Origin of the sequence: Pseudoalteromonas sp. SR43-7 (assembly GCF_014163785.1) — a bacterium.
GTDB classification, from domain to species: Bacteria; Pseudomonadota; Gammaproteobacteria; order Enterobacterales; family Alteromonadaceae; genus Pseudoalteromonas; species Pseudoalteromonas distincta.
The window spans coordinates 115,343-160,349 of sequence record NZ_JACJDY010000008.1; the positions used below are offsets into that span (position 1 = coordinate 115,343).

Annotated in this window: 36 protein-coding genes (1 of these 36 only partly in view); 20 read left to right on the forward strand and 16 right to left on the reverse strand. The window is 39.0% G+C overall.

Annotated elements, in window-relative coordinates; genetic code table 11:
- A protein-coding gene (locus tag H5087_RS08280; protein WP_259397756.1) for a hypothetical protein crosses the window boundary here: on the reverse strand, window positions 1-258 show its 5' portion. It extends 201 nt beyond the left edge of the window; the window shows 258 of its 459 coding nt (coding positions 1-258); it begins with the start codon at window positions 256-258; its stop codon lies off the left edge, out of view.
- A gap of 468 nt (window positions 259-726) precedes the next feature.
- On the opposite strand from H5087_RS08280, the gene H5087_RS08285 reads away from it, so the two are divergent.
- From H5087_RS08285 to H5087_RS08315, 7 genes are all read left to right on the forward strand, one after another.
- Window positions 727-1,134, forward strand: coding sequence for a hypothetical protein (locus tag H5087_RS08285; RefSeq protein WP_002963253.1), 408 nt, complete (start codon window positions 727-729; stop codon window positions 1,132-1,134).
- 512 nt (window positions 1,135-1,646) lie between these two features.
- Complete coding sequence (locus H5087_RS08290) at window positions 1,647-2,054, forward strand: hypothetical protein (RefSeq protein ID WP_149592077.1); 408 nt, start codon at window positions 1,647-1,649, stop codon at window positions 2,052-2,054.
- 556 nt (window positions 2,055-2,610) lie between these two features.
- Window positions 2,611-5,700, forward strand: coding sequence for a PilC/PilY family type IV pilus protein (locus H5087_RS08295; RefSeq protein WP_182671710.1), 3,090 nt, complete (start codon window positions 2,611-2,613; stop codon window positions 5,698-5,700).
- A gap of 250 nt (window positions 5,701-5,950) precedes the next feature.
- Window positions 5,951-6,289 carry a methanolan biosynthesis protein EpsI gene (locus tag H5087_RS08300; RefSeq protein ID WP_182671711.1) on the forward strand — a complete coding sequence of 113 codons (339 nt, stop codon included), beginning with the start codon at window positions 5,951-5,953 and terminating at the stop codon, window positions 6,287-6,289.
- Entirely contained in the window at window positions 6,282-7,622 is a 1,341-nt protein-coding gene (locus H5087_RS08305) for an SPFH domain-containing protein (RefSeq protein WP_182671712.1), read from the forward strand. The genes H5087_RS08300 and H5087_RS08305 overlap by 8 nt, the downstream gene beginning before the upstream one ends.
- A gap of 152 nt (window positions 7,623-7,774) precedes the next feature.
- Window positions 7,775-8,041, forward strand: coding sequence for a YrhK family protein (locus tag H5087_RS08310; protein WP_002961829.1), 267 nt, complete (start codon window positions 7,775-7,777; stop codon window positions 8,039-8,041).
- An 89-nt stretch (window positions 8,042-8,130) separates the two neighbouring features.
- The gene (locus H5087_RS08315) at window positions 8,131-8,646 is read left to right on the forward strand and encodes a M23 family metallopeptidase (protein WP_182671713.1); all 516 of its coding nucleotides are present in this window, start codon (window positions 8,131-8,133) and stop codon (window positions 8,644-8,646) included.
- A gap of 74 nt (window positions 8,647-8,720) precedes the next feature.
- Here the strand turns inward: H5087_RS08315 and H5087_RS08320 are convergent, their stop codons facing one another.
- The 4 genes from H5087_RS08320 to H5087_RS08335 form a co-directional block, all read right to left on the reverse strand.
- Window positions 8,721-9,890, reverse strand: coding sequence for an MFS transporter (locus H5087_RS08320; RefSeq protein WP_182671714.1), 1,170 nt, complete (start codon window positions 9,888-9,890; stop codon window positions 8,721-8,723).
- Window positions 9,891-10,287: 397 nt separating this feature from the next.
- Window positions 10,288-11,289 carry a LacI family DNA-binding transcriptional regulator gene (locus H5087_RS08325; protein ID WP_010553502.1) on the reverse strand — a complete coding sequence of 334 codons (1,002 nt, stop codon included), beginning with the start codon at window positions 11,287-11,289 and terminating at the stop codon, window positions 10,288-10,290.
- A 75-nt stretch (window positions 11,290-11,364) separates the two neighbouring features.
- A complete protein-coding gene (locus H5087_RS08330) occupies window positions 11,365-12,891 on the reverse strand; it encodes an MFS transporter (RefSeq protein ID WP_182671715.1) in 1,527 nt (508 codons plus the stop codon).
- 32 nt (window positions 12,892-12,923) lie between these two features.
- Window positions 12,924-14,252, reverse strand: coding sequence for a GH1 family beta-glucosidase (locus H5087_RS08335; RefSeq protein WP_182671716.1), 1,329 nt, complete (start codon window positions 14,250-14,252; stop codon window positions 12,924-12,926).
- Window positions 14,253-14,491: 239 nt separating this feature from the next.
- Between H5087_RS08335 and H5087_RS08340 the strand changes: the two genes are divergently transcribed.
- Window positions 14,492-17,068, forward strand: coding sequence for an exo 1,3/1,4-beta-D-glucan glucohydrolase (locus tag H5087_RS08340; RefSeq protein ID WP_182671717.1), 2,577 nt, complete (start codon window positions 14,492-14,494; stop codon window positions 17,066-17,068).
- 317 nt (window positions 17,069-17,385) lie between these two features.
- Here H5087_RS08340 and H5087_RS08345 read toward each other — a convergent pair whose 3' ends face one another.
- The 3 genes from H5087_RS08345 to H5087_RS08355 form a co-directional block, all read right to left on the reverse strand.
- Window positions 17,386-18,873, reverse strand: coding sequence for a tryptophan halogenase family protein (locus H5087_RS08345; RefSeq protein ID WP_182671718.1), 1,488 nt, complete (start codon window positions 18,871-18,873; stop codon window positions 17,386-17,388).
- Window positions 18,866-20,416: a tryptophan halogenase family protein gene (locus tag H5087_RS08350; RefSeq protein WP_182671719.1), complete on the reverse strand. Its 1,551-nt coding sequence runs from the start codon at window positions 20,414-20,416 to the stop codon at window positions 18,866-18,868. The genes H5087_RS08345 and H5087_RS08350 overlap by 8 nt, the downstream gene beginning before the upstream one ends.
- A 102-nt stretch (window positions 20,417-20,518) precedes the next feature.
- A complete protein-coding gene (locus tag H5087_RS08355) occupies window positions 20,519-23,485 on the reverse strand; it encodes a TonB-dependent receptor (RefSeq protein ID WP_182197215.1) in 2,967 nt (988 codons plus the stop codon).
- A 457-nt stretch (window positions 23,486-23,942) separates the two neighbouring features.
- Here H5087_RS08355 and H5087_RS08360 point away from each other — a divergent pair, with 457 nt between their 5' ends.
- The 8 genes from H5087_RS08360 to H5087_RS08395 all read left to right on the forward strand — a co-directional run bounded on the left by H5087_RS08360 (window position 23,943) and on the right by H5087_RS08395 (window position 28,578).
- Complete coding sequence (locus H5087_RS08360; RefSeq protein WP_259397757.1) at window positions 23,943-24,098, forward strand: hypothetical protein; 156 nt, start codon at window positions 23,943-23,945, stop codon at window positions 24,096-24,098.
- Between the two features lie 75 nt (window positions 24,099-24,173).
- Window positions 24,174-24,833: a hypothetical protein gene (locus tag H5087_RS08365; protein ID WP_259397758.1), complete on the forward strand. Its 660-nt coding sequence runs from the start codon at window positions 24,174-24,176 to the stop codon at window positions 24,831-24,833.
- A 3-nt stretch (window positions 24,834-24,836) separates the two neighbouring features.
- Window positions 24,837-25,511 carry a Crp/Fnr family transcriptional regulator gene (locus tag H5087_RS08370; RefSeq protein WP_182671721.1) on the forward strand — a complete coding sequence of 225 codons (675 nt, stop codon included), beginning with the start codon at window positions 24,837-24,839 and terminating at the stop codon, window positions 25,509-25,511.
- A gap of 71 nt (window positions 25,512-25,582) precedes the next feature.
- Window positions 25,583-25,990 (forward strand): hypothetical protein, encoded by a 408-nt coding sequence (locus H5087_RS08375; protein WP_182671722.1) that lies wholly within the window; start codon window positions 25,583-25,585, stop codon window positions 25,988-25,990.
- An 84-nt stretch (window positions 25,991-26,074) separates the two neighbouring features.
- Window positions 26,075-26,578, forward strand: coding sequence for a DUF962 domain-containing protein (locus H5087_RS08380; protein WP_182671723.1), 504 nt, complete (start codon window positions 26,075-26,077; stop codon window positions 26,576-26,578).
- A gap of 60 nt (window positions 26,579-26,638) precedes the next feature.
- On the forward strand, window positions 26,639-27,430 hold the full coding sequence (locus H5087_RS08385; protein WP_182671724.1) for an SDR family oxidoreductase: 792 nt from the start codon (window positions 26,639-26,641) through the stop codon (window positions 27,428-27,430).
- Window positions 27,431-27,491: 61 nt separating this feature from the next.
- Entirely contained in the window at window positions 27,492-28,085 is a 594-nt protein-coding gene (locus H5087_RS08390; protein ID WP_007375475.1) for a DUF2238 domain-containing protein, read from the forward strand.
- 52 nt (window positions 28,086-28,137) lie between these two features.
- A complete protein-coding gene (locus tag H5087_RS08395; protein WP_182671725.1) occupies window positions 28,138-28,578 on the forward strand; it encodes a GNAT family N-acetyltransferase in 441 nt (146 codons plus the stop codon).
- Window positions 28,579-28,662: 84 nt separating this feature from the next.
- Here the strand turns inward: H5087_RS08395 and H5087_RS08400 are convergent, their stop codons facing one another.
- The 6 genes from H5087_RS08400 to H5087_RS08425 form a co-directional block, all read right to left on the reverse strand.
- The gene (locus H5087_RS08400; protein ID WP_182671726.1) at window positions 28,663-30,117 is read right to left on the reverse strand and encodes a hypothetical protein; all 1,455 of its coding nucleotides are present in this window, start codon (window positions 30,115-30,117) and stop codon (window positions 28,663-28,665) included.
- Window positions 30,118-30,594: 477 nt separating this feature from the next.
- Window positions 30,595-31,293: a hypothetical protein gene (locus tag H5087_RS08405; protein ID WP_182671727.1), complete on the reverse strand. Its 699-nt coding sequence runs from the start codon at window positions 31,291-31,293 to the stop codon at window positions 30,595-30,597.
- A 465-nt stretch (window positions 31,294-31,758) separates the two neighbouring features.
- On the reverse strand, window positions 31,759-32,493 hold the full coding sequence (locus H5087_RS08410; RefSeq protein WP_182671728.1) for a hypothetical protein: 735 nt from the start codon (window positions 32,491-32,493) through the stop codon (window positions 31,759-31,761).
- 85 nt (window positions 32,494-32,578) lie between these two features.
- The gene (locus tag H5087_RS08415) at window positions 32,579-33,382 is read right to left on the reverse strand and encodes a restriction endonuclease (RefSeq protein WP_182671729.1); all 804 of its coding nucleotides are present in this window, start codon (window positions 33,380-33,382) and stop codon (window positions 32,579-32,581) included.
- A gap of 607 nt (window positions 33,383-33,989) precedes the next feature.
- Window positions 33,990-34,169: a DUF6435 family protein gene (locus H5087_RS08420; RefSeq protein ID WP_182671730.1), complete on the reverse strand. Its 180-nt coding sequence runs from the start codon at window positions 34,167-34,169 to the stop codon at window positions 33,990-33,992.
- A gap of 153 nt (window positions 34,170-34,322) precedes the next feature.
- Window positions 34,323-35,498: a PQQ-dependent sugar dehydrogenase gene (locus H5087_RS08425; protein ID WP_182671731.1), complete on the reverse strand. Its 1,176-nt coding sequence runs from the start codon at window positions 35,496-35,498 to the stop codon at window positions 34,323-34,325.
- Window positions 35,499-35,764: 266 nt separating this feature from the next.
- On the opposite strand from H5087_RS08425, the gene H5087_RS08430 reads away from it, so the two are divergent.
- The 3 genes from H5087_RS08430 (at window position 35,765) to H5087_RS08440 (ending at window position 39,050) form a co-directional block, all read left to right on the forward strand.
- Complete coding sequence (locus tag H5087_RS08430; protein ID WP_182671732.1) at window positions 35,765-36,808, forward strand: flavin reductase family protein; 1,044 nt, start codon at window positions 35,765-35,767, stop codon at window positions 36,806-36,808.
- Window positions 36,805-37,857: an acyl-CoA desaturase gene (locus tag H5087_RS08435; protein ID WP_182671733.1), complete on the forward strand. Its 1,053-nt coding sequence runs from the start codon at window positions 36,805-36,807 to the stop codon at window positions 37,855-37,857. The genes H5087_RS08430 and H5087_RS08435 overlap by 4 nt, the downstream gene beginning before the upstream one ends.
- Window positions 37,858-38,048: 191 nt before the next feature.
- Window positions 38,049-39,050 carry a branched-chain amino acid aminotransferase gene (locus H5087_RS08440; RefSeq protein WP_262501086.1) on the forward strand — a complete coding sequence of 334 codons (1,002 nt, stop codon included), beginning with the start codon at window positions 38,049-38,051 and terminating at the stop codon, window positions 39,048-39,050.
- Between the two features lie 81 nt (window positions 39,051-39,131).
- Here H5087_RS08440 and H5087_RS08445 read toward each other — a convergent pair whose 3' ends face one another.
- Window positions 39,132-41,702 carry a TonB-dependent siderophore receptor gene (locus tag H5087_RS08445; protein WP_182671734.1) on the reverse strand — a complete coding sequence of 857 codons (2,571 nt, stop codon included), beginning with the start codon at window positions 41,700-41,702 and terminating at the stop codon, window positions 39,132-39,134.
- A gap of 512 nt (window positions 41,703-42,214) precedes the next feature.
- Window positions 42,215-42,529, reverse strand: coding sequence for a DUF962 domain-containing protein (locus tag H5087_RS08450; RefSeq protein ID WP_182671735.1), 315 nt, complete (start codon window positions 42,527-42,529; stop codon window positions 42,215-42,217).
- A 163-nt stretch (window positions 42,530-42,692) separates the two neighbouring features.
- Here H5087_RS08450 and H5087_RS08455 point away from each other — a divergent pair, with 163 nt between their 5' ends.
- Complete coding sequence (locus H5087_RS08455; protein ID WP_182671736.1) at window positions 42,693-44,849, forward strand: prolyl oligopeptidase family protein; 2,157 nt, start codon at window positions 42,693-42,695, stop codon at window positions 44,847-44,849.
- Window positions 44,850-45,007 lie beyond the last annotated feature (158 nt).

The following is a 45,007-nucleotide window of genomic DNA, read 5'->3' on the forward strand; positions in this document are numbered from 1 at the left end:
GGCGAGTTCGAACAGATCTAAGCCAAGCTCGGCGTATATAAAAAAGTCATTAAAATAACCAAGCTTCATGCCATTGTCCCACGTTATAAATTCTTCTTGCTCGCCTTGTTTATTATCGATTACTGCCGCGCCAATTGCGCTTGTAAAAACAACACCAAAGTTACTGTAATTTTGTTTGACCATCATTTCTAAACCCGCAGATGTAATGCTGCTATCGCCATTAAATTCTGATTTTATAAACATACCGGTGTTAGGCATGTCATTACCGAGCAAAAACCTTGCGTTAGCATTTTGGCTAAATGATAAAAGCGTGCTTAATAAAACAAAAAGAGGAAGTATGTGTTTCAAAAAAGTTAACCCATTAATGATGAAAAGTTACCAGAGCTATAATTATAAATACATAACTTAGTATTGCATGTAATTAAATGTTTAAATTTGTTTGATTGTTATTCAGCTACGCCAAAGTAAGGTGTTTAAAATAAAACCAACTAAAAAAAAGCATAAATAATTATATACATTTTAAAACGTAAAGTAGCGATTTTAGGCACGATTGTTGGTGCGTAAGTTGTTTAAATATATAGAAAAAGTTTAAACGTATTAGACTAAGGTCTATAGGTTAATTTTCTTCACTTATTAGGTTTGTTTTAATCGTTTGTCGGGGTTGTGTTAATTCTCTAAAGTTCAGTTGTCGGCAACAAGTACGACTTAACTTACAGGAAATTAATCATGAAATTTACACTTATCAAAACTATCGCTCTTAGCTCACTATTAACATGTTCAGCTGCTGCAATGGCTGATCAAAGTGATTACAAATTAATGGTTATTGAAACTGCAACAGCGCCACAGCCACTTGAGCAATCATTTAATAGCTGCGCACTAAATGTTAAGTCAAAAAACTACGCTGAGGCGGAAGCAATTTGTACTAAAGCAATCGCACTTTTAAAAGACGCAGATGGCCCTAAATTTAAAGTACGCCAACTTACGTCATTCGCATTAAGCAACCGTGGTGTTGCACGTTTAAAAGCGCATAACGATACAGCTGCACTTGCTGATTTATACGAAGCATCAAAATTGTCTAACAGCTCAATGGTATCGCACAACTTAACTCGCGCTAAAGAAGAATTATCGTTATAAAAAACCTTTATATCGTGTTTTATAAAGTGCTTACTAAAGCATAATATAAAATAGCGGGAGTAAAAAAGCCGATGTTGGATTAAACCCCAACATCGGCTTTTTTGTGTTTATTAACTTTGTATTGTGTTATACCAATCCGCAATAATACATAATCATTTTGCGGGGCTAAACGTGTCGCTACCTGCGTTAAAAAATTCTCATTTAGAACAACCAAATAGCGAATTTTTTGCCTAGCTATCAACACGTTTTTCCATCCTCAAAATAGACCACTTAATTAAGCGAATTGGTATTATTAAAAATAAAAAAATGTATTTTGCTATTTATTGTTTAGTGATTTTCATGGTTTTTAACTAATTGTAATTACTAAGTATTTTTACAGGTGTTAGACTAAAGTCTATAGGTTAGATTTATTCACTTATTAGGTTTGTTTTTATCGTTTGTGGTAATTGAGCTAACACTCTAAAGTTTAGTTGTCGGCAACAAGTACGACTTAATTAATTAGGAATATAATCATGAAATTTACACTTTTAAAAACCATCGCTCTTGGCTCATTATTAACTTGCTCAGCTGCAATGGCTAATCAAGGTGATTACAAATTAATGGTTATTGAAGACTCTGTAACTGCAGCACCTGCATTTGAAAAATCATTTAATAGCTGTGCTTTAAATGTTGAATCAAGAAACTACGAAGAAGCAGAAGCTATTTGTACACAAGCAATTGCATTGCTTAAGCAAAGTCATGGTCCACGTTTAAAAGTACGTGAACTTACATCGTTTGCATTAAGTAACCGTGGTGTAGCACGTATTAAGGCTCAAAAAGACACTGCTGGTATTTCTGATTTATATGAAGCAGTTCAAATTTCTAAAAACTCACTTGTAACACATAACTTAACTCGCGCTAAAAAAGAGTTATCTTTATAAGAATGCTTGTATAAAGCGCCTATAATTTAGCGAGAGTGTAAAAGCCCATATTAGGTAGCACCTAATATGGGCTTTTTTGTATGTTTGAATAACCGTAGTTACCTATAAACACACTTCTTTTAATAAAACAGTTTTACTGAATAATAGTGTTTTTAAAGGTGATTTTTAGAGCTTTACGTTACTAATTTATATTGGTAAGTACTTGTTACCTAAAACATAGATCTATAAATATAGAAACATAGGTAAAAATATAGTTTTTTAGCATGATTTAACTGTGCAGTAAAACGGGATTGTTTTATTTAAGCTGTTGTTTTTAATTGATAATAAAACCTAATGTCTTTGACTTTAGTCTGTTTTTATTTGAAAATCGAAGTAATATATATTTTATAGCATTGACGCCACGTGGGTGCTAATCACTGTTTTGTGATGAATAGCTAGATATGACTTTTGTTTTAATTTTTAGTCCCACCTCAATATTACTAAAAATTAAACAGGGAATAGAGTAGTTATTAACTTGCGCAATAAAAATAAAAAGCGCAAATAAAGGGATTTAAAAATGCAATTTAAACTAAAAAAAATAGCTGTCTTGTTATTCGGGGTAGGTATTAGCGTTTCTGTATTTGCCGAAGATATAGAACTATACGTAAACCATAATGTTGAAACCGACGAAAACCCTCGTGTACTTATTATTTTTGATACTTCAGGAAGTATGAAGACTAAGTTGCCTAATGGTGGACCTAGAAAAATCGATGCTGGTATAAGCGCGATGAGTCAGTTAGTAACCGATAATAGCTCTATCGATTTTGGTTTGATGCGTTTTAAAAATGATAATGGCGGCTATATTATGGCTGGCCTTGGATCTCCCCATTCTACAATTCTAAGCCAAATTTACAATTTACCAGCAGCTGGTAGTACCCCAGTTACAGAAACCCTATGGGAAGCCTACTTGTATTTAACAGGTCAGAAAGTGTACTACGGGCAAAACTCAAATGAGCGCGATTTTTCTGCTGAAACTGGTTCTTTATACTACGACAATAACTCTCGATACATATCACCATTTACCCAAGCAGTTGGTGCCGACGTACGTTGTGATAACTCAATCAATTTAATTTTGATGACTGACGGTGATCCTCAAAATGATACTAACCGAAACAATGATATCAAATCATTATACAAATCTAATTTTGGCACAAACCCTGCTAAAACAAGTAGTAGTTATTTAGCCGCTTTAGCTCAGATAATACATGGTACAAGAGATGTAGAGGTGGATTTGTACGACACTACGCCAGAGGTTGCCGATACCGGACGCGTTTTTACTATCGGTTTTGGTAGTGGCATGAGTACAAATGGTAAAAAGTTATTAGAAAAAACCGCTTTATTGGGCGGCGGCGAGTACTTACATGCAGAAACATCGACTGAACTTTCTGAAGCGCTTAATAATACAATATCGAAAATACGCGAAGTTAACGATAGTTTTTCATCCCCTACGGTAGCTAGTAATAATGTTGACCAAACACGTAGCCGAGAGTCAATTTACTTTGCGATGTTTTACCCAGAAACTGGCGCACGTTGGAGCGGGAATTTAAAAAAGCTTAAAGTGTCTGGTGCAAATATAGTCGATTCAACTGATAAAATAGCCCTTGATGAAAATGGGTTAATTGATGAGAAAGCGCGAACATTTTGGTTGCCAACTAATAAGCCTGCAGATGGGAATTTAGTAGCTCAGGGTGGCGTAAATTTACTTTTATCAACTTTAGACCCCGATAGCCGTAAAATTTATATAGATAAAACGGGCAGTATTATTGATTTTACTTTTGATAAAGTACAAACCATTTTAAATTTAGCGACAAGTACAGTTACCGATCTTGCTCCTGATTTGATTCCTAATATTGGGTTAACTTTACAGGAAAGTGATATTAGCTGGGCACGAGGAATTGATGTTGATAATGAAGACGGTGATAACTCATCAGTAGATCAACGAATCAATATTTTTGGCGACCCTTTGCATTCAAAGCCGGTATCTATAGATTACGGCGATGGAAGTATTCATATACTCGTTGGTACTAATGCCGGCTTTTTACATATGTTCGAAGACAAAGGCGATACGGTTGAAGAAAAGTGGGCTTTTACACCTGCTGCCTTATTAAAAAATATTCCTGCTTTGCGTAGTAATCTTGCAAATACAAAAGTGTATGGCATGGATGGGCCTATAAGTGTGTTCTTTAATAATAAAGGCTCAAATAGCGAAGGGTTAAATGATGGTGTTATTAGAGCAAGTGATAATGATGAAGTGTGGGCATTTGCAGGCATGCGCAGAGGCGGTAATAATTACTACGCGCTTGATATAAGTGACCCAAAAAAACCTAAAAAATTATGGAATAAGCCTATTGTTGGTGGCTCAGAAGAATTTAAATATTTAGCGCAAACATGGTCTAAACCTCAAATTGCATACATTAAAGCCTTTGGTGAGGATCCATTGCTAATATTTGGCGCAGGCTACGATACAAACAAAGATAATGCGATTAGAACAACAGATGAAACCGGGCTGGGTATTTACATTGTTAATGCTAAAACTGGCGAAAAGGTATGGGCGCTCACTCCAGATGAACATGGTTTTACCGGTGAGCACAGTATTGCAGCGGATGTAACTACGCTTGACTCAGATTACGACGGGTATATTGACCGAATTTATGCAACCGATACTGGCGGTAATATTTGGCGAGTAGATATTCCTAGTGACGATGAAGATGATATTACTCATTTTAAACTTGCGGAGCTTGGCAGTACATTAGCATCGCAAGACAGACGTTTTTTTTACAAACCGTTAGTAGCGAGAACGCTGTTTAGTAAAGTCACTAAAACCAATTATGGTGGTGAAATGATCACGACCCGTTTAGATACCCCGTACGACGCAATAGTAATAGGTAGCGGGAATCGTTCAAACCCACTAGCTACTAATGAGCAAGATCAGCTGTATATGATCCGTGATGAAAACACCGTAACAAAAATATTTACTGAATTTCCAGCCCCAATAGTGCCAGATGATTTAATGAAAATGAATGAAGACCCATTCGGTAACGCACTTGATGACGTTGATAAATTTGTTGATCTTGAAGTTGATTTAGCGGAATTTAAAGGGTGGCGATATGAATTAGGGACAGGCGAAAAATCCCTTGCTGCAGCAACCGTCGTTGGTGGGGTTGCTTACTTTACTTCCTTTACGCCTGCATCTTCATCATCAACACAAAACCAATGTTCGTTAACGGGGGGCGGTGGTTCGCTTTATGCTTTTCATTTGCATTATGGAACAAAGGTTTATGACGATGTGAAATTTGCAACAAGTAATGATGTACCAGATACACCGCAGCTATTTTTTGGGGAAGGCCCGTCGTGTGCAGATAATGATGCAGATGGTAAGTGCGATTGGGATGACGAAACGGATGTAACGCAAGTTAGTCAGTTTTATTTAATAGGCCCTGGCATTGAGGGTTCTGATAAGCCAATAAAAGCGATTGAAATACTTGGACCAAATTTAAATATTGAAGATGGAAAAGTTAAGCTAGTAAATGGCGCTGAACCAATTGGTTTTGGCTTCAAAACTCAACAAACGTATATTTATAAACGCGAAGAAAACGATAGTAATTAATATTTAAAACTAAGCTCAAAAATAAGCTTAAAAATAAGTAGTTATAAAACGGCTGCCCTAATCAGGTGGCTTTTTTATTAATATAAACCTACTTTTCGATGCTCAGTATAATTTCAGCTTTAAATTTATTCGTGATTATTTAATCTGTTTTTTGCTTGGGTTTAATGTAAAATCATCGGCTTAACAAATTTGTATCAATTTTTACAAGTGTTATTACTGATAAATATTCTAACCAATTTAAGTAGATCTTATGATTATTTATATTATTGGGCTAAGTTTACTTGTTATTATTTTATGCGTTGCACTTTATGTAATTTACAGCAACGTACATAAAAGTCGGGTAAGAAAATCCAAGGAATACAACGTACTGTTTGATAAAGACACGATAGTTGATGAACTAATCACTCAACTAACAGAAAAAAATCAAACACAAGAAAACCAAGATAAAACAGCTAAAGGTAAAGAAGAAATCCTTGCAACATTTGTTGAGTTACATCGCTCTGGTAGCTTTTGCGCACATTTGAGTGAACAGGAAATTATTTACTTTGTTAAAAAGAAATTAAACATGGAGAGTAATAAAAATGGATAGCGAAAAAGCAGTCCCAGCAGTAAAAAGTGACTCATTTATGAGTCGATTTGGTCGTCGTAATGTAATTATAGTGTCATCAATTGTTGTTGTATTGGTCGTGATAGCAACCCTTACATCGCAAGTTGTTTCGTGGAATGAAGCAGATGAGCGTTTAGTACATCAATCGGCTTTTACAGGTAACTTAACCGTAATAAATCAAGCAGGCCCTTACTTAAAAGCGTTTGGTAGTACATCCGCCTATAAAAAAGTAATTTCGATTAACTTTACGGGCGATGCCGGCGCAACAGCAAGCGCAATTGTGCCGCTAATACCAATTCGATTTTTAGATACCACAACAGGTGGCGCACGAGGTGTTTCTCGTTTTAGATTGCCAGGCAATGTACCTGCAGCAGAGTCGGGTGCTCTACGTGGTTTACTTAAAATACACGAAGAGTTTGGTTCACAAGAAACATTAATATCTAATTTATTAATGCGTGCAACCACCGAAAATGTAAAAGCGTCGGCGCGAATGATGTCGGTAGAGCAACATTACTCTGGTGGTAATGGTCAATTAAGCCAAGATTTTGCGGATCAATTAACAAACGGTATTTTTGTTACTGAACAAATTATTAGTACCGGAGATCGTGATAAATCTGACGATTTAGGCAATTTAAGTAAACAGCAGCGTGTAACAATTAATATTAAAGCGGATGACGAAGGTAATTCGCTACGCAACGCTCCTATTTTAGGCGCATATGGTATTACAGTCGTTGATGCCAGCATTATTGATATTGACTACGAAAGCAAAGTAAATGCTCGCCTTGAAGCCCAAAAGCAAGCAGCTGCTGATGAAGCACTAGCGCGTCAAAACCTTAAAAAAGCTGAGCAACAAGCACGTACTGAAGTGGCTTTAGGTGAACAAGCAATTGCTAAGCAACGTGCTGAATCTGAAAAGCTAAAAATTAAAGAGCAAATTGATGCTGAACGAATTAAGGCAAATGCCATTATTTCTGCGCAGCAACGAGTGGCTGTAAAAGCGGAGCTTGCAAAAGAGCAAGAAGAGATTTTAAAGCAACAACGTTTAGAAGCATTAGGTATGGACGTTTTAGCTGAGGCTCGTTTAAGAGCTAAGTCTGCTGCACTTGATCCAAAGTATGTATTTGATGAAACGCTAAAAGCAGAAGTTAAAATTCAAACTGCTTTATTTACAAGCTTAGGTAATAGCCGTTTAGTGCCTGAAATTGTAATAGGCGCAGGCCAAGGCGAGCAAAGTAATGGCTCTGAGTTTATGCGTTTATTAGCCGCCGATGCTGCATTAAGTCTTAAAAAGCGTTTAGAAAAAGAGAAAAAATAAACGATTAGTTAAGTATTGCACAAACAATAAAAACGTTGGCTGATTCGCATTGGCCAGCGTTTTTTATTGCGTAAATTTTGTTATTGTATGGTGCGGCTTAGCTTGTGAAAACAAGCTTTTTAAATTATGAAATAAAAGAGTGAGCAGTACTTATGGACCCCAGTAATCAGTTTATTTTAGATTTAGGACAAGAGCATATTACCATCCAGCGACGATATGAAGCGCTGGGAGCGTTTAACGATTTTTTGATTGCTGTTTGGTTTTTAATTGGCAGTTTTTTCTTTTTAAATGACTCACTAATAGAAAGTGGCACATGGCTGTTTATAGCGGGCAGTGCTCAATTGCTTATAAAACCTGTTTTGAAGTTGATCAGCTTAGTACATGTTAGTCGGGTATTTCATTCAAATAAAACTTCATAAGTAAAACCATAAATACGACTCATGATGAGTTCAGTTATTACGGCTAATAATTTACCAGTATAAGTTATTTAAATATCAAGGATAGAAAAGTGAAAGTACTTAAGTGGATTGCAATTGGAATAGCTATTTTATTAATAGTAGGCTTACTAATTCCCGAAAAAATAATGATTCCGGTACAAGGTGCCACAAGTAAAGATTGGAACCATAACACGTTTTGGTACGAGCCTTGGGGTAGGTCGGGTGTGCACAAAGGAGTTGATATTTTTGGCACAAAAAATACCCCCGTAGTTGCCTCAACAAGCGGTATTGTTATATTTGCAGGTGAGTTAACCCGAGGTGGTAAAGTGGTTGCGGTGCTTGGGCCTAAATGGCGCGTGCATTATTTTGCACATTTAAATGACTACTCGGTAAGTACAGGTGATGTAGTAAGCATAAACAGTCAAATTGGCTTACTGGGCGATACCGGAAATGCCGCAGGAAAACAGCCTCATGTGCATTATTCTATTTTATCGTTAGTGCCTATGCCGTGGCTTTTTACAACGCAAAACCAAGGGTGGAAGAAGATGTTTTTTTTGAGCCCACATAAAAAACTCACTGCTAAATAATAGTTTTAGCTGTTAAATCAAGATGTTTAACAGCTAGAATTAGTTAATAAGCAAGCGTGTATTTAAGCTAAAAATTAGCCTGCAACAGGTGTTTTACCCGCGCGAATATTTTTAATGCTTTTAATAAACATATAAATACAGGTAGTGATTAAACAGCCTGCTAAATAAAACACAATACCGTTTGGTGCATCAGATAAATTTGCGGCGAGCATAGGGCCAAATACCGAACCAATACTGTAACTCAAAAGCATTACCTCAGTTGCAGATACTATTTTTGCCATTGGTAATGAGTCGCACGCAAGTGTTATAGCAATCGGGTAAAGTGCAAAGCTGCATGCGCCTAGTATTAAGTAGCTTACTATTAATCCTGCTAAAGTGTTTGCTTGTAGTATACCCACAGCACCGGCTGCGCCTACTAAACAGAACATACCCATCAATAAGCTTTTTTCAAGCCGAGTAGATAAGTAACTCACAAGCGGCTGCACGACCATGCCGCCTAAAATAATAACCGCCATAAGTGTCCCTGTGTACTGAGCTTGATCAGCTTGTGCTGAAATATACACCGGCATTAAGCCGTAAATAGGGCCCAGTAATAAGCCCGATGCTAAGCATCCGAGCATAGCTGGGTGGCTTAATGTTTTTATTTCTTTTAGTGGTAGCTTTTCAAGGTGTTGTTTTTCGGGCTGACCTTTGGTTATTAATAAAGGCGCTAAAATAGCTAAAAATAATAACGAGGCTACAAATAAATAAGGCGTTGAACCTTCGGTGCCAAGAGGCCCTATAGCAAGCTGACCAACGGCGCTGCCCCCGTAAAGTGAGGTCATGTATAAGCCCAAACGTTTAGCGCGCGACTTTGCTGTGTTAGTCATTAATAACCAAGACTCAACAACGACAAACACACCGGCAACAGCAATACCTGCTACAAACCGAGCAATTAACCAGTTAACGGTATTTGGCAGTGCAAGTTGTGCAAGCACGCTTGCTATTAATAAGCTTAAAAATAATATAAAGGCGAAGCGATGACCAATTTTTACCACAATGCGCTCTATTGTGGTGGCGCCAATAAGTAAGCCAAAGTAAAAAATGCTCGCAAGCCAAGGCGCTAGGTTTTCATCGAGTTTAAATGCAGGTAACGACAGCGGAATAAGGCTCATTAAAAAGCCGGATGCGATAGCAAAAAATGACAGCCCGATAACGGGTGCTAAAGGGTTATTAGAGGTGCTTGTGGCGGCTGATTCGGCCATGTGTGTTTATCGACTCTTGAAGGTAAATAACCACTGTTTTAAAGTTTGAGAGGTTACTTTGATAATAAAATTTGCGCGAATTTAGAGCCAAATTAAAAATAAGTAAAGTGATATTTTATTAAACAATATAAATAAACTTTAAAACGATCTATTTGGTAAATTATCGGATCTATTATGCTTTTTATTGTAGTTTTTTCATGTGGATATTGTTTTATATTTGTGAGCATTTATGTCTGAATAGGGTTTTTTGTAATGCAAGCAGACAGGCACATATCGCATGCTGCACGTCACTTTTAAAAGTTTACGCAGCAGCGCGTAGATCAATATTTAAATACGCAGTGGGTGCGTAACGAGTTACATAACTTAGATTTAAACTAGATTTAAATTCGGTTTAAAGTTAATTAATATCCGGTGTTGAGTCTCTTAAAATAAGCTTTGGCTGAAACACGTGCTTTACTGTTATGCCGCTTTTTTTGTAAATGTCTTTAAGCACTAAGTTAGCCGCAGCTCGGCCCATTTCGGGAACTGGGTTATCTATTGTAGTCAGTGTTGGGTAGAGATAATTGGTAAAAATTACGTTATCGAACCCAATAATGGCTAAATCTTTTGGCAGGTTAAAACCGTGTTCGCGGGCGTATTTCATAGCACCCGATGCCATTTCGTCATTGGCGCATACAAGCGCGGTTATTTGCGCTTTATTTTGAATAAAATGCCTTAAGCCGTCGCTTCCGCCGGTTTCTTTAAAGTCGCCTATGTAAAATAGCTTTTCGTCAAAGGTTAGGTTGTACTCTGCTAGGGCTTGTTTGTGACCTTTTAAACGGTTTGACGCGTCTTCTTTAAACTGCGGGCCTGCTATGTACGCAATGTTTTTATGGCCTTTGTTGATCATGGCTTTAGTGGCTAAGTAGCCGCCCATTACGTTGTCGAGGCTAATGCAGTTTTCTTCAATTTCTTTAACGTAGCGGCTCATTAAGTAAATCGGGGTTTTACCTTTACTTAACTCAATTAGGTACTCGTTTGATACAGCTTCTACGTGGGCAATAATAGCGTCGCAATTACGGCCTATTAAAAACTCAAAGCCGCTTTTTTCTTTTTTCTCGTCACTGTGCCCAGGCGTAATAATAACGTGTTTACCCGCTATACGAAGGTGCTCTTCAATGGCTGACATCATTTGACCAAAAAACGGACCATCCAACTCAGAAACTAAAATACCGACGCTGTTTGTAGTGCTAGACGCCAAAGAGCGAGCAATAGAACTTGGCTGATAGCCTAGCTCTTTCATTGCTTCTAATACCTTTTTTTTAGTTTTTTTGCTTACGTAGTCGTTGTCGTTAAGCACCCTTGAAACAGTTGATAAAGACACACCTGCCATTTCTGATACTTGATAAATTGTCGCCATTGATGTCCTAGATTATATGTGTTTTTACTCGCGCTTTATAAAAATATAAAGCGCGAAGGGTCATTAAAAGTTAATTTACACATTACTGCGTCTAATTGCTAAGTCTTCTGTTATTTTTTGCGTCATCGCTGAGGTTAGTGGATAAATAAGCATCAATGCGGCGCCTAAAAAAGCAAATGCGGCAGGTATCCAGCTCATAAGTAGCTGCATGCCAGGTAAGGCTTGTGTAATTGTTAGCTCATCCATACCGTTATAGCCGTAGCCTGCAAGTACCACTAATACTAATGCACCTGCAAACCCCCCCCCGGTTTTTTGAACAAATGTACCCGCAGAATAAATAAGGCCTGTAGCGCGGCGTTTGTTTTTCCACTCTGAATAATCGGCTGAATCACCAAGCATACTAAAAAATAATGTTGGCATCATCGCGGCAAAAAATTCAGCAGCGCAACCAAAGGTAAATACAGCAACCAGGTTATCGCTAGGCACCCAGTAAAATGCAGTAGTGAGTATGCCGCTTAGCATTAATGATGCAATAAATAGGTTTCGTTTACCCATAATTTCGGCCAGTTTACCTGTGGCAAGTGCGCCAAATATAGATACAACCAACAAAGCAATAAAGTATTGCCCAGCCATGAGTTCATTGGCTACGTGGTACTTAAAGTAGTACGCAATTACACCGTATTTTATGCCATTAAACATCATGGTTAAAAAACCAATGCCGAGTAACACCAGCCAAGGTTTGTTGGTCAGAAGATCAACCATATCGCGCTGTGATCCCGTTAAGCTTTGTTTATCTTTATTGAGCAATTTTTTAATAACGAATGTCATTGCAGCCATAACAAGGGCAAAAAATACGCCGCTGTATAAATCGCGGTAATAAAAAAACAAGGTAGTAGCAAGCAAAGGTAGGATTATAAATGGCAGGCTTTTGGTTAAATCAAATAACTCTGATTTTAAATTCCCTTCATTTGAGGCGTGCGGTGTTACACGCTCTTTGGTGGTCGCAAACGTTATAATCATTAAAATAATAAGTAAGCTGGCAAATAAGTACATAGTAAGCTGATAGCCTTTGGCATTGTCGCCGCCACCAAAAAATGCCACTAGCTCAGGTAAAAAACCCATAACCAATAAGCCACCCGTAAAGGCACCTGCAAACCTAAAACCAGAGAGCTTTGTACGTTCTGTATCGTCTGGTGTCATAACGCCCATAAGTGCCGAGTAGGGCACGTTACTTACGGTGTAAGCAAGCGTTAAACCTATGTAAGTTACGTAAGCATAAATAAGTTTATTGGTGGTGCTAAAGTCGGGTGTAGTAAAACACAACACCATAAACAAGCCCAAAAACGGTGCCGAGTAGAGTATCCATGGGCGAAATTTACCAAAGCGCGACTGCGTTCTATCGGCAATCATACCCATAATAATATCGGTTACGCCATCAGATAGCCTTACCACCAAAAACAACATGGCAGCAGCGGCTGCAGATATGCCAAATGTATCGGTGTAAAACACCGCTAAATAAGCAAGCGCGCCGCGCCATACTAAGTTAGCGCCGGCATCGCCCATGGCGTAACCGACTTTTTCGTATAAAGGGAGTTTGTTCACAGTGTGTGTTCTTATTGTTATAAGCCGATAAATTATCGGCTAGTTATTAGGTTACTGTACGCTTTACCGCTGGCTTTAACAGTTCGTTTTTGTGTGTTGTAGTCTACGTGTACTATTCCAAAACGTTTTAAATATCCTTCAGCCCATTCAAAGTTATCCATTAGGCTCCACGCAAAGTAACCATCTACTTTTACGCCTTGCTCGGTTGCGTTATGTAGGGCATTTAAATGCTCGTGGTAATATTCAATACGGTCGTTATCTTTGATTTCACCGTCTTTAAATTCGTCAGCCATGGCTGCACCGTTTTCGGTAATATAAATAGGTGGTAGGGTGTATTTTTCGTTTAACGATACAAGTAATTCTGTCAGCGCTTTAGGGTAAATTTCCCAGCCAATATCGGTCATTGGCGCTTTATGTGGCAGCTCATGGTAAAAGTCGGAATCGCTTGCTTGATAATGCATGCGGGTATAAAAGTTAACCCCTAGGTAATCTAGCGGTTGAGCAATTATTTCCATGTCGCCATCTAAAATATCAGGGTGGTGGGCTTTAGGTAATTGCTTAATAATATCAGGGTATTTACCTTGCATTACAGGCTGCATGTACCATTGGTTTATATAGTCATCAGCAAATGCAGTGGCTTTTAAATCGTCTTCACTTTGGGTAACTGAGTAACAAGGCGTAAAGTTAAGTACAATACCGTTTAGCGTATTTGGGCTATTTTTAGCAAGTACTTGCATAGCTAAACCGTGACCCAGTAATAAGTGGTGCGCGGCTTTACGACCAAATTCGCGACCTACTATGCCAGGCGCATGTACGCCTATTTCGTAACCTAAGTAAGAGCTGCAAAAAGGCTCGTTTAAGGTGGCGTAAGAGTGCACACGCTCCCCAAATGCTTTGGTAATTAAATCTGTGTAATGTGCAAACTCGTAAGCGGTGTTACGGTTTAGCCAACCGCCTTCATCTTCAATATGTTGTGGTAAATCCCAGTGGTACAGCGTTACAAAAGCTTTAATGTTACGACGTTTTAATTCATCTAAAATGTCGGTATAAAACTTAACGCCTGTCGGGTTTAAGTGACCGCTTTTAGTCATTACGCGTGGCCACGAAATAGAAAGTCTGTAAGCGTCTACACCTAATGACTCAATTAAGTTTATATCGTCTTTCCAGCGAGTGTAATGCTCGCAGGCTACATCGCCATTTGAATTGTCGACTATTTTGCCTTCTTTACTGCAAAAGGTATCCCAAATACATGGCAAGCGATCAGCTGCGCCGCCTTCAATTTGAAATGAGGCCGTAGCTACACCATAAGTAAAATTTTTGGCTAAAAGTGGTGAGCCACTAGGTAAAGATAATTGTTTCATTAAGAGAAAACCTCTGCTTCTTTTTTGGTAAAGTTTACTTTGTATAGAGCGTATATTAAATTCATCATTGGAAGCGCTTCCATATTTAATTTGATTAATCACTAAGTATGGTATTTAATAACTTTAAGGAAGCGCTTCCATATTTAGGTTAGTGGCTATTGTTAAACAGGTCAATAGTTAAATTTAAATAACAAATAGGCGCTCACTAAATCACACTGACACAACACAGGGCTATAAAAATGAAAAAAAGCTTAAACACTAACAGGTTACACATGCTCCCCATTTTAATTGGAGGATTGTGTGTTTTAAGTGGGTGTAATAAACAAGAGATTAACGCAAATAATAGCCAAGGCGCCGTAGCCAAAAAGGCTGAACATGAGCAAGGGGATTTATCACTATGGCCAACGCTTAAAAGCAAGGTAGTTAAAACGCCCGAAATTGAAAATACAATTGCACAGTATTTAAAAACAATGACGCTTGAGCAAAAAGTAGCGCAAATGATCCAACCTGAAATTCGCGATATTAGTGTTGAAGATATGCGCAAATACGGTTTTGGTTCGTATTTAAATGGCGGTGGCTCTTTCCCTAATGCAAATAAGCATGCAACGCCTGCAGATTGGATAACACTTGCTGAGAGCATGTATCAGGCATCAGTTGATGACTCAATTGATGGCAGTAAAATTCCGACCATGTGGGGCACTGATGCAGTACATGGCCATAATAATGTGATTGGGGCGACGTTATTTCCGCACAATATTGGTTTAGGTGCTGCTAATAACCCCGCATTAATTGAGCGCATTGCAGCAGCTACTGCAATAGAGGTAATGGCAACAGGCATAGATTGGGTGTTTGCACCGACTGTTGCGGTGGTGCGCGACGACCGATGGGGCAGAACGTACGAAGGCTACTCAGAAGACCCTGCAATTGTACGTGAGTATTCAGCAGCAATTGTAAACGGATTGCAAGGCAGAGCCGATGAAGACTTTTTAAGTGACAAACGCGTAATTAGTACCGTTAAGCACTTTTTAGGCGATGGCGGCACTGTAGATGGTGACGATCAAGGCGATAACATTGATAGCGAAGAGGTGTTATATAACATTCATGCGCAAGGTTATATAGGTGGCTTAACCGCAGGTAGTCAGTCGGTTATGGCATCGTTTAATAGCTGGAATGGTAAAAAAAATCACGGCAATAAATACCTACTTACTGATGTGTTAAAAACAAAGATGGGTTTTGATGGCTTTGTTGTAGGAGATTGGAACGGACACGGACAAGTTGCAGGCTGTACAAATGAAAGTTGCCCGCAGGCTGTTAATGCGGGGCTTGATATTTTTATGGTGCCAACGGGTGCTTGGAAACCACTTTATGAAAATACAATTAAACAAGTAAAAGCGGGCACAATAACAATGGCGCGAATAGATGACGCCGTGGCACGTATTTTACGCGTTAAATTACGTGCAGGTTTATTTGATAAACCAAGCCCTGCAAATCGAAAATATTCAGGTAAATTAGAACTAATAGGTGCGCCAGCACATCGCGATATTGCCCGCCAAGCGGTACAAGAGTCGTTAGTACTGCTTAAAAACAACAACCATTTATTACCGCTTAACCCATCAAGCAACATACTTATAGCAGGCGATGCGGCCGATAACATAGGCAAGCAATCGGGCGGTTGGAGTATTACGTGGCAGGGAACTAATAATCAAAATGCAGATTTTCCTGGGGCAACGTCTATTTATGCGGGACTAAAAACGCAAATAGAGGCTGCTGGCGGTAACGCTATTTTAAGCCCAACGGGTGAGTTTAATACCAAACCCGATGTAGCCATTGTTGTATTTGGTGAAGAACCATACGCAGAGGGACATGGCGATAAAGACAACCTTGAGTTTGAACGTAACAATAAACGCTCTCTTAAAATATTAAAAACATTAAAGCAGCAAAATATACCGGTTGTTTCTGTGTTTATATCGGGCAGACCAATGTGGGTTAACAGCGAGCTTAACGCGTCAGATGCATTTGTAGCAGCATGGCTTCCTGGCACTGAAGGGCAAGGCATTGCTGATGTTTTATTAGCGGATAAAAATGGGAAGGTACAGTATGACTTTAAAGGTAAGTTGTCTTTCTCGTGGCCTAAATCGCCACTACAAACCGCAGTAAATAAGGGCGATGCTGATTACTCACCATTATTACCCTATGGCTTTGGCTTAACGTATAAAGATGAAAGTACGCTTGCCAATAATCTAAATGAAGACTCAGGTGTTGATATTAGTAACCTTGCGCCGCTATCTATATTTAATGGCAGCTTTAAAACACCGTGGCGTTTGTTTTTAAATTCAAACAGCGAGCAGCACCAAGTAGCAAGTAATAGTGTAAAGCTTGGCGGTATTACTTATCGCACTGAAGACAAAGCGATTCAAGAAGATGCAATGCAATTTAATTTTGATGGCACAGCAGCCAGCTATATCGAAATTAATAGTAACTTTACCGAAGACAAAGTCGCCTACATTGAAGCAAATTCAGCCCTTAGCTTTAGCTATAAAGTAAACCAAATACCTAGCTCACAAACATACCTTGCAATGAAGTGCGAACAAGGCTGTGGCGGCGAGCTTGATATTACCCGTGATCTTGAAAATGCTGATTTAAATACATGGCAGACTATGAGTATAGATTTAACGTGTTTTGCTAAAAAGGGCGTTGATTTTGCCAGAGTAACCAGCCCTTTTATTATTAAAACGGCAGGCGAGCTTAACGTTTCAGTTGCAGATATTAGCTTTGAACCACAAGGCGCTGAAAGCGCCGTGGTTAAGTGTGAATAATAAAACGTAAAAGTTGTTGTGTGTACCCAAAGCCCTGAGGGCGTGTTGATCTTTGTGGATTGAAATTTGTTCAATCTAGGGGCAATTTAATCGCGGCGCGAGGTTTGTAACCTAGTAGGCTAATTAAAAACCGAGCAACAAAGAGTAAATTGCCCCTAGGCAGAACCCTACGGGCAGCGCATGTTTGGCATTTATGCTACGTTATCGCCTATTTATGGGGAATAACCACACTACATAGGCTCTGCCTTGCCTAAAAACCAAATATGCTGCTGCAAATTCAACCACCAAAGAACAACACGCCCTAGTAAGGGCTTTTTTTATGCTGGGCAATATTGTTTTAAAAACTCATGATGAGATGGTAATTGGCTTACGCGTTGCTCTATTTGTTGTTTAATACCGTGTATAAAACGGATGAGTTCTTCATCACTCATCATGCTGGCTATTAAGTGATGTTGATTAGGCTCAATACCTTGACCAAGCATAACTTGCACCCACGAGTCGACTCTAAAAATGTCGCCATCGTCTAAAAATACACGGCCGGTTTGTTTAAACAAATCAATTTTATGTTGAAGTGTTTTTGGCACTTCCATGGCGCTACAATGCTGCCAAAACTCACTGTCATCGCGATTAGTTACTTTGTAGTGCAGCACAATAAAGTCGCGAATATTTTCGATTTCGCTTTTAAGTTGTTTGTTGTATTCGTCAATGGCGTGATTGGTAATGCCATTAAACGGAAATAAACGCATAAAGCGAATAATACCCGACATTATTAAGTGAATGCTGGTGGACTCAAGTGGCTCAACAAAACCGCTAGCAAGGCCAAGCGCTAAGCAGTTTTTATTCCAGCCTTTTAAGCGCCGCCCTGTTTTAAATTTAATAATACGGGGCTCTGTAAGCGCCTCGCCCTCAATGTTACTTAATAAGAGCGCTTTGGCTTGCTCGTCATCCATATATTGGCTGCAATAAACTAATCCGTTGCCTACACGGTTTTGCAGCGGTATACGCCATTGCCAGCCGCTTTTATGGGCAATAGAGCGGGTAAGTGGCAATACGGTATCGCTGGTTGATTTTGTTTGCACCGCAATGGCGCTGTTACACGGTAGTAAATGCGACCAGTCTTCGTAGCCAGTATGCAATGCTTGCTCTATTAATAAACCTCTAAAGCCGGTGCAATCAATAAAAAAGTCGCCGTTAATATGCTCGCCATTATTTAAAGTAAGTGATTCTATATGGCCCGTTTTAGGGTTTTTTACTACTTTTTGTATTTTACCTTCAATGCGTTTTACACCTAATGGCTCTGAAAATTCACGTAAAAACTGCGCGTAACGCGTGGCATCCATATGGTAGGCATAGTTAATAGGGTTTTGCTGATTAAACGCAAACTTACCGGCTTTAGCCGCTTGCAGCTCGTAGCAGTAATCGCCAAATGGGTTGTTTATTCCAAGTGCTTTACCTTGCAGCCAAAAGTGATGAAATTCACCCGCCCAACATTCTTTGCCCGTTGCGCCAAATGAGTGAATATAATGCGTGTTTTCATCGCCCCAGTTTTCAAAGCTAATACCTAATTTAAAGCTTGCTTGAGTGGCTTTCATAAATGCTTGCTCGTTTATACCCAGCAATTTATGAAATGTACGAATAGGCGGAATTGTTGCCTCGCCAACACCTACAGTGCCAATATCGTCAGATTCAACAAGGGTTATGTTTATATTGTTACCAACTAGTTTAGCAAGTGCCGCTGCGGCCATCCAACCTGCAGTGCCGCCTCCAGCAATTACTACGTTTTTAACAGCGTTTGTTTTAGTCATTATGTGGCTGCCCATTATTTGATAAAAGATGATTTAAAAGCGCGCGATTACTTGGCAGTCCATTTAAGCACTGCGCTATTTTTTCGCGATTTTGCTGATAATAGTAATCCCCAGCGCGTGGGTCGTTAAATGTATTTTGTGCAGATACTGTTTGTGTATTAAAGCCCATGCCATATAAAACGTATTGGTAACTGCTTGATGAAAACACTTCTTCGTTTTCAATAAAATCAAAGCGGCTAGGGGGCTGAAATTGCCAAAGTTTAAGTAAGTTTTGCAGGCGCTCGGGCGCGGTATTTAAATTACTAATATCTTGCCAGTAGGGAGTGTCGTCGCGCTCGCTTAGTACATAATGAAGTTTTAAAAATTCAATAACGCGCTGCCAACGAGTGCTAAAGCGGCTGTTAAAACGACTTGCAAGCTGGCTCATGTGGGGGCGGTTTTGCGGTAGTTGCTCGCTTATCATGCTAATTGAAAGTTCAACCATAGCAAGAGCTGACGCTTCAAGCGGCTCTAAAAAGCCAGCTGACATACCCACGGCAACACAGTTTTTAATCCAAAATTGTTGCCTGTAACCAGGGCTGAATTTTAATACACGGTAGGTAAGTTGCTCAGCTTGTTGCTCACTGGTGCTTTTGGCTATGTAGCTTTTTAGTGTATTTGTTGCGCTTTCATCGCTTTGATATTTACTACTAAATACATAACCTGTACCACGGCGTGTTGGCAGGGCTATATCCCAAATCCAGCCGTTACTTTGCGCTGTAGATAGCGTAGCAGAGGCAATTGGCTGATCGATGTGTGCATTAGGTATTTGCGCCGCAACAGCGCTGTTATTAAATAAAATATGATCTTGCGCTATAAACTCACTATTAAAATGCTCACCAATTAAACGAGCACGAGAGCCTGAGCAATCTATAAATAAATCACCTGTTATATCGCCATTATTATTTGTTTTTAATGAGGCAATATAGCCATGTTCGTCGTTAATAACCTCGGTTACATCGTCAATAATATGTGTAACGTTTAGATTTTTAACACAGTGATTTTTTAAAAACTCAGCAAATTTACCCGCATCTAAATGATAGCCATAGTTGGTGACCGCTGCATATTCGGGTGTTTGTAATTGCTTTGGTGCAAGTGCTGCTTGGCATACAAAGCTTTGTATATTAACAACGTCGGCAAATTTTTGATCAGGTGCAATACGTTGCCAGCTGGCGTGTAAATTAGTGTGCTCGTAGCCTTGTGGATTCATAAAAGGGTGGTAGTAGTTTTCTCCCTCGCTGAGGTTGCGCCAATTTATAAATTTAGAACCTTGTTTAAATGACGCGTCGCACTGGGTTATAAAATCAATTTCTTTAATGCCAATGCGTTTTAAGGTGTTACGCATTGACGGCCATGTGCCTTCGCCCACACCCAATATAGGCACGTTTGCCGACTCCACTAACGTTACATTAAGGTGCGGGTGTTCGGCGGCTAATAAGCCTGCGCTTAGCCAGCCGGCAGTGCCACCACCTAAAACGACTATTTTTGTTATTGGTTTGGTCATGAGTTAACACCCTAAAGTTGATAACAATTAAACTAGCATTAATACTGTTTTAAATACAAAAAAGCCGCTAGTAAAAACTAACGGCTTTACTTTGTAGTACCTTTAGAAGTTGTAACGCATACCAATATTGTAACGTGCACCTAGCTGTTGTAGGTTCCATAATTGTGCTGACGTACGGCCATGTTCGCGGCTGTTTTGTTCAGTAATGTTAAGGCCTTCAACAAAAAACGATAGTTGTTCGCTGTAGTTGTACGCAACATTAAAGTCGATTTGATAATATTCTTCAGTAAAGCCAGGCTCGTTTACGTATCGAGCTGCGCTATTTAAAAACTTATCACGCCAGTTGTAAGCAATACGTGCTTGAAAATCATCGTTTTCGTACATTGCAATAAAGTTGGCTGTATCGCTTAAACCCACTAGTGCAAATTGTGTAGTAGTAGGGTCAGCGTTTACATCAAAGTCTATGTCGCCATTAACAGTGGTGTAGTTTGCTTGCACACCAAAACCACTTTCACCAAAAAAGTGCTGAAAGGCAATTTCAAAACCATCAATAGTGGCATTTTTATTGTTGGTAGGTACTTGCGCTGTAAATTCTAGTAATGGGTCGTCGCTGTTAGCAATTACATCGTAAGCGGCTTCAAACTCTTCGTAGGTCATAGAGTCAAAATCAACGCCATTTTCTGTTGCGGCAACCATTTGAAATAAGTTTGAATCGGTTAGAGCAAGTCCGCGAGATTCTAGCTCAGCAATGGCAGCTTGAGCGCGAGGGCCCGCTGTTGCATCGCGTAATCCGTAGTAGTTTTGCGTCATTGGTGTTAAACCAATAAAGTTTTCAATGTCTTTAGTGTAATAACCTACCGACACATAACTTGTTTCTGCAAAGTACCACTCAGCCGATACATCAATATTATCAGATTCTAGCGGCACTAAACCAGGATTACCCGTTGACGCTGTAGCCGGTGAAGAACCCGCTAAAAGAGTAGGGGCACCTGGTACACCAACCGTCGCTGCTGAACTTAAGTTATCGTAAGTTGGGCGAGCAATTGTCGTGCTATAAGAAAAACGCGCTTTTACGTTTTCAATTACTTCTATGTCAAAGTCAAAGCTGGGTAAAAAATGATCGTAGCTAGATTTAAGCGTGAAATCTTCTTTAGCCGAGCCAAAACGAACGTTAAAGTCGTTATTACCTTCCCACGCTACTGCGTTAGGTAAATCGATATTAGCCGTTGAGGTAATGTCGGTAGACTCTTGGCGCGCGCCAATTACAATGTTGTATGGCATATCGCCAATGTAGCCGTTGTAAGTAAATTGCACAAACGCTGCGGTTATATCTTCTTCAATGGTGCGGTTAGTTGCAAATGCGCCATCGGCTGCAAAGTTAAAGCCGTATTCTTCACCTGCCCAGTAACCAATTTGCGATGCGCTGCCGGTATAACCTTGGTTGTACGAGCCCGATGTATCGTAGTCGTCAAACTCAGCTAAAAAGTTTGTTGGGTTTAGGTAGCCATCAGGTAGTTCGCCTGGGTTTTCGATACCCCAGTTACCCATAGTATTACGTGTAAGTGATTGCAGTGAATGGCTTTCCATAGAGCGAGACTCTATACCAAAGTCAATTGCGCCGTTTTCAATTTCGTATTTACCATGGATTCTAAATTCTGTGATTTCAGATTCTTGGCGAGCAAAGTTAGAATCTAAAATAGACGTACCCACATCAGAGGCATCTAACGTGTTATTACAATTTAGGTTATCTCGGCGGCAATCATCAAAATCGATACTCATTGATGGAAGTTCGCGGCTAAAATCAACTTCTTGTGCGTTAACTACGTTTGCGCCCAAGCCTGCGTTTACCCAGCTGCCGTAAGGTGCATCTGGTTTGCTAGTGGCTTTTGAATTGTGCGCATCAAACATAAAGCTCAATTCTGAATTGAAATAGTACTCAACGTTTAAACCAATAGAGTCGTTTTGGTTAACTTGGTTTAGCTCTTGAAACGCTAAACCTAAATCGCGTGTTTGCTGATCGCGACGTTCTTCTCGGTAATAAATAGGAGTTTTTACTGTGTTGTCGTCAAATGTTAGCGCGCTTTTGTAGTTATCCATCCAAATTGATTGCTCAGCACGGGCTTCGAATAAATCTTGCTTAGAATATGTGTAATCAAGCGTGGCTGTTAAATCGTCAATAGGGCTGTATTGCAGCGTTAATTGCGCGTTTGTACGAGTACGTTCTCTGTCGGCAATGGTGTAGCGCAAATCTGATGGCATTGAATAAAGCTGGCCAACGGCGGGTGCATTAGTTAAAACAATATCGTCTGCAGCTTGTGGGATTGTGCCGTCAAAAGCTGATGTATTCCATTGATTTACAAACGCACCTGTTGATGAGCTATCCCGCTGTTGCATGCTTGCAGTTAACGAGGCACCAAATTTAGCTTCACTGTCGGTCCAGCTAATTAAACCCGAAAGCTCAGGGGTTATGTCATCACCAACGCGGTTTGTTGAGTCGTGTAATGCTTTTACGCCAATGCTTGAAACAAAGCCTGGATTGTCGAGCGGGCGAGCCGTATTAATATTAATTGTTGCGCCAATACCACCTGATGCAATGCTAGCTTTACCCGTTTTATATACTTCAACCGATTTAACGCTATCAGACGCTAAGTTTGCAAAGTCAAATGCACGAGAGCTGGGTGTACCACCGCCTGCAGGCAAAGATGCCGCCGGCATTGTACGCCCGTTTAGGGTTACCATATTGTAGTCGGGGCCAAAACCACGAACCGTTACTTTAGAGCCTTCACCATTTGAGCGATCAATCGACACACCCGTAATACGCTGTAGCGACTCGGCTAAGTTGGTATCGGGGAATTTACCAATATCTTCAGCTGATATTGCATCTACAACACCGGCGGCGTCGCGTTTTAAACGAGTCGACTCTTTAATACTGCTTTTAAAACCAGTAACTTGGATTACTTCAACATCTGTATTTGCTTCTTGTGCATATACAGGCAAAGAGATTGATGCACCTAAAATCAGAGATAGGCTCGTCGCTATCTTTGTTTTTCTTACAATATGGTTGGACATTCGGTTTCCCTCGCGCTTTTATCATTATTATTAACAGCTTGTATGGGGCTGTTATTGTGTAGTTATAAACATTGTCAAATGTGTGGAAGCGCTTCCAGAAAGATCTGTTTAACTAAAGCTTGTGGAAGCGCTTCCAGAAATGCTAGTTTATATTTTGAATAGGGTCAACTGTTGTTTTAATAAAATGAGACTAAATTGTTTTTAAAATGTATGTTTTTTGGATTTAATTTTATTTAAATTATAAATTACAATTGGTTATAAAAAACCGTTTGAAATAGTGCTGTAACAACATTTTATTATAAGAAAACCAATTATTGATTAATTTAGTTATTTACACACTTTTATAAGGTGTTTAAATCAGCTTTTAATACTAGCTAAAATTAATAAATCGGCCGTTGGTCACTCAACAAAAAATAGGTACATTTGCTAACCTAGCGAAAATGCCGATGTAGTGATTATGTACAACGCAATTGATGAAAACGCATCAAGCGGCGGTTCTAACTCAGTTTATGAATCGGTCATTAAAAACCAGTGGTTGTTTAAAAAATCGTTAATTAAATCACTAAAAAGTAACGTAGTTTTTGCAGAATATGGTTTAAAAATAAACTTATAAAGTATTGCGCATAAGGTGTTGCGAGTCGCTAGTTTTATCGCTATTTTAAAGGCTCTCTCATAGATGGATTTTATTATGCGCATTAAATTTTTAGCGAGCTTTTATTCTTTCTTCTTGTTTGCTCTGTTTGGTTGTGAAGATCAAAGTATGGCAATTCAAGGTAGTCCTCAGCTAAATAATAATGTAAGTAACTCACCCTCTAATCTCAAAGTAAACACGCCTTCAGCAGCTCAAACACACGAACCCGCTTTAGTGGTCGGTATGCTAGCAACACATTGTAAAAGTAATGAAGCAGCCTACATTAACGCAAAAATGAATAAAGTTGTGCGTAACCCAGATGAAAATACAGCCTACAAGTTAGAGCCTACCGATAAAGTGCTTTCTATTTGCGTTGCAAAAGATGACTCATCACTTAGTTATCGATTTGGTAGAGTTAATGACATAGGGCTTGAAAAAGAAGCTACACCAAATGCACCATTTGGCAGTTACTACAGGCAAGTAGGGCGTATTGGCGAGAGTATTTTATTTTTTAGTAACGGCGAATATCATTACTATATTATTAACTCAGGCGGTATGGGCAGTGGTGTAACCGTTAATGTTTATAAAAACGATACATTAATAACTGAGCTGTTTTCGGGTAATGATCCTTACGATGATTTTGTTATAGCAACCGATTTAAATTTCCCTAAAAAATTGGTTATCGAAAAACAGCCATTTAATAAGCAAATGCAGTAAATAATGACTCCACTCCAGCAAAACGTAATAGAGCAAGGGCATTGGTTTAAAAACCGTAGCGTTTATTTAAAAAGCTTTTTACTAACGCAGGGCAAAACGCTCTCGCTAAAGGCTCAGCAATCATTATTTTTGCGAGGTGATAAGCACGATGGAATTTATGCAGTACTTAGCGGCGTGGTGCGTATTAGTGGCGTAAGTAACGAAGGCAAAGAAGCCGTATTGAGCTTTATTGATTCATCACTGTGGTTTGGCGAAGTTACCTTGTTTGATGGTGGCCTGCGCACTCATGATGTATATGCACAAACTGATGCTATACTTTTTTACGTGCCTCAACGCGAGCTTGAACAGCTATTAAACGAACAGCCACAATATTGGCAAGAGTTTGGTTTATTGCTGGCACAAAAATTACGCCTAATGTTTACCTCAATGGAAGATCACGCATTACTAAGCGCTGAGCAAAAAGTATGCAATCGACTTTTAATGCTTAGCGAACATACAGAGCACTTAACACCGCTTGTTTTATCTCAGCAGCAACTTGCTGATATGACCTACCTAACGCGCCAAACTATTAATCAAATACTGCAACAGCTTGTTAGCCTACAAGCCATTAGTTTGGGGTATCAACGTATAACTGTTTTAGATAAACAAAAGTTACAGGCGCGTGCTACACAAGCTTAAATAGAGACTTTTTTATTTAGTTGGAACCAAAATTGCTACAGATAATGTAACGCAACAATGGATTTGAGCTAATGACTACAATAACCTTTAAAAATCAATATAGTAACTATAACTCTCCTGCATTAAATAAAGCGGCAGGACTAAGCGAAGTTGCGGCAACTAATACCCTCCCTAACGAAAAAACAAATGATGTTAAAGGCATTACCTCAGCTCCTAAAGAACCAACGTTTTTAGAAAGTGCTCAAGAAGCGCTGGTTTATCAGCGCTTAGGTGTAAACAAAAACAAAATAGACGAGCTAAAAGCGACAATAGAAGAGCTCACTAAAGAGCTACAAGGTCAGGGCGCAGACCCTAGCACAATTGCTGATAAAATAGAGGAACTTCAAAAAATGCTCGAACAAGAGTATCAAAAAGGGCGCGAGCGAACGGATATGCAAGGTGAGCATAAGCTGGGTAAGATAATTTCTGCATTTGTTTAATTTACAAAATGTCGGATACCTGACATTGTTGCTGTACTTACTTTTGTTAAAGTAAGTTTTATAGATATAAATAAAGGCAAAACAATGAAAACACTTCAACAGCAACTTGGTAAATATGGTTTATATCATCGTTCTAAACGTAATGTACTAACGCACTTTATTGGTATTCCGCTCATTGTATTTGCAGCGTTGTGTTTACTAGCGCGCATTCAAATACCCCTTGGTAGCTTTGTAATTGATGGCGCACAACTTTTTGTATTAGCGTCGGTTGTTTATTATTTTATGCTGAGCTCTTCGCTTGGCTTTATTATGGCCGTGATATTCACTTTACTCCTTGTTGGTGCTCAGCCTATTGCGGCAATGGCATTTTGGCCTTGGTTGAGTATTGGCGTAGGTGTGTTTGTATTTGGCTGGGTATTACAGTTTATTGGGCACTATTACGAAGGTAAAAAACCTGCATTTGTAGATGACCTAATTGGTTTAATTATTGGTCCTTTGTACGTAACTGTTGAACTACTATTTTTAATGGGCTTTTACAAAACATTAGAGGATGAAATAAACGCAATAGCAGGCCCTACAAAGGCGTAAAATACTTTACTAAGTACCTTAATAAAACTTAATAAATAACAATAAAAGGGCAGATAACGCATGCAATATAATAATAAAACCGTGTGGATCACCGGGGCATCGTCAGGTATTGGTAAAGAGCTTGCTATACAATTTGCCGAGCTTGGAGCGCGCGTTATTTTATCGGCGCGCAATGTAGATAAACTAAACGATTTAAAAGCAACGCTTAAAGGCGAAGGGCACTTAGTTGTGCCGCTGGACTTAGCCCAGCCAGAGCATGTACTAAGTACAATAACAGCAAAAATGAGCGAGCTTCCTACAATTGATATTTTAATTAATAACGGCGGCGTATCGCAGCGTAGCTTATTTTTAGAAAACGACTTTAACGTGTATCGCCAATTAATGGAGGTTAATTACTTTGGCTTAATTGCACTTACTAAAGCTGTATTACCTACTATGGTGGTAAGACGCAGTGGTTCAATTGTGTCTATTAGTAGTGTGGCGGGTAAAGTTGGTTCAAAATTTAGAACAGGTTATTCGGGTTCTAAATATGCGGTGGTTGGTTTTATGGATTGCCTACGTGCAGAAGTGGCGGAACATAATATTCATTGTTTAACAATTTGCCCAGGCTCTATTAAAACAGCAATTGCGCATAACTCACTAAACGAGCAAGGCATAGCGCAAAATAAACCAGAAGAGTCGATAGAAAATGGCATGGATGTAAGCGTAGCGGCTTCAAAAATGATTCGTGCCATTAGTAATAAAAAAGACGAAGTGATTATTGGCAAAGGTTTAAGTGGTTGGGCGCCTACAATTAAGCGCTTTTTTCCTACTTTGTTTAATCGCATTACCGCAAAAACAAACTATAGGTAGCGTCGTTTATTTCAAAGGCGTAAAATGCCGTAAATTTGATCAATTTAGAAAAGGATTCTAAATGAAGTATTTATGGCTGAGCCTGTTTTTTATTGTATTAATTTGGTCTGGTATTAACCCAAAAGATCAATTTACATGGCTGCTTGAAGTTATCCCCGCAATTATTGGTTTAGTGCTGCTAGCAAGTACCTATAGCCACTTTAAACTTACCCCTATTTTATATACATTTATTTTAGCGCATTGCATTGTGTTGATGATTGGCGGGCATTACACCTACGCCGAAGTCCCTTTTTTCGATAATCTATTTGGTAGCGAGCGTAATAACTACGACAAAGTAGGGCACTTTTTTCAAGGTTTTGTACCTGCGCTGCTCGCACGCGAAATTTTACTGCGCAAAAAAGTAGTAAATGGTCGAGGCTGGTTAATCACCTTTGTTATTTCGGTATGTTTAGCATTTAGCGCCTTTTACGAATTAATAGAGTGGTGGGTTGCAGTGTTAAGCGGCGAAAACGCAGAAGCATTTTTAGGCACGCAAGGTTACGTGTGGGATACCCAATCAGATATGGGACTGGCGTTATTTGGGGCTATTTGCTCGCTATTAGTACTTTCAAGAGTACACGACAAACAGCTAAAAAACGTTAAAGATTATTTATAGAAAAAATTATAGAAACGCTTATAAAAACATTGATAAAAAAGACTACTAACGTATGACAGCAAAGATTAGTAACTACTCAATAAGCACAGACAAAAGCAAACTTAACTTTAACGTTATTTATAACTTTATTGCTAATAGCTATTGGGCCAAAGGCATTCCTAAAAGCGTGATGCAATCGGCTATTGATAACTCAATGTGCTTTGGTGTTTACAGCGCTCATAACGAACAAGTTGGATTTGCCCGAGTAGTGACCGATAAAGCAACCTTTGCCTATTTAGCCGATGTATTTATTGCCCCGCACTTGCAAGGTAATGGGCTGAGTAAGTTACTCATTAAAACGATAGTAGAGCACCCTGAGCTGCAAGGGCTCAGGCGCTTTTTATTAGCGACTTCTGATGCGCATGGTCTTTATGCGCAATACGGGTTTAAACCAATAGATAACCCCGCACTACTAATGCAAATAAGTCCTGAGAATGTTTATGGTAAAAAATAATCGTGATATATATTAAATGGGGGAAGAGCAAATTTCGTCTAATGTTCTTGTTAGGTATTTTATACCGACACTACTTTAATATTTTTACATTCTATTTGAATCATACAGCTTATTAATAACGTCAATAGAAATATTATTATTACGGTGATGACCTACAATGCGGTCAATTTTAAGTTGTTTGCTTCGAATAAAATCAATAAACGTTTTAGTATAGCTAGGCAGTATTTTAGGTATCGTGTTATCGAAAGGCACTTCAAGAAAGTCTGATTGATAAAGAATGCCATTGCTTTCAAAGTAAGCAAAACTTTGCCGCTTAGCACGAGAGTTTTCTAGTACATAAAAACGCACACCATCAATCAATTCATCATCAGTAATTGTTTGAAACTTAAAAATATCTAAATCCTCTTTAAATCTTGGATAGGCTTTGATAGCTTCAATACTGTATGCATCAGCACGTATCACTGCACCTAACTTTGCATAAGCTTTAAGACCAGCAATATGATCGCTATAAGGATGAGTAACATATACCGAAGTAATTTTCTTTTGCGGAAATTGTTCCGAGATTAGTTCAATAGTTTGTTCAGATCTTTTTCTATTAACAGGTGCACCAAAAACCATAACTTCATTACCATTTACTTTAAATAGCGTGTTTCGATTGGTTGAAGCGTTAGATATTAGATATAAATTTGGCGCAATTTCTGTTGATAAAAGTCCTGTATCACTATCAGAAATAATGGGGCCATACCCATCAGGCAGTTGTAGTTTAGTTGGTTCAATTTTATCGATAATTGTAAAGGAATCTGTTTGCGTGATAAAGCTTGGTACTGTGTCACCATTATAATATTTTACTAATGAGTGAGCGAAAGTTAAGCCATTAGATGTTTTATAGTCATCATAAATATAAATACGGCGTCGCGATTTATTGTTAATCGACAACAATCGTAACGGACTATTGCTGAAAACATATTCCATGGTTTTATCATCAGGAGTTTTATGTGTCAGGGTAGTCTCTTTTGATAATTTACTCTGTCGTATCTTGATATTTGTTCCGACATTAATTTCTTCAAAGAGTGGTCTAACCGCGAAAAAATCGACATTCATTAAGGTAAGATTTTTGTAGCGTTCAAAGCTATTCATATTTTGTTTACTAACGCGTTTACCTAAAAAAATGCCATTTTTTTCATAACGTAAACTTTCGTTATCATTTTGAAAATGTACCTCATCGACTAGAAGACCACCTGTAAAATGATGCACTACATTTTGAGCATAATGTTTTTTGCGTAGATCAATATCGGTCACTTTAAACGCCTGATATCGACTTGGTGCCTTATAATCCCATGACTGGTAGGCGTCACTTTGCCCCAAGTAACGGTAGGCTAACGAAAATGCAGTTATTGAAGATGTTTTATAATAATGCGATTTCAGCTTATCAATGAAATCCTCAGACTCTCCTGCGCTAGCAATAGTTGTCGTAGCTGTAAATAGAACCATGTAAACACATACCGATGTTAAGGTACGCCGTACAAAATTATTCTTCAAAATTAACTCCCTTTAAATAATTGAAAATATACCAACTGAATGCTGAATTCAGAAATACCTAACGAGCCTGTAGATTAACTCGTTTTTTATTTCTTTTTATTGATAAATAAACCATAGCTGAGTTCCTATTTTGGTTCAATTGATTGCTGTATTTTTACGCAGAATATTGAAGTGTTTGATATTGTTTTAATTGGCGTTTTGGAAGGGATTACGGGTGTTTACATGGCTTTTATTTAGGTTAAAAGGGCTTACCCTTCTTAATGCATCGTGTTTTGCAGCTTTTCTATATTATGAACAAGGCAATACAGTTGCCACAGCGTGAAGTAAGGTATTCACTTTCATTTGACCCCGTAAGGTTAATTTATTCATACCTTTGTTCACTGTAATGTACCGCTTTTTATTTAAAGGAAAGTCGGTTCAAGGTAATTAGGATGGGTGTCATCCTAATTTTGCATGAAGCGGACCGAGCAGACTGTTTTAGTCCTGCTTGATTGGATTGTTAGCAATACATTGCACGCGCTTCATGAAACCACCTTTAGTTAAAACCTGTGAGCCTGATGGAAAACTATTAATGAGTAAATCACCATTTTCTAGTAACCAAGACGATTTAGGCTTACCAACCAAACTGTATAACTTTTGAATTTTGAAATCATTAGAGATTAAATGCAAATCTCCGTAGTTTGACATCATATGTGCTAAGCCTGACGTTACTACCAAACCAAACGGCATTTCGTAAATATCTTCAACATTCATTTCTTTGATTAGTGTAACTTTATCACTTTCATCAATTAACAGTAATTCACCGCCAAACTCACCACGATTACTACCAGTGATAATATTATTGCCTAAATTTATAATTATTTCTGGCTGTATGATTTGATTCTCAATTACTGCTTTATTTTCTGAATTATGTGATCTACTAGGAAAAGATTTTTTGTATTTACCCGTTGTTCTATCAATTAATTCAAATAACCATGGCTTTTGAGATAAGTCTGTTGTCCCTAGTTTATCAAAAAATTCTTTTACGCCAACTTCTGATACTTCTCTCTCTGCACTTCCTTTAAACTCTGTTTTATTTGGATACTTTGATGCGTCATAGCCGCATGTAATATCCTCAAAGATATTCGCAGAAATAGAAAATGAGCAAAAAAGTAAAATAAATATAAATATTTGCAACTGACTTTCCTTGTATTGCTAACGAGCCTGTAGATTAACTCGTTTTTAAATTTTTTATTGATAAATAAACCATAGCTGAGTTCCTATTTTGGTTCAATTGATTACTGTATTTTTACGTAGAATATTGAAGTGTTTGATATTGTTTTAATTGGCGTTTTGGAAGGGGGGACGGGTGTTTGAGTGGCTTTTATTTAGGGTAAAAGGGCCTCTCCTTCTTAATGCATCGTGTTTTACAGCTGTTCTATATTATGAACAAGGCAATACAGTCGCCGCAGCGTGAAGTAAGGCATTCACTTTCATTTGACCCCTTAAGGTCAATTTATTCATACCTTTGTTCACTGTAATGTTCCGCTTTTTATTTAAAGGAAAGTCGGTTCAAGGTAATTAGGATGGGTGTCACTATAATTTTTTGACCCGCATGATGGGTGGTGTGGGGCTGGAGGTTAGAGACCTCCGGCTACCCGATTAACTTTCATTACAGCCAAAATAAAAATTTTGTGCTATTTCAATTGAGCTTCGGTTAAGATCATTAACTTCGACATTATTAATTACTCGATGTTCTTCTTCACGCCCTTTAACCGCCATTAAATAATACTTGGGGGATATTGCCATCCCCATTGACTTTGCATAGCAATCAGCCGATATGAATTTTTTATCATTAGACTCTAATACTTGCCACTGATAACCCGAATAAACATCCTTATTATCGATGAGTAATTGTTTAATATCTAGAGTAGCAGTAAACCTTCCAGCAATTTTACCGCCAGTTCTAACAGGAACTTTACCTAATGACTCAATGAGTTCTTCAGTATTTTTATCTAGAGTTCCACAAGGAAAATTATTAAATAACTCTGAATCCTCTGCCTGATTTATGGAGTAGTGCCACCGTAAATACCACAACAAATGATAATCAGATATAGCCTTATGATCTGAAATACTTTCTCCACTTTCAATTCGTTCAACTTCCCTTAAAAATTTATTCTCTATTGGATGGCTCACTAATGTTTCACATTCTTGTGACCATGCTCTATTGCCAAGAAAACAAGAACCTTTAACTCCAATAGATTTAGTCTCAGCTCCTTTAAAGCTGACCTGCAACATATTATTTAGAGAAAACCTTTTTAAAATAGCTTTCATATGGAAATGCTGATTTTTAGTTAATCTGTAATCGTTATTATCAGATGTAGTTTCGAATGACACGACTCTCTCCATGAAAGTTAACGCCGCCAGCAGAGGCCGAAAGCCAGAGCGAAGCGGCGGTTTTTGGTCCCTCTGGCTGGCCCTGTTAGCGGTCTTTTCCTGCGTTGTAGATTGCTTTAGCCATCATTTCAGTGGTGGTTGTTTCATTATCTCTAGTTCTACTTGTATCAGGGTTATAATCACCATTTTTGTACATTTCCCATTCAGCATTAAGTAGCTTCTCTTCAAAATGATTTAAGTTGAGATTCAACCACATTGAAAGCTGCTGAAAGTTATGTGCAATTTTTTCGCCCTGTTGCTCCTTTAGAAAGGATTCCAAGTCGATTGGGTAATTTCGCTCCTCAGCAGCCATTATTGCTGTTCGCGCTGTTGTTAGTAATTGTTGCCCTGTAAATTGCATTGAATAGTCTATTACATCGTGACGAAGACCATATTCAATTCTCACCCTTTTAGAGTGAGACCAATACCTATCTTCCAAAAGTACAAGGCGTTTATAGTAGGTTTTTAAAATCTCAGCCTCAATGATGCCCTTAGTGTCAGACTTCAGTTCATCGAAGGTCTTAAGTTTTACATTGGTGCTTTCAGCCGCTTCAAATGCACCGCTTTGAAACCCTGCTATAGATATAATAAATCCGCGATCTGCACCTATGTCGTCTACAATCGACCTAAGTGCTAACACTTGAGCCTTGGTCACTTTACTCTTCCAATGTTTCGCCTCAACAATCCAAGTAATGTTTTCACCCAAAAATTTGGTTTTGACGAATACATCAACGTCATGGCAAGTTCGTACACCTTGAACTCGGACGTTAGTCTCTGCATCAGCTCCTAGCGAATCAAAGTGATCTTTTATGTCTTCCTGAAAGATATACCAATCTGAATCTTTACTCATAACTACGTTTGACCGCTAACAACTTTATTGAGGACACTTTCCTCTTTTTATGAGCAATGTATGTCCTCTTAATTATTTTTAATATTAATAACAAATCCTGTAACACATTGCGAGTATTAAACTTTAAGTCGGGCTGTTCTTTTAACAATATGCAGAAAAGAGGAAAACGTCCTCATTTTTTGACTTAGGAGGAAAAACGCCAGCGGGGTACATATATGCAGCAATTAAATATTTAAAATGAAAACCAAACCCGATTTTAAATCATTTAATATTCACTAAAAAAAGTCAGCGATAATGTAAGTAACCGCTTTAAGTACACTTGTTTGTGTAAGCATATTATAGAAGATGGTTTACGGGTGGTGAAAGCAGTAAAAAACGAGGTCATGAATTATCTACTAAACGCGTCTTCCTACTTTTAAATAGGGCAGACACGTTTAAGTATACTGATACCAGTCGACTTAAATATTTAGCCTTTCTAGCGTGCTAAATAAAGCGTTAACGGCGTTATAAACTTCTCATGTAGAACAACTACATATCGAAATTTATGCCTTGTTATCACTTTATTTATCCGTCGCTATAAATGTCCAATAACTTAACACGATTGGTATTATTTGGCTTTTTTAGCCTCTAGAATTTCTATTTCACTCCAAATTTTTTCTGCTTCTGCACTTAACATGGCAAAGCTTTTAATATCGCCTTTTCTTTGTGCCTGCATGCCTTGCTCTAGTTTTACGTCGTATTCTTTACGCAGTTTTTTTACGGGATCAGGCTTTAAAAATGAAAACATTAGTATTCTCTTAATTTATTAAATTATATTTAATTAGTGTACGCATTAATGGGCTTAATAGTTCTTTGTTTGGTGAAAATGTTTACTTTGCGCTTTAAAAGCGCAAAGTAAACAGGGTGTAATTATTAACGTACTGTGTGCTAGTTTTAGTGCTTACGTTTCTGGCTCCAGGCGTTTAATACCTTGGCCATCAATACCTAAATAAATAAAACCATCACTGCCTTGGGCTAAGCTGCGTACTCTGCCAATTCCATCGAGTATTTTATATTGCTTAACAACCTTACCTTTTGAGAGCTCCAGTGCGCTAATAAAAGCAAACTTCATGGAGGCTAGTAATAGTTTCCCTTTAAGCTTTGGGTATTTATCACTCGTTACATACAACATATCGGAAGGGGCAATTGAAGGGGTCCAATGTAATACGGGCGATTGCATGCCGTCTTTTTCTTTAAGGTCTGTAAACTTGGTACCGCTGTAGTTAACGCCATAGCTTACTAAAGGCCATCCGTAGTTAGCGCCTTTTTTTATTATATTAAGTTCATCGCCGCCGCGTGGCCCGTGTTCGTGAGACCATAAAATATTATTTTGATTATCAAACCACATGCCTTGTGGATTACGGTGCCCATAAGACCATGCCGCATGTTTTGTATCTTTTTGTTTAACAAACGGATTGTCGCTTGGGATACGGCCATCATCGTTTAAGCGATAAATTTTACCGCCATCGCGAGTGAGATCTTGCGGGTTTATGTCGCGCGAGCCGCGATCGCCAATTGAAAAATAAACATAACCTTCATCATCAAACACAATACGGCTGCCGTAGTGCTGGCCTTTGGTACTATTATGCTCGCCTTTGTATAGCAATTGCTGATCAGACAGCAGCGTATGATCGCTATTTAGCTTGGCGCGCATTAAGGCGGTGTTACTTCCGCTTCCTTTGCCCTCACTATTTGAGTAACTAAAGTATAGCCATTGGTTTTGCTTACTATCGGTGTGTAGTGATAAATCAAGTAATCCACCTTGGCCATTAGCGTCAATGTTGGGCAGCCCTGAAACCTTAGTTAATTTAGTGGTATTTTTAGGTAATAAAAATAACGTTCCACTGCGCTCAGATATTAGCAAGTCACCATTAGCTAGAGGCTCAATAGCCCAAGGTATAACCACACCTTCTGCCGCTGTTACTGCGTTAACGCTAAGCGATAAAGTATCGAGCTGCTTATAGTTTTTTACGTAATCGCTTTTTGCATTTGCGGGTGCGTTAGTAGCAAATATAGCAACGGCTAAGCCTGCACTTATTAGTTTAGGGAGTGTGTTATGTGACATTAAATTTATCATTATGGCTTCCAAAATTAATCCAATCTTACATAACCTTATCATGGCATAAATAAATTTGTTAAGTGTTGAGTTGAATGAAAAACACACACTTATATATTTTAAAATTACCTCTTCACAGGAAATTGTTTTAGCAAATTGCGCTAATAAAAATTGAATAATTACTCTATTGGGGTTGAAAACTTAAAATTTGAGCGTACACTTGTGCGCTGAAGTTTGGGCGTACACGTGTAAGTTCAAAGTAATTAAGATTTGATAGAGATTTAACCATGATGACTCAAGTATTAAACCAATTTTCAAAATGGTTTTTACACCATCAAAGTTTTGCAGGCTACATAGAGCCAATAATGCAGGTGTTTAAACCTGCGTGGCGTGCTGGGCAGTTTAGAGCGCAAGTAGTTAGTACAGTTGTACTTGATGGCGGTTTTTTAAGTGTGCAACTTAAGCCAAGTAAACAATGGCAGGCACATACGTCAGGGCAGCATATAAGTTTAACGGTTGAAATTAATGGGCGATTATTAACACGCGTTTTTACCGTGGCCTCAAGCGCTCAGCAATTTAAAAATACAGGTTTGGTGCGCTTACTAATCAAAACAAATGCGCAAGGGCGCTTTACAAGCTTACTCAGCAGTGCATTAAAAGCGGGGTTGTGGTGCAATATTTCTGCGCCAAGTGGCGACTTTGTATTTAAAAATACACACACGCCAGCCACTTTTATTGCAGGTGGCTCGGGTATAACACCTATGCTGGCTATGCTTGATGATTACTTAAGCCAAACTACGCAAAAAGTGTCGTTGGTGTATTACGCAAAAGCCACTGAGCATCAATGTGTTGATGAGCTAAGTGAGTTGGCAGCGCAATTTGAGCATTTTTCGTTTTTATTATTAACGCGTGAGCAATCAAGCGATATAACCAGCAATATTAAGCCGTGGGAAAATCCAGACATTTACTGCTGTGGCCCTGCAGCATTTATGCAGACGGTGAGCGATTTTGCTAAAACGCATAAGCTAAATTACTACCAAGAAGCCTTTGGTTTAGCGTTGCCTAGCTTAAACGACGACAGCCAATTTAATGTAAAAATTAACGCCAGTGCCCATGTTATATCGGGCAACGATGTTTTACTGACTCAGTTTGAAGAAAAAAAGCTACCCGTTAAACGCGGTTGCGGTATTGGTATTTGCCATCAATGCCAATGTATTAAAAAGTCAGGGGTGGTACGTAATTTAAAAACAGGTGAATTGAGTGATAACGGCGAGCAATTAATCCAACTTTGCGTAAGCCAACCTGTTAGTGATTTGGAGTTACAATTATGAAAAACATTAACTATGACATGCTCGCAAGCGAGCTAGATGCCATAAAAATGGACACCCTTGGCAAAGTAGGCCAACAAGATGCCGACTACATTCGCTCTGTTGTGCGCAAACAGCGAGTGTGTGAATGGAGCGGGCGAATTTTGCTAATGCTTGGTTTTATTCAGCCATTATTGTGGGTTGCAGGCGTGCTGCTATTAGCGCTTGCTAAAATTTTAGACAATATGGAAATTGGCCACAATGTAATGCATGGTCAATACGATTGGATGAACGACAAGCAACTTAACTCACAGCATTACGAGTGGGACATAGCGTGCGATGGGCAAAGTTGGCACCGCGTTCATAACTTTGAACACCATACGTATACTAACATTATTGGTAAAGACAGAGACTTTGGTTATGGCTTGTTACGTTTAAGCGATGATTTTAAATGGCGCTTTAAAAATGTATGGCAGTTTTTTACGTATATTAATTTAAGTGTGTTATTTCAGTGGGGCGTGTCGTATCACGAGTTAGCTGCAGAGCGTGTTTTTATTGGTAAAAAGAAAGAAAACCGCGAAGGGCTCGTATCGCATTCAACACTAAAACATCGCTTTTTTAGTAAAGGTGCTCGCCAGTTAATTAAAGATTATGCGATATTCCCGTTACTTGCAGGGCCTTTATTTTTATGGGTATTGGCGGGTAATTTAGTAGCAAACTTAATTCGTAATTTATGGACATCAACCATAATATTTTGTGGCCACTTTACCGAAGAGACCGAAACCTTTAAAGAAGAAGACTGTATAAACGAAACCCAAGGGCAGTGGTATTATCGCCAAGTACTGGGCTCGTCTAATATTAAAGGGTCGCATTGGTTTCATGTTTTAACGGGGCATTTGAGCTGCCAAATAGAGCATCACTTATTTCCAGATATGCCGTCTTCGCGCTATCAAGAAGTTGCACCTCAAGTACAAGCCGTTTTGAAAAAACACGATATTGATTACCATACAGGTAGCTTTTTTAAACAGTATACCTCGGTGTTAAAACGTATTATTAGATATTCGTTCAAGTAAATTATTTACCTTTAAGAATCGGCTAGTGCAACTGCATTAGCCGATTTTTTTGTTTATAGCACCCAATGCGGTTGATTAGTAAACAGCACTTGCAAAAATTTCTCATAGTTAATTAAAAAAGCCTTACTTTAGCTATGGTTAAATAGCGTGTGATTGTCATACAATGGTGGAAAATAGACCACACAAGAGAGATTAAAATGGCCGCATTTGGTACCGTGTTTATGCCGCAGATGATTCAAGCTCGTTTTTCTGATAATAAATGGAGCGAAAGCTCAATTGTCCCTTCCGATAAACTTGAACTTCATGCTGGTGCGCACGTTCTTCATTATTCAAGTACATGTTTTGAAGGCTTAAAAGCCTTTCGCCATGAAGATGGTTCTGTTTATCTTTTTAGAATGGATGCAAATATTGCACGCATGCAACAAAGCTCAGCGCTATTAAGCTTACCGAGTTTTGATGGCGATATGCTAAAAACGATGATTATCGATATTATGCGTGAATACGCAGATGAAACGCCATTACCACCGGGCTCTATGTATATTCGCCCAACTCATATTGGTACTGAGGCGGCAATTGGTAAAGCAGCTGCGCCATCAATGAGCTCGCTTTTATATACGTTACTATCGCCAGTAGGTGATTACTTTGCCGGTGGTGCAACTGCACTGCGTGTACTGCTTGAAGAAGATGGCATGCGCTGCGCCCCGCACATGGGAATGGTAAAAAGTGGTGGTAACTACGCCAGTGCTCTAGCACCTATTAGTGCTGCACGAACTAAGTATCAAGCAGATCAAATTTTATTTTGCCCAGGTGGCGACGTACAAGAAACCGGTGCTGCTAACTTTATACTTATTGATGGCAACGAAATTATTACTAAAGCGCTTGATAGCACGTTTTTACATGGTGTAACGCGTAATAGTATTTTAACCATTGCCAAAGATTTAGGTATGACGGTAAGCGAGCGTAACTTTAGCGTTACTGAGCTATTAGAGCGTGCTGCTAAACCAGGTACTGAAGCGGCGCTTTCGGGCACTGCAGCTGTACTAACTGCTGTGGGTACGTTTATTCATAACGACAAAGAATACAAAGTAGGTACTGGCGAGCCAGGCCCAACTACTGCGCGCCTTCGCCAAGCATTGAACGATATTCAATGGGGTAAAAGTGAAGACAAACACGGTTGGTTAACTAAAATCTAATTATAGATTTAATAGCAACTCGCATTAAAAAGCCACCTAATCGGTGGCTTTTGTGTGTTTGGTTACTTTAAGCTGTGCTTATTAGAACTTCATTTCTATTTTGCCGTACACGTAGCGTCCGTTAAATCCATAAGCTGAGAAGCTAGAGTAAGCAAATAAACGCGAGAAGGTTGTTACATCGTCAACATTTTCACGGGTTGCGTCTGGGTAAACATCAAAAATGTTATTAGCCCCTAAGCTCAGCGATACGTTTTCACTAAGCGAGTAGGCGACATCTAAGTCAGTGATCCATTTAGGCTTAAGCACTTCGTTACGTTCTGGGATATCTGAAGGGTCTTGAGTTTCACCGTAACGTGTTGTTCTAAGCGTGGTACGAATATCATCGTTAGTCCATGTTGCGCTTAAGTTGTACTTATTACGCGGTGTACTTACTTCAAAACGACGTAGTTCGTTACCAGAGAATAAGTTGTCTTGATCAAACCCTGCACCTTGTAGCTCTGCTGGAGGGTCAATTATATCGGTAACTTCATTTTTACCGTAGTTATAACCTAAGTTAAAAGTAACATCGCCGTAACCATCGGTTGCTACATTATAAGAAGCTACAACATCAACACCGCGCGTTTTACTGTCAATTGCGTTTAAGAAGAAACGACCTTGGTTAGCGCCTGTGCCTTCAAGAAGTTGCTCAATAGCAGCGCCCGATAAGTTGTTTGATAGCACAATGCGGTCATCAATTAATATTTGGTAGTAATCAACCGATAAGCTGAAATTAAAGTCGGTAGACCATGTAAAACCAACACCGTAGTTAGTAGCTTCTTCAGCATCAAGACCCGGTGAGCCCAGTGCTTTTGCTACATCGCTGCTTGGTGCAAAGGTACCGGTTTCGGTTGGTTCGCCATCAACAAATACAGTGGCCACTGAGGTAAAGTATTGTTGCTGCAAAGAAGGTGCTCTAAAACCAGTAGATACTGAGGCGCGCAGCGCTAAGTCTTCAGTTAATGAATAACGAGTCGCAACTTTACCGTTAAGTGTATCGCCAAAGTCTGAGTAATCTTCATAACGGGCGGCAACCGCTAAATTCCAATCGTCGGTTAGGTAGGTTTCAAGGTCTATATACAAGCTCACGTTATGGCGGCTGTTATCGCCCTCTGATTCGGGTGTAAACCCTGGGAATACTTGTGCGCCCGCTGCGCCAAATGGGCCATCAACAGGGTCGGTTACTGCGCCGCCTGGGCCAAATGTTCCTTGTGCATATGAGGCTTCTTCCCCTGCATCTATTTGGTATCCTTCGCGGCGATACTCAGCACCTACAGCTACACTTACCGAGCTTTCTAAAAAGCTGACGTCTACTTCGCGGCTAAAATCAACGTTTAAAGTAAGTTGATCGTAGGTAAGTGTTCCTGCATCAAAGCTTGTTTGGCTAGTAGGGCCGTATGAGGTATTTAAGCTATTTATAACACCAAACTCAAATGCATCTTGACCATATACGGCCGATACATCGTAATTCCATTCACTTACAAAACCTTTAGCGCCAAGTGCCAGTGAAAAGTCATCTATGTCTGAGGTGATAACAGGTAAAAAGCCATCAGGATAAACTTCTTCTATATTACGGCTATCGCTTGCACGGCGATAAAAACCGCCGCCTTCGCCTTCGCGTTTGCTGTAAGAGCCAAACGAATATAAATCTACTTCGTTTGTTAATTGATACCCCGCGTTATAAAACACTGAAAAGTCTTCTACATCGCCATTACCAAAGTTATGGTTATATCGATTTACGGTAAGTTCACGTGGGTCGAGGGAGCCATCATCTAATCGTGCGTAGTTTTCGCGTTGGTCGTAGTCAGATCGGTTTGTTGAATGGCGGTCGCGGTATTCTGTTGAGATGTTTAAAAAGCCATTATCGCCAAGTTCAAAACCCATATTACCTTGCAGCGTTAATGTTTGACCATCGGTTAAAGAGCGATCGCCCCCTTCGGTAAAGGCTAAATTACCATCACTGCCTTCAGAAACTGATTCAAGCTGTGGTACACCGTCCATTTCGGTTACGTTAGCGCCATATATAGCTGCCACTGAGCCACCGCTGCTAGCACTTTTAAGCACAATATTAATAACACCGGCTATAGCATCAGAGCCATATTGTGCTGCTGCACCATCACGTAATACTTCAATGCGGTCGATAGCATTTGCTGGAATTGCATTTAAATCAACCGATGATGAACCACGACCCGTTGAGCCATTTAAGTTAAGTAATGCGTTGCTATGGCGACGTTTACCATTAACAAGCACTAAAGTGTGATCAGGTGCTAAACCACGAAGTTGAGCAGGGCGAACATGGTCACTACCATCAGTAAGTGATGCTTGCGGAAAGTTAAAGCTAGGTAATAAACTGCTAAGCAGGGCATTCGTTTCAGTAAAGCCTGAATTCTTAAGTGCATCTGCACCAATTATATCGATGGGTACTGCGCTGTCTTCTACTGTACGGCCTAATCGGCGAGAGCCAATTACGCTTATTTGTTCGATGTTTTCTTCTGCTTTGGTTTCTTGCTCTGCAGCATTTACTGAGAGCGAACCAAGTAGTGCAGCTGATGCGCTCATTGCGAGTAATATTTGTGGTACTGATTGCTGTAATTTAAATAACGGTTTTCTATTCATGCTGTATTTCCCCATACCCATTGAATTATTTTAGTTTTGTACAAAAAGATAAAGATTAAACCTCTTTGTTACCTTGAACATATACTTAATTAACAAAGTCAGTCAATTGAATAACATTCAATTAATTTAAGATTTTTTATAATTACATTTGGTTGTTTTTTATAATGACCATTGTTTTAGTTATATAGCGAAGGTGATTGCTAAGTAATTGATGGATAATGAATTATATTAAAAAATTAAATTTAACGTTTAATTAACTGGTAAGATGAGGTTGGTAGATTTAACTAATTATTTGTAGGAAGCCATTTTTATTGGGCTGGCAATAAACAACTGTTGAGCTATAAATATTTTTAAAAATATAAAATAAAAATACACCCATTAAATGTTAACTAAATTAACATTTAATGGGTGTATTATAAATTATGTACTACTTATTCGAACCTATACTTTAAAGCATGAAGCAATTTTGTTTTTATAAGTAATTGGTATAAAAAAGAGTGCTAAAAATAGTGTTAAAATTTAATTTTTCCAACAAGCATATCTTTAAACATTACCCAATCTCCCCACAAACTGTAAAAAGGGTGTTTAAAAGTAGCTGGGCGGTTTTTTTCAAAAAAGAAATGCCCGACCCACGCAAACCCATATCCAATAACAGGTAATAACCACAATAAACTGTAGTGTTGTTTTAATAATGCTATTGCGATTACAGCAAGAACAAGTGCACTTCCTATAAAATGTAAGCGGCGGCAAATCACGTTGCGGTGCTCTTTTAAATAATAAGGATAGAAGGCTTTAAAGCTTTTAAATGTGGGGTTTGTACTTTGCATTGTGTGCTCTTTTATTGTTTTTTATTTTATGAGGGTCGTGCTATTAAAGCGTAAGTTTACATTTGTTTACAGCGATAAATGACGCTTAACGCATCTAAATAGACAAAAGGGCTAAAAGTTAATAACTTAGTCGCACTATTAATAAATAAGAATGGAACTCAGGATGTTTAAACACACTCTAGCGTGTGCTGTAATTGTAGCGCTTAGCGGCTGTTCAGAGCCAACTAATACGGTAACTCAAGAAGAAGTAAAAGCACCTATGAAGCAAGTTAACGCAGTTATATACCCAGAAACAAAAAAAGGCGATGTCGTAGATACCTACTTTGAAGAAGCGGTTAGCGACCCATATCGTTGGCTTGAAGATGATATGAGCAGAGAAACTGCCGATTGGGTTAAAACGCAAAACAATTTAACGTTTTCTTATTTAGAACAAATCCCTTATCGCGATAAGTTAAAGCAGCGCCTTGAAAAACTAATGAATTACGAAAAAATAGGCCCTCCTTTTACTGAAGGCGATTACACCTATTTTTATAAAAACGATGGTCTGCAAAATCAATATGTTTTGTACCGCAGTAAAGATGGCGGCGACGTTGAAGTATTTTTAGATCCAAACAAGTTTAGTGAAGATGGTACGACGTCTATGTCAGGTTTATCGTTTTCAAAAGATGGCTCATTACTCGCATATCAAATATCTGAAGGTGGCAGCGATTGGCGTAAAATTATAGTTATTGATGCACATACTAAAGAGCAAGTTGAAGAAGCGCTTGTTGACGTTAAATTTAGTGGCATTGATTGGTTAGGCAACGAAGGTTTTTATTATTCAAGTTACGAAAAACCTAAAGGCAGTGAACTTTCGGCTAAAACAGATCAGCATAAAGCGTATTACCATAAGTTAGGTACTGCACAATCTGAAGATAGTGTTGTATTTGGTGAAACTGATGAGCAAAAACATCGCTATGTAGGCGCGGATGTAACTCATGACGGCCGCTACTTACTTATTTCAGCTAGTACGTCTACTTCAGGCAATAAGCTGTTTATAAAGGACTTAACAAAGAAAAACAGTGAGTTTGTAACGGTTGTTGGAAATACTGATTCAGATACATCAGTGATTGATAACGAAGGCAGCAAGCTGTTTTTAGTTACTAATCTTAATGCACCGAACAAAAAAGTAGTGACGGTTGATGCAAGCAACCCGAGCCCAGAAAATTGGGTTGATTTAATTCCTGAAACCAAAAACGTACTAAACCTTACAAAAGGCGGCGATACCTTTTTTGCAAACTACATGGTTGACGCGATTTCGCAGGTAAAACAGTACAACAAAAAAGGCGAGCTAATTCGCGAAATTACATTGCCAGGCGTGGGTACAGCACGTGGTTTTGGCGGTAAAAAAGATCAAACAACGCTTTATTATTCATTCACTAACTACAAAACACCAGGTACTACTTATACGTTTGATGTAGCTACGGGTGAATCGGGTGTTTATCGCAAGTCAGCTATTGATTTTAATAGTGATGATTACACGTCTGAGCAGGTGTTTTACACATCTAAAGACGGTACTAAAATACCGATGGTAATTACCTATAAAACAGGCATTAAGCTTGATGGTTCAAACCCTACAATTTTATACGGTTACGGTGGTTTTAATATTAGTTTAACGCCAAGCTTTAGCCCCGTTAATGCAGTATGGCTTGAGCAAGGTGGTGTATACGCCGTTGCTAATATTCGCGGTGGTGGTGAGTACGGTAAAGACTGGCATAATGCAGGCACTAAATTGCAAAAGCAAAATGTGTTTGACGACTTTATTGCCGCAGCTGAGTACTTAAAAGACAAAAAGTACACGTCTAAAAAGCGCTTAGCACTTCGCGGTGGATCTAATGGTGGTTTGTTAGTTGGCGCAGTGATGACGCAGCGCCCAGACTTATTTCAAGTGGCTCTACCTGCTGTAGGCGTACTTGATATGCTGCGCTACCATACATTTACTGCGGGCGCTGGTTGGGCATACGACTACGGTACGAGCGAGCAAAGCAAAGAAATGTTTGAATACATTAAAGGTTATTCACCACTTCATAATGTAAAAGCAGGTGTTGAGTATCCAGCGACTATGATCACAACTGGCGATCATGATGACCGCGTTGTTCCTTCGCATTCGTTTAAGTTTGCCGCTGAGCTTCAAGCAAAGCAAACGGGTAATAATCCAACGCTTATTCGCATAGAAACCAATGCTGGGCATGGTGCAGGTACACCAACGAGTAAAACAATTGAGCAGTACGCTGATATATTTGGTTTTACGTTATACAACATGGGCGTAGAGTCGTTATAAAAGCGCTTTAACAAAATAGCTAACTTTAATAGCTGTCCCGTCCTAAAATACGTTGACGGTTTTAAATGAAGGCCAGTAGCTTTTGCTCCTGGTCTTTTTTATGCACTTGGTTTGGTGTTTTCATTCCTAAACTTAAATGCGGCCTCAATTCATTGTAT

Excerpts from the sequence above, each read along its gene's own strand:
- H5087_RS08285 (WP_002963253.1), top strand. The coding sequence starts at position 727 with ATGAAATTTACACTTATCAAAACTATCGCTCTTAGCTCACTATTAACA.
- H5087_RS08290 (WP_149592077.1), top strand. The coding sequence starts at position 1,647 with ATGAAATTTACACTTTTAAAAACCATCGCTCTTGGCTCATTATTAACT.
- H5087_RS08295 (WP_182671710.1), top strand. The coding sequence starts at position 2,611 with ATGCAATTTAAACTAAAAAAAATAGCTGTCTTGTTATTCGGGGTAGGT.
- H5087_RS08300 (WP_182671711.1), top strand. The coding sequence starts at position 5,951 with ATGATTATTTATATTATTGGGCTAAGTTTACTTGTTATTATTTTATGC.
- H5087_RS08305 (WP_182671712.1), top strand. The coding sequence starts at position 6,282 with ATGGATAGCGAAAAAGCAGTCCCAGCAGTAAAAAGTGACTCATTTATG.
- H5087_RS08310 (WP_002961829.1), top strand. The coding sequence starts at position 7,775 with ATGGACCCCAGTAATCAGTTTATTTTAGATTTAGGACAAGAGCATATT.
- H5087_RS08320 (WP_182671714.1), bottom strand. The coding sequence starts at position 9,890 with ATGGCCGAATCAGCCGCCACAAGCACCTCTAATAACCCTTTAGCACCC.
- H5087_RS08325 (WP_010553502.1), bottom strand. The coding sequence starts at position 11,289 with ATGGCGACAATTTATCAAGTATCAGAAATGGCAGGTGTGTCTTTATCA.
- H5087_RS08335 (WP_182671716.1), bottom strand. The coding sequence starts at position 14,252 with ATGAAACAATTATCTTTACCTAGTGGCTCACCACTTTTAGCCAAAAAT.
- H5087_RS08340 (WP_182671717.1), top strand. The coding sequence starts at position 14,492 with ATGAAAAAAAGCTTAAACACTAACAGGTTACACATGCTCCCCATTTTA.
- H5087_RS08345 (WP_182671718.1), bottom strand. The coding sequence starts at position 18,873 with ATGACTAAAACAAACGCTGTTAAAAACGTAGTAATTGCTGGAGGCGGC.
- H5087_RS08350 (WP_182671719.1), bottom strand. The coding sequence starts at position 20,416 with ATGACCAAACCAATAACAAAAATAGTCGTTTTAGGTGGTGGCACTGCC.
- H5087_RS08355 (WP_182197215.1), bottom strand. The coding sequence starts at position 23,485 with ATGTCCAACCATATTGTAAGAAAAACAAAGATAGCGACGAGCCTATCT.
- H5087_RS08360 (WP_259397757.1), top strand. The coding sequence starts at position 23,943 with ATGTACAACGCAATTGATGAAAACGCATCAAGCGGCGGTTCTAACTCA.
- H5087_RS08365 (WP_259397758.1), top strand. The coding sequence starts at position 24,174 with ATGCGCATTAAATTTTTAGCGAGCTTTTATTCTTTCTTCTTGTTTGCT.
- H5087_RS08370 (WP_182671721.1), top strand. The coding sequence starts at position 24,837 with ATGACTCCACTCCAGCAAAACGTAATAGAGCAAGGGCATTGGTTTAAA.
- H5087_RS08375 (WP_182671722.1), top strand. The coding sequence starts at position 25,583 with ATGACTACAATAACCTTTAAAAATCAATATAGTAACTATAACTCTCCT.
- H5087_RS08380 (WP_182671723.1), top strand. The coding sequence starts at position 26,075 with ATGAAAACACTTCAACAGCAACTTGGTAAATATGGTTTATATCATCGT.
- H5087_RS08385 (WP_182671724.1), top strand. The coding sequence starts at position 26,639 with ATGCAATATAATAATAAAACCGTGTGGATCACCGGGGCATCGTCAGGT.
- H5087_RS08390 (WP_007375475.1), top strand. The coding sequence starts at position 27,492 with ATGAAGTATTTATGGCTGAGCCTGTTTTTTATTGTATTAATTTGGTCT.
- H5087_RS08395 (WP_182671725.1), top strand. The coding sequence starts at position 28,138 with ATGACAGCAAAGATTAGTAACTACTCAATAAGCACAGACAAAAGCAAA.
- H5087_RS08415 (WP_182671729.1), bottom strand. The coding sequence starts at position 33,382 with ATGAGTAAAGATTCAGATTGGTATATCTTTCAGGAAGACATAAAAGAT.
- H5087_RS08420 (WP_182671730.1), bottom strand. The coding sequence starts at position 34,169 with ATGTTTTCATTTTTAAAGCCTGATCCCGTAAAAAAACTGCGTAAAGAA.
- H5087_RS08425 (WP_182671731.1), bottom strand. The coding sequence starts at position 35,498 with ATGATAAATTTAATGTCACATAACACACTCCCTAAACTAATAAGTGCA.
- H5087_RS08430 (WP_182671732.1), top strand. The coding sequence starts at position 35,765 with ATGATGACTCAAGTATTAAACCAATTTTCAAAATGGTTTTTACACCAT.
- H5087_RS08435 (WP_182671733.1), top strand. The coding sequence starts at position 36,805 with ATGAAAAACATTAACTATGACATGCTCGCAAGCGAGCTAGATGCCATA.
- H5087_RS08445 (WP_182671734.1), bottom strand. The coding sequence starts at position 41,702 with ATGAATAGAAAACCGTTATTTAAATTACAGCAATCAGTACCACAAATA.
- H5087_RS08450 (WP_182671735.1), bottom strand. The coding sequence starts at position 42,529 with ATGCAAAGTACAAACCCCACATTTAAAAGCTTTAAAGCCTTCTATCCT.
- H5087_RS08455 (WP_182671736.1), top strand. The coding sequence starts at position 42,693 with ATGTTTAAACACACTCTAGCGTGTGCTGTAATTGTAGCGCTTAGCGGC.